The organism is Kitasatospora sp. NPDC059327 (assembly GCF_042752535.1).
Lineage (GTDB): Bacteria > Actinomycetota > Actinomycetes > Streptomycetales > Streptomycetaceae > Kitasatospora.
On record NZ_JBHYYB010000012.1, the window covers coordinates 1 to 57671 of the forward strand.

At 71.4% G+C, this 57671-nt stretch carries 46 protein-coding genes and 2 pseudogenes (1 of these 48 running past the window's edge); 8 read left to right on the forward strand and 40 right to left on the reverse strand.

Annotation, left to right across the window (positions count from 1 at the left end):
- The first annotated feature begins 209 nt into the window (after positions 1-209).
- Entirely contained in the window at positions 210-614 is a 405-nt protein-coding gene (locus ACFXHB_RS10100; RefSeq protein ID WP_380573441.1) for a hypothetical protein, read from the forward strand.
- Positions 615-752: 138 nt separating this feature from the next.
- Here ACFXHB_RS10100 and ACFXHB_RS10105 read toward each other — a convergent pair whose 3' ends face one another.
- The 5 genes from ACFXHB_RS10105 to ACFXHB_RS10125 form a co-directional block, all read right to left on the reverse strand.
- Positions 753-1121, reverse strand: coding sequence for a hypothetical protein (locus ACFXHB_RS10105; protein ID WP_380573442.1), 369 nt, complete (start codon positions 1119-1121; stop codon positions 753-755).
- A complete protein-coding gene (locus ACFXHB_RS10110; protein WP_380573443.1) occupies positions 1118-1531 on the reverse strand; it encodes a hypothetical protein in 414 nt (137 codons plus the stop codon). Before ACFXHB_RS10110 ends, ACFXHB_RS10105 begins: the two co-directional genes overlap by 4 nt.
- Before the next feature lie 344 nt (positions 1532-1875).
- Entirely contained in the window at positions 1876-2025 is a 150-nt protein-coding gene (locus ACFXHB_RS10115; RefSeq protein WP_380573559.1) for a DUF317 domain-containing protein, read from the reverse strand.
- A gap of 634 nt (positions 2026-2659) precedes the next feature.
- Positions 2660-7723, reverse strand: a complete 5064-nt coding sequence (locus ACFXHB_RS10120) for a trypsin-like peptidase domain-containing protein (protein ID WP_380573445.1) — start codon at positions 7721-7723, stop codon at positions 2660-2662.
- Positions 7724-7765: 42 nt separating this feature from the next.
- Positions 7766-8080, reverse strand: coding sequence for a trypco2 family protein (locus ACFXHB_RS10125; protein ID WP_380573446.1), 315 nt, complete (start codon positions 8078-8080; stop codon positions 7766-7768).
- Between the two features lie 802 nt (positions 8081-8882).
- On the opposite strand from ACFXHB_RS10125, the gene ACFXHB_RS10130 reads away from it, so the two are divergent.
- The 5 genes from ACFXHB_RS10130 to ACFXHB_RS10150 all read left to right on the forward strand — a co-directional run bounded on the left by ACFXHB_RS10130 (position 8883) and on the right by ACFXHB_RS10150 (position 16981).
- Positions 8883-9635: a TnsA-like heteromeric transposase endonuclease subunit gene (locus ACFXHB_RS10130; protein WP_380573448.1), complete on the forward strand. Its 753-nt coding sequence runs from the start codon at positions 8883-8885 to the stop codon at positions 9633-9635.
- A gap of 68 nt (positions 9636-9703) precedes the next feature.
- A complete protein-coding gene (locus ACFXHB_RS10135) occupies positions 9704-11908 on the forward strand; it encodes a transposase (protein ID WP_380573560.1) in 2205 nt (734 codons plus the stop codon).
- Positions 11905-13158, forward strand: coding sequence for an AAA family ATPase (locus ACFXHB_RS10140; protein ID WP_380573449.1), 1254 nt, complete (start codon positions 11905-11907; stop codon positions 13156-13158). The genes ACFXHB_RS10135 and ACFXHB_RS10140 overlap by 4 nt, the downstream gene beginning before the upstream one ends.
- Entirely contained in the window at positions 13155-15044 is a 1890-nt protein-coding gene (locus ACFXHB_RS10145; RefSeq protein ID WP_380573450.1) for a TniQ family protein, read from the forward strand. Before ACFXHB_RS10140 ends, ACFXHB_RS10145 begins: the two co-directional genes overlap by 4 nt.
- Complete coding sequence (locus tag ACFXHB_RS10150; RefSeq protein ID WP_380573451.1) at positions 15041-16981, forward strand: TniQ family protein; 1941 nt, start codon at positions 15041-15043, stop codon at positions 16979-16981. Before ACFXHB_RS10145 ends, ACFXHB_RS10150 begins: the two co-directional genes overlap by 4 nt.
- A gap of 29 nt (positions 16982-17010) precedes the next feature.
- Here ACFXHB_RS10150 and ACFXHB_RS10155 read toward each other — a convergent pair.
- Positions 17011-17190 (reverse strand): annotated as a pseudogene (locus tag ACFXHB_RS10155) (IS481 family transposase); the annotation flags it as partial.
- Between the two features lie 213 nt (positions 17191-17403).
- Between ACFXHB_RS10155 and ACFXHB_RS10160 the strand changes: the two are divergent.
- Complete coding sequence (locus ACFXHB_RS10160) at positions 17404-25617, forward strand: SpvB/TcaC N-terminal domain-containing protein (protein WP_380573452.1); 8214 nt, start codon at positions 17404-17406, stop codon at positions 25615-25617.
- 611 nt (positions 25618-26228) lie between these two features.
- Here ACFXHB_RS10160 and ACFXHB_RS10165 read toward each other — a convergent pair.
- Positions 26229-28559 carry an LppP/LprE family lipoprotein gene (locus ACFXHB_RS10165; protein WP_380573454.1) on the reverse strand — a complete coding sequence of 777 codons (2331 nt, stop codon included), beginning with the start codon at positions 28557-28559 and terminating at the stop codon, positions 26229-26231.
- 259 nt (positions 28560-28818) lie between these two features.
- Between ACFXHB_RS10165 and ACFXHB_RS10170 the strand changes: the two genes are divergently transcribed.
- A complete protein-coding gene (locus ACFXHB_RS10170; protein WP_380573455.1) occupies positions 28819-29565 on the forward strand; it encodes a TetR/AcrR family transcriptional regulator in 747 nt (248 codons plus the stop codon).
- A gap of 324 nt (positions 29566-29889) precedes the next feature.
- On the opposite strand, the gene ACFXHB_RS10175 is transcribed toward ACFXHB_RS10170, so the two are convergent.
- The 33 genes and pseudogenes from ACFXHB_RS10175 to ACFXHB_RS10335 all read right to left on the reverse strand — a co-directional run.
- The gene (locus ACFXHB_RS10175; protein ID WP_380573456.1) at positions 29890-30471 is read right to left on the reverse strand and encodes a DUF6368 family protein; all 582 of its coding nucleotides are present in this window, start codon (positions 30469-30471) and stop codon (positions 29890-29892) included.
- A 220-nt stretch (positions 30472-30691) separates the two neighbouring features.
- Complete coding sequence (locus ACFXHB_RS10180) at positions 30692-30877, reverse strand: hypothetical protein (protein ID WP_380573457.1); 186 nt, start codon at positions 30875-30877, stop codon at positions 30692-30694.
- Between the two features lie 262 nt (positions 30878-31139).
- Positions 31140-32939, reverse strand: coding sequence for a hypothetical protein (locus ACFXHB_RS10185; RefSeq protein WP_380573458.1), 1800 nt, complete (start codon positions 32937-32939; stop codon positions 31140-31142).
- A complete protein-coding gene (locus tag ACFXHB_RS10190; protein ID WP_380573561.1) occupies positions 32936-34129 on the reverse strand; it encodes an AAA family ATPase in 1194 nt (397 codons plus the stop codon). The genes ACFXHB_RS10185 and ACFXHB_RS10190 overlap by 4 nt, the downstream gene beginning before the upstream one ends.
- Positions 34130-34225: 96 nt before the next feature.
- Entirely contained in the window at positions 34226-35782 is a 1557-nt protein-coding gene (locus ACFXHB_RS10195; protein WP_380573459.1) for a DUF317 domain-containing protein, read from the reverse strand.
- A 345-nt stretch (positions 35783-36127) separates the two neighbouring features.
- Positions 36128-36349, reverse strand: coding sequence for a hypothetical protein (locus tag ACFXHB_RS10200; protein WP_380573562.1), 222 nt, complete (start codon positions 36347-36349; stop codon positions 36128-36130).
- A 170-nt stretch (positions 36350-36519) separates the two neighbouring features.
- On the reverse strand, positions 36520-38121 hold the full coding sequence (locus ACFXHB_RS10205) for a DUF317 domain-containing protein (RefSeq protein ID WP_380573460.1): 1602 nt from the start codon (positions 38119-38121) through the stop codon (positions 36520-36522).
- Between the two features lie 57 nt (positions 38122-38178).
- Positions 38179-39555 (reverse strand): hypothetical protein, encoded by a 1377-nt coding sequence (locus ACFXHB_RS10210; RefSeq protein ID WP_380573461.1) that lies wholly within the window; start codon positions 39553-39555, stop codon positions 38179-38181.
- Positions 39552-41141 carry a DUF317 domain-containing protein gene (locus tag ACFXHB_RS10215; RefSeq protein WP_380573462.1) on the reverse strand — a complete coding sequence of 530 codons (1590 nt, stop codon included), beginning with the start codon at positions 41139-41141 and terminating at the stop codon, positions 39552-39554. The genes ACFXHB_RS10210 and ACFXHB_RS10215 overlap by 4 nt, the downstream gene beginning before the upstream one ends.
- A gap of 44 nt (positions 41142-41185) precedes the next feature.
- The gene (locus tag ACFXHB_RS10220; RefSeq protein WP_380573463.1) at positions 41186-41962 is read right to left on the reverse strand and encodes a hypothetical protein; all 777 of its coding nucleotides are present in this window, start codon (positions 41960-41962) and stop codon (positions 41186-41188) included.
- A gap of 193 nt (positions 41963-42155) precedes the next feature.
- Entirely contained in the window at positions 42156-43049 is an 894-nt protein-coding gene (locus ACFXHB_RS10225; RefSeq protein ID WP_380573464.1) for a hypothetical protein, read from the reverse strand.
- The gene (locus tag ACFXHB_RS10230; RefSeq protein WP_380573465.1) at positions 43046-43912 is read right to left on the reverse strand and encodes a hypothetical protein; all 867 of its coding nucleotides are present in this window, start codon (positions 43910-43912) and stop codon (positions 43046-43048) included. Before ACFXHB_RS10230 ends, ACFXHB_RS10225 begins: the two co-directional genes overlap by 4 nt.
- Positions 43909-44232 carry a hypothetical protein gene (locus ACFXHB_RS10235; RefSeq protein WP_380573466.1) on the reverse strand — a complete coding sequence of 108 codons (324 nt, stop codon included), beginning with the start codon at positions 44230-44232 and terminating at the stop codon, positions 43909-43911. Before ACFXHB_RS10235 ends, ACFXHB_RS10230 begins: the two co-directional genes overlap by 4 nt.
- 105 nt (positions 44233-44337) lie before the next feature.
- Positions 44338-45243, reverse strand: coding sequence for a hypothetical protein (locus tag ACFXHB_RS10240; RefSeq protein WP_380573468.1), 906 nt, complete (start codon positions 45241-45243; stop codon positions 44338-44340).
- Positions 45143-45895 (reverse strand): hypothetical protein, encoded by a 753-nt coding sequence (locus ACFXHB_RS10245; RefSeq protein WP_380573469.1) that lies wholly within the window; start codon positions 45893-45895, stop codon positions 45143-45145. The genes ACFXHB_RS10240 and ACFXHB_RS10245 overlap by 101 nt, the downstream gene beginning before the upstream one ends.
- A gap of 13 nt (positions 45896-45908) precedes the next feature.
- On the reverse strand, positions 45909-46847 hold the full coding sequence (locus ACFXHB_RS10250) for a DUF4259 domain-containing protein (RefSeq protein WP_380573470.1): 939 nt from the start codon (positions 46845-46847) through the stop codon (positions 45909-45911).
- 45 nt (positions 46848-46892) lie between these two features.
- The gene (locus ACFXHB_RS10255; RefSeq protein WP_380573471.1) at positions 46893-47666 is read right to left on the reverse strand and encodes a hypothetical protein; all 774 of its coding nucleotides are present in this window, start codon (positions 47664-47666) and stop codon (positions 46893-46895) included.
- A gap of 41 nt (positions 47667-47707) precedes the next feature.
- Positions 47708-48424, reverse strand: a complete 717-nt coding sequence (locus ACFXHB_RS10260) for an HAD family hydrolase (protein ID WP_380573472.1) — start codon at positions 48422-48424, stop codon at positions 47708-47710.
- A gap of 16 nt (positions 48425-48440) precedes the next feature.
- The gene (locus tag ACFXHB_RS10265; protein WP_380573473.1) at positions 48441-49718 is read right to left on the reverse strand and encodes an MFS transporter; all 1278 of its coding nucleotides are present in this window, start codon (positions 49716-49718) and stop codon (positions 48441-48443) included.
- 40 nt (positions 49719-49758) lie between these two features.
- Positions 49759-50649, reverse strand: coding sequence for a winged helix-turn-helix transcriptional regulator (locus tag ACFXHB_RS10270; protein ID WP_380573474.1), 891 nt, complete (start codon positions 50647-50649; stop codon positions 49759-49761).
- A gap of 44 nt (positions 50650-50693) precedes the next feature.
- Positions 50694-51194, reverse strand: coding sequence for a hypothetical protein (locus ACFXHB_RS10275; protein WP_380573475.1), 501 nt, complete (start codon positions 51192-51194; stop codon positions 50694-50696).
- Positions 51191-51922, reverse strand: a complete 732-nt coding sequence (locus ACFXHB_RS10280; protein ID WP_380573476.1) for a hypothetical protein — start codon at positions 51920-51922, stop codon at positions 51191-51193. The genes ACFXHB_RS10275 and ACFXHB_RS10280 overlap by 4 nt, the downstream gene beginning before the upstream one ends.
- A gap of 18 nt (positions 51923-51940) precedes the next feature.
- Complete coding sequence (locus tag ACFXHB_RS10285) at positions 51941-52516, reverse strand: DUF4913 domain-containing protein (protein WP_380573477.1); 576 nt, start codon at positions 52514-52516, stop codon at positions 51941-51943.
- Between the two features lie 96 nt (positions 52517-52612).
- Positions 52613-52771, reverse strand: coding sequence for a hypothetical protein (locus ACFXHB_RS10290; RefSeq protein ID WP_380573478.1), 159 nt, complete (start codon positions 52769-52771; stop codon positions 52613-52615).
- A gap of 119 nt (positions 52772-52890) precedes the next feature.
- Positions 52891-53235, reverse strand: a complete 345-nt coding sequence (locus tag ACFXHB_RS10295; protein ID WP_380573479.1) for a hypothetical protein — start codon at positions 53233-53235, stop codon at positions 52891-52893.
- A 106-nt stretch (positions 53236-53341) separates the two neighbouring features.
- Positions 53342-53695: pseudogene (locus tag ACFXHB_RS10300) on the reverse strand (DNA cytosine methyltransferase); the annotation flags it as partial.
- Complete coding sequence (locus ACFXHB_RS10305; protein WP_380573481.1) at positions 53682-53834, reverse strand: hypothetical protein; 153 nt, start codon at positions 53832-53834, stop codon at positions 53682-53684. The gene ACFXHB_RS10305 and the pseudogene ACFXHB_RS10300, both read right to left, overlap by 14 nt.
- 35 nt (positions 53835-53869) lie before the next feature.
- Positions 53870-54367 carry a hypothetical protein gene (locus tag ACFXHB_RS10310; protein ID WP_380573482.1) on the reverse strand — a complete coding sequence of 166 codons (498 nt, stop codon included), beginning with the start codon at positions 54365-54367 and terminating at the stop codon, positions 53870-53872.
- Between the two features lie 157 nt (positions 54368-54524).
- Positions 54525-55010, reverse strand: coding sequence for a hypothetical protein (locus ACFXHB_RS10315; RefSeq protein ID WP_380573483.1), 486 nt, complete (start codon positions 55008-55010; stop codon positions 54525-54527).
- 222 nt (positions 55011-55232) lie between these two features.
- A complete protein-coding gene (locus ACFXHB_RS10320; RefSeq protein ID WP_380573484.1) occupies positions 55233-55883 on the reverse strand; it encodes a hypothetical protein in 651 nt (216 codons plus the stop codon).
- Positions 55880-56428 carry a hypothetical protein gene (locus tag ACFXHB_RS10325; RefSeq protein WP_380573485.1) on the reverse strand — a complete coding sequence of 183 codons (549 nt, stop codon included), beginning with the start codon at positions 56426-56428 and terminating at the stop codon, positions 55880-55882. Before ACFXHB_RS10325 ends, ACFXHB_RS10320 begins: the two co-directional genes overlap by 4 nt.
- A gap of 41 nt (positions 56429-56469) precedes the next feature.
- Positions 56470-56775, reverse strand: coding sequence for a hypothetical protein (locus ACFXHB_RS10330; protein WP_380573486.1), 306 nt, complete (start codon positions 56773-56775; stop codon positions 56470-56472).
- A gap of 319 nt (positions 56776-57094) precedes the next feature.
- On the reverse strand, positions 57095-57671 hold the final stretch of the coding sequence (locus tag ACFXHB_RS10335) for a DnaB-like helicase N-terminal domain-containing protein (protein WP_380573488.1). It continues 584 nt past the right edge of the window; only the last 577 of its 1161 coding nucleotides appear in the window; its start codon lies off the right edge, out of view; its stop codon occupies positions 57095-57097.

Below are 57671 nucleotides of genomic sequence, written 5' to 3' on the forward strand. Positions count from 1 at the left end.
GACGACCACGCCGACCGACTCGCTGCCGTCATCGACAGCAAGCGCTCAACTCGCCAAGTCAACCGCTCATCCGCCAAGTGAAGCGCTCAGTCACATCGGTGACGAATCTCCCCACCCAGGCGCATCACGACTGGATAACAAACCGCCAAATCGGGAATAAATTCGACCCTGGCCCGGTTAGACCTGGCATCTCTACGAAAGGGCTGTACTTGTCGGATTCGCCGAGACCTCACCGCGGCCAGGGTTCCAACGACCCGCTCGAGCCGGCTGACCTGCCGCCGCTCGATCATATTGAGCTCTCGATTCCCGACTTCCCCACGCTCTCGCCGGACAAGCCCGTGATCCGGGCGGTCCCGCACCACGACGAGCTGAACCCCCGCGGCACCGTCATCCTCTGCGAGGAGTGCAAGGCGGGCCGTGACTGGCTGCTCCTCAACGTCCGCCAGCACGTCTTCGTGCGCTGCCGCTGCGGCCACGAGTGGCTGGAGGAGGCTCTGACGGTCGAGTACTTCGAGCAGCACTTCTCGGCGCCGGAGACCGCCTGGGACGACTTCGAGACGGCGATGGCCTCGACCGGCTACGACGGAGCCTGGGCGGGCTTGTACCTCAACTGAGCCGGCGGGCCGTAGCCGCCGCCGGCGCTCGCACTGTCCTGGTGGCTGGCTTCGGTGGACTCGGCGAAACGACGACGGGGCGGCACCGCGAGAAATCGCGGCGCCGCCCCGTCGTCGTTGCCCCGAAGGGCGCCGCGCCTACCGGTCGAGGAGGTGGACGAAGCCGCGCTCGTCCTTCTCGACCAGTCCGGAGTTCAGCAGCCGGGTGAGGCTGAGCCGTACGACCGCGACCCGCAGGCCAAGGTCGGCGGCAAGCTCGTCGGGGGCGGCCGTACCGGAGGCCAGCCCGGCGAGCACCGCTCGGTCGGCGTCGGCGTCAAGCCATCTGCTCACGCGGTAGAGGGCGAAGGCGGACACCCCGCACGCGGTCAGTTCGACGGCGGCCCAGGCGTTGTCGTGGCGCAGACCCGCCGCGACGGCGACAGCGCCCGAGACAGCGGTGAGCGGGATGAACACGACCGCCACGCGGCGCAGGCCACGGCGGGAGATGTTCGGGTTGGTGGTCACGGAGCCTCCTGAGGCAGTGGAGCGTAGCGGGACTGGGAGAAGAAGTCGCAGCCGGTGCGGGGCGGGCGGATCCGGCAGACCCGGCACGGGCGGTCGGGTGTTCCGGGGACGACGTGGTGGTGGCAGAAGGTGCGGCCTCCACCGTCGGCGCGGACCGGGTGGGCGACGACGAGTTCGGCGAGTTGGGCGGTGGTGCTCCACCCGCAGTAGCCCTCGCGGGGGTGTGGCCGCCCGTGCCCGCCGTCGATGCCGCCGACGGCCAACAGGTAGCGGTCGGACGGGGCGAGATAGGCCAGCACGTGGTAGCGGGTCCGCTCCCCGGCGCTGTTCGTGGGGCCGTAGGCGGTGCCGAACGCGCGGGCGATGCCGCCGACGCGGTCGCCACGCAGGTCGAGGGTCTCGGGTTCCAACGGGGCCTCCGTGGTCGCGGTGCTCGACGCGAGGTGCGCGTCGATGACTGGGCCGCCGGGCCGGGGCGCGGCGGCGTGCGAGGGAGGCGCTGGTCAGCAGTGCGGGCAGCGCTGCCGGGGAATCCGGCCGGAGACTTCGGCAACGGCCGGAACACGCACGAGCAGAACTCGCGCGACGAGCAGCTGGAGAGCCATCAGCAGCAGGCCGACGCGGGTTGCGGCGTGCTCCGTGACGAGCAGCGTGTGGAAGACCAGGCCCGCAGCGGCGGCGCTGATCAGGTATTCGGCGAAGGCGAGGCGGCGACGGGCGGACAGACGGGGGGTGCGGGGGATGGCGCGTCCTTTCAGGAGGCCGACGAGGCGGTGGTCGACGGTCGCAGGGTGGAACGGTTGACCAGATCGGTGAGGAAGCCGATGACCAGCTCGGCGGGAGTGTGCCGGTCGAAGGTGCCCCGCCAGCCGGGCTGCCGCGCGGTGCCGTCCAGCGCGATGATCCACGTGGCGACGTGCCGGTTGTCCGGCTGGTAGCCGACGTAGACCCGGGTACACGGCGATGCGACCGCCTGCCATAGATGTCACCTATGAAGCATGCTGACTTGCGGAGGTGCCAGTTGTTGTCGGCGCTGTGGCGGCGGGACTGTCAGGTCTTCTTGTCACTTGTGTACACGCCGCACGTAGCAGAGCTGGGGTGTAGAACGCCGGGTTTCTCGGAAGCCCGATCTCCGGCTGGGCACCCTCCCGTAACTTCCGTCTCACGTTGTTGGCTCACAGCGGCGGACGAGAGGGCGTGGTCTCGACGTTGTCCGGCGGATTCTCAGTGGAGGCGGCTGCGAGCACCAGCCCGGTCTGGGCGACAGCGCTCGTGCTTAGCGGTTCGCCGGGGTTTGGAGCTTCGGCCTGGACCCGGTGCCCGCGAAGATTGGGGGCTGCGGTCGAAGGCGAAGCGGCTGACAGTGCGCGGGTGGCTGGCCGAGGCGGCAACGGGCCGGTTCATGCTCGCGAAGGGCGTGGCCGGGCCAAGCGCCGGGTCAGGCCAGCCGCTAAGGTCACGCGCTGGCGTGGTTGGTCCCGTGTGAGTGCGGCCCGCGAACAGGGTCAACCGGAGCTGGGGTGCACGGGCGCCTAGTCTCAATCCTCCTCGAGGACCGAGAGTGCAGCCCTGGAGAGGGCAGATGGCGCTACGCGGCCGACGGCCTTGATCAGCTCTTCCCAGGCGGTGGTGGCCAGGGCCTCGGTTAGCAGCAGTCCGCGCTCACGCTTCGAAAGGCCGTCTGCGGCAGCCACAGCTGCCAGGGCTTTTGCCCGGTGCTCCGGTTCCGCAATGGTGCGAGCGAGGACGATGGCCTCATGGTTCAGCCCTGCTCGGGACATGGCCCGCGCAACCCGGCGCAAGGCCTTGCTCTTGGTCTGGCCGCCGGGGATGGAGGCAGCCGCGTCCATGGCCTCTTGGTACCTGCCCGCATCGCTCAGGAACCGGCTGACCGCGCTCAGTGCCTCGGCGGCGGTCTCCGGGTGATCGCAGGATGTGGCAAGATCGACGGCCTCCCGGTGCCTGCCCGCGGCGATCGGAAAACTGACGATCTCCACCAGTGTTGATCTTTGACGGGGCTCGTCGGAAATGGCTGTGGCGAGGTCGAAGGCCTGCCGGTATCGCCCGATGCGAGCCGAGACGCGTGCCAGGGCGGCCAGAGCGCTATGACGCGCGTACTTCTCAGTGATCCCCTCCACCTGGTCAGTGATCTGCTCTGCCAGGTTGAGAGCCTCCTCGTGGTGGTCATGCTGTGCGAGGATGGCGGCGGTCTCGGCCAGCGCTGACAGCCGGTCGTCCTCATCGGAGATCCTGCGGGCGAGGTCGGCCGCCTCGCGGTGTCGGCTGGTGTGGGCGAAGGCCCGGGCCAGTTCCTTGAAGAAGTCGTCCCGTTTGGCGGACGAGGGGAGAGAGTCGGCCGACGCCAGAGCCTCTGCGCCCAACTCATCGGCCTCGGAGAGCCGGCCGCTCTGCGCTGCGGTACGGGCTAGGTAGGCAAGGATTGATGTCTTGGACAGGGGATCCGGGACCGTGCGCGCCAGGTTGGCTGCCTGCCGGTGTCGGCTCCTCCGCTCAAGCGAGTAGATCACGTTGAGCAGGGCATGTTCCTGCTCGTCAGCAGAGACGATAGAGAAGGCGAGCTCGATGGCCTCCCGATCCTGGTTAGCTTCAGCGAGCACCTCGGCGATGCTGGCCAGCATGTCGTCCCGCGTCTTCGGGTCATTGAGCCCACAGGCTAGTTTGGCGGTCTGTCGGGCCACCGCAGCTGCCTCGATATGCCTTCCTTCCTCGGCCATCCACTTGGCGATGCTGGCCAGTGCTTCTGCGACGTCGTGCGGGTCGGACGCAGCCGCATCGCGGACGAGGGCGAGAGCCTGGGTGTCGTGTCCATCCCGTACGAGCGCTCTCAGCACCTGACCCGCCTCCGGGAGCTGTTCGAGGAAATCTGGAATGGTCCGGGCCGTCCTCACTGCCAAATCGCTCAGCCTGGCCTCGGCCATCGCGACTGTCAGGACGGTAAGCTCGCGATTTCGCCGGTCCGGGTTGCTGGGCCTCCGAGAGGCCGCCGCAGCGGCGTAGGCGAGATCGGTAGCCTGCTGAAAGCCGCCGGACTCGGCAAGGACAGCGGCGACCTGAATGAGGACTTCGTCCCGCTCCTCGTGGTCGATGATGGCGAGAGCCTGTTCTGCGGCCCGTTCGAGCTCGCCCACTTCCGCCAGGGCGAGGGCGATGGCTCGCTGCGCACAGGCCTTGGCCTCCGGGGCGGCGATGATGCGAACCAGTGCCTGCGCTTCTTCGAACCGTCCGCTCTCGGCAAAGACGCTTGTGATGTCCGCTAGGGCATCGTCCCGCCACTCCGGGTCGGTGATGGCGAGGGCCAGATCGGCGGACCGTTGCTCATGACCAGCCCTAGCCAAGAGAGGGACAAGCTCGGTCGTCATTCGATCCCGGTCCTCGACAGTTGGCACAGCAGCGGCCATCGCGACGGCCTGCTCGTACTGGTGGGCCTCGATCAGATCACCCAGCGCCGAGGAGATCTCGGACGGCTTGAGGCGGTCGGTGCTCTCCCGCACCCAGAGCACCGCGTCAGTGGCAAAGGCCGCGGCCCGTTCCTCCTGCCCCGTGCGGGCCGCGCCCGCGGCGATCTCGGCGAGCATCAGGACCCGCATCTCGCGGTCGTCAACGAGGTGGGACATCTCTGCGGCCTCGTCGAGGAGTTGGGCAACGGACTCCTGGTCCTCACCTGCCTCGGCCAGTCTGACGGCAAGCGTGATCAACCCGGACGCCTTCGAGCGGACATCAGGGAGCCGGCGGACCACTTCGACGGTTTCCCGGAGTTCGCTCGCCTCGCCCCGCAGGCAGGCGATGTCGAGCATCACCACGGTCCGGTATTCACGGTCGTGAATTCCGCTGGCGAGATCCGCGGCAGGGGTGTACTCGCCTGTGAGGGCCACAAGGTGGGAGACCTTGGCCAGGAGGTCGTCCCGCCAACCGCGTTTGCGGGACGACCTCACCACGTCGGCTAGTCGGCGCGCGAAGCCGACAGCCTGCTGGCTCAGCCCCGCCTCCACCGAGCACCGGATCATGGCAACCAGCACAACTACCTGATCCTCGGGGACGGCGATGCCAGCCAGCACCTCGAGGGCCTCTGGTTGACGGCCTTCTCCAGCCAGGCCCCCCGCGACAAAGGACAGCGCAAGGGCGCGCGTCGCGGGGATGTTGACGACGCTCGCGGCCGCCTCCGTCTCCCGGTGTTTGCCCGCGAGAGTGAGCACCATGCTGCTCACTCCCAGAACGTCCGTATCGTTGTCCGGGACGGGGATGGTGTCCGCGAGAGCGATGGCCTCCCCGTAGCACCCGGACCAGGCCAGAACCCGGATCACTCGGACCAACGCGACCAACCGCCGCTCAGCCGTGGCAACAGCGCCCACCAGGGCCACCGCGTGGTCGTTGTCGCCGATGAGAGCGAAGAGTTGCGCGAGGAATTCCAGCAGCCCACGACGGCCGCCGTTGTCCCCTGCCTCCCTGGCTGCCGTCTCCGCCTCGACCAGTACAGGGCGCACCGCCTGTCCGTAACCGAGGAGCAGCAACGTCTGCGCGATCTCGGCCAGCCCCCTCGCTCTGCTCCCCGGAGCGCGCTGGCTCCCCACCAGAGCCAGCGCCCGGTCCACCGCCCCCACCCGGACCCACACCTCCAGTAGCCTCTCCGGGACTTCGGTGCTTTCGTCCAAGAGGGTGTCCCGACACATCGCCAGGCGCAGTGCGAGCGCCGGATCCGGCCCGTCCGGGCCCATGGCACCATTCACGCCAGCTTCGTCGTCCGGTGTCAGTAGAAGATTGAAGGCTGCGGTGATCTCGTCAAGTGCCGCCTGATGTCCGCCGCTGCGGCGCCAAAGGCGTTCGTGGCGGCGTGTGTCGACGACCAGGTCGGCCATCCGCGCCGCATCGCGCTGAGTGCGGAGCATTTGGGAGTAGCTGCGCAGCGCGTACTCCGGGGTCTTCAGCGGCCAGCCGGCCTCGGAGAAGCACGCCACAAACGCGTGAATGCGCTCCCGGGCAGCGTGGAGGGTGGCAGGGGCCAACAAGTCGCAGGCACTGGTGAGGAGCTCCTGGTGCGCGAAGGAGAAGAGAACGGCATCATGGCTGGCTGTGGGCCACTGGGGGACGCGGCGCTGGAAGACTCGGCCAGCCGCCCCCCCGAGAATCAGTTCGACATTTCGCGTCGACTCCTCAGTCAGTTCGGCGAGGTCCCCCGCACTCAGACCACCACCGGCGGCCGCGATCAGGGCGACCAGTTCGCGACCCAGGCCGCCGCCGGTCAGCAGGGCGTCTAGGCTGCGCTCCGCCTCCTCGCGCACCACTTGGGCCGCTGGCGACGGCGCCAACCAGTGATCGATCGCCCGGTCCCGCAGCGGATGGCCCGGGTGGACGTCGCCGGGCACCGGTGGGTTGGGCCGGCCAGCCACCACGATCCGTAACCCGCTTGGCACCTGCCTCGGCAGCAGTGCAGCGATGCTGTGGCCGGAGACGGCACTGATAACCCCGGTGTCCTCGTCAAGACCGTCGACCAACAGGGCCAGTCGGCAGCCGTCTTCCTCGGCACGCTCGACTGCCCGACGTAGTCCGTCGATGAACTGCCCTTGGGTCGCACACTCGAACTCGCGGTCCTCCAGGTACTCACGCAACTGGCGCTGGAAGGTGGCAAGGAAGGCTGCGCGGTCGGAGTTCCCCCCATGGCGTTGGCTGATGAAGAAGGCGAGCACATGCACGCCCGGTGGGGGATCCAGCATGAACTGCGCCAGCAGTGTCGTCTTCCCCGACCAGGGGTCGGCCAGCCACCGCCAGTAGGCGCCCGCGTCGTCCGGTAGCTTGGGGGGTTCCCTGCAGAAGGCCGCCATCTCGGCCAGTTCGTCCACGCGGCCCTCGAAGCGCTCCGCCGCAGCGAACTCCCGAACCTCCAAGCGGTAGCCGGAGGAAGGCACCGCCGGCCGCACCCCCACCGCCGCCAAAACGGGGGCCCTTACCCCGTACCACTCCAGGACCTCGACGAACTCCGGGCTAGTGGCGAACGTGCGGACCGGCAAGGCGTGCAGACGGCGGTTCTCGTGCTCCTCATCGTCGTGAACGACGATGCCGACAAGCTGTCCCTGGCAGAAGACCGCCGATCCCGAGACTCCGCCCCAAGCCTGCCGATTGTCGTCCCGTAAGCGGGGGGCAGCGCCCTGGTCAAGCACGTAGAGGTCATGTACGCCTTCGCCCCCGGACAGCGGAGAGAGTACGCCGTGCAGGTGCTCGACCAGGCGACGTCCCTCCTCGGTCCTGGTCTGGAGAGGATAGCCCAAACCGGTGTACGGCAAGGCAGCAGTGCCGACCGCACGCCCCCAGCGCACCACTCCCGGCACGTCAACGGGCATATCCAAGCGCAACAGGGCCGCATCCCGGCCACCAGGGTCGGTCCAGCAGACAGTGCCCACTCGGCGTTCGACCGCCCCGGCCCGCGGGTGGCCCACTCGAACGACAATCCTCGGCCATAGTTCGTGAGCGTCATCGACGACGACATGGCGTGCGGTCAGCACCAACCGGGGCGCAACGAGGTAGCCCGACCCTGCCTTGCGGCGGCCCGTACCATCACATCGGATGTCTGCCAGCCTGCGCTCGTCCACGCGCTCGTCTCAACTCTGGACCTGGTCGGTGCCGCGTCTCGGTCAGTCCTCGTCCCAGGAGCCGGTCTCTTGTGCCCCTACCTCAGCTTGCCCGCCACCGGTGGCTCGGTCCCTGACCTTCAGCTTGAGGGTCAGTTTGTGGGTGCGCGTCGACCCCGTCGACCCGCTGGCTCCTACTGTCGCCACGCCGAACTTCAACTTCCCGTCGGCGCGGCCCTCGTTACGCAACTCTAGTAGCAGTTCCAGCTGGGCCTCCTCGATCTCGAACGCGAGCTGCTGCCCTGCTCCCGCGTCCTGGGCCAGGTACAGTTCCTGCCGCAGCTCCTCGATCGCCGATGCCAGCCCAATCTCCGTCATCCTGTATTCCCGTCTCACCTGCCGGGGGTGACCATTGCAGCCCCGGATCCGGTCTCGGCAGCTCAAGGTGGCGGCCGATCAGATAGCAGTCTGCCCAACGTGGTTGTGCCACGCCAGTCCCGGCAGAGGTGTGCAGGCGTGTGGTGTAGAGGTTCGACCACCGCGTCTGGCAGCGGCGGCGGGCGCGACCTGGCCTGGCCCGACCCGTCGCCCAGGCAACCACCTCGACGGCCTGCTCCACACCGACCGTATGCGTCCCGGCGTCACCCCTATCCCGGTCGAGGAGTACCGCGACACTGGGTCAACCTGTACCTACTGTCGCCTGCGGGCGGCCGGTATACCCGACCGCCACAACCGATTCACGACCTCGACAGTTGGCTGACGAGAGTGGTGGGGCCAACTACGGACGGTTTGTGTCAACCAAAGGCTGTAGCCGAAGGGGATGCGACCGCCTGCCATAGAGGTCACCTACGAAGTATGCTGACCTGCGGAGGTGTCAGTTGCTATCGGTCCTGTGGCGGCGGGACCGACAGGTCTTTTTGCCACTTGCGTACACGCCGTACGTAGCAGGGCTGGGGTGTGGAACGCCGGGTTTCTCGGAAACCCGATCCATGGTTGGGCGCCCTCCCGTAGCTTCCGTCTCACGTTGTTGGCTCGCAGCGGAAGGCGAGAGGGCGTGGTCTCGACTTTGCCCGGCGGATTCTCAGTGGAGGCGGCTGCGAGCACCAGCCTGTGGTCCGATGTCTGTGCTCTGGGAGACCTTGCCCTTCTTCACCCGGGGTTCGGCGCCTTCAGGAAGACGTTGAGCCTTTCCACCGGCTGGAGCGATCGGTGGACCGCGACATGGCGCTTCGGCCGTACCCCGGTCACCTGTTCGGTCCGGAACCTCGGCGAGGTCGAAGCGGTACAGAGCCGACCGGTTCGTCGCTTCACGTGGCGAACGGGCCAGTGGCACAGGCCGGGCCTGGAGTACCTCGTCAGCACCGACCGGCACCACGGCTTCGAGAGCTTCGAGGAGGAGCTGCTGCTCCTCCTAGCCGACTTCGCGGGTGATCTGGAGGAGGCGCTGGCCCAGCCCTTCCGCCTTCGGTTCCTCACCGCGGACGGCGGGAGGGGCGAGCACACCCCGGACTTCCTGCTACTGACCGGCTCGGGACCGTGGCTGCTGGATGTCCGGCCGGCCGGGCGCATCCGCCCGGAGGACGAGGTGAGGTTCGCGGCGGCGGCCGAGGCCGCGCTGGCCGTGGGCTGGAACTACAGCCTGGTGACCGGTTGGCGCAGCCACGTGGTGAGGATCGTCGATGCTCTGTCGGCGGGCCGACGGGAGCTGACTGATCACCTCGGCCTCCAGGGCGAGTTGATCCGGGCCGCCGAGTTGGGGCCGTTCCCGTTCGGCGAGCTGGTCGAGCAGTGCAGCTACCCGGCGATCGCCCGGGCCCACGCTCTCCACCTGCTGTGGCACCGGAATCTGGGCATCGACATGTCCGCACCGCTGACCGACACGAGCCCGGTCCGCCTGGCGCTGGGCAACCACCTGCGCGGAGGAGAGCGGTGACGGCACCCGCCGCGGCTGCCTGGGATCTGGCACCCGGCAACGAGCTGATCATCGACGGTGCCGAGTGGATGGTGGAGACGTTCGAGCCCCAGGTGGGCAAGGTGGTTCTGGTCCCGGCCGATGGGCCTTCCTGGCACACCTCGGTGCGGGAGCTGATGCATCACCCCGGGTGCCGCCAGTCGACCCGCACGCGCAGGGACCTGCCGGCAGCGAGCCGGGGCCGCCAGCCGAAGACGATGACCGACCTGACGCCGGAGAAGCAGCGGCTGACCCTGTTGCGGCTGGCCCACCTCCACGAGGTAGAGACCGGCTTCCTCAGCGGTGACGCGCTGCTGGCGGGGCCGGCCGAACCGCGTCCGCAGTACGACCCGGACGCCACCACGCTGACGCAGCGCCGGCAGGCGAAGGCGGAGGAACTGCGCCTGGCCGCGGTCGAGAACCCCGACCAGGCCGCCGCGCTGGGCCTGAAACGGGTCGGCTACCGGACGCTGATCCGCTGGGACATGGCCCGGCGCCGGTTCGGCCCGGTCGGCCTGGCGGACGACCGATGGCTTCGCGAGGCGACCGGGCGCCGGATCTCACCGGCGGTGCGGGAAGCGCTGTTCGCGGTCCAGGCGGAGACGCTGCACCGCTCCAAGCTCAGCGCGAAGGACCGGGAGCGTCTGATCCACCAGTATGTCCGGGAGACCTTCGGCCTCGACGAGCCGGTGCCGAGCTACACGACGCTGCGGACGGTGTGGAAGGAGTGGTTCGGCTCCGGCGGAGCACGGCAGCGGTATCTGCGCTCGGCTGCCCGCGCCCAGGAGGTGGCGACGGGCAGGCATGTTGTGGTCCACCGGCCGGGCCAGGTGGTGGCGCTCGACACCACGATCCTGCCGGTCAAGGTCCGCGAGAACGTCTTCGGCGACCCGGTGTCCGTCCACCTGACGCTGGCCTTGGATGTGTACACGCATTCGATCGTGGCGTTCCGGCTGACGCTGGTCTCCGACACCTCGGTCGACGTGGCCATGGTGCTGCGGGACGTGATGATGCCGTTGCCGATGCGGCCGGACTGGGGTGAGGACATGGAGTGGGCCTACCCTGGTGTCCCGGCCACGCTGGTGGCCGAGTTCGCCGGGCACAAGGTCGCGGGCCTGCCGTTCTTCGCCCCCGAGACTGTCACGACCGACCACGGCTCGGTCTACAAGAACCACCATCTGATCGAGGTCCAGCGGGTGATCGGGGCGAACATCCGCCCAAGTCGGGTCCTTCGTCCGACCGACAAGCAGGCCGTGGAGAGGGCGTTCGGGGCCATCCAGTCCCTGCTGTTCAGGATCCTGCCGGGCTACCAGGGGGTGGACGCGGCCGACCGCGGCGTGGACCCGGAGGGCGACGCCGTCCTGACCGTGGCCGAGATGGAGCACTTGGTTGCCACCTGGGTCGTCTCGGTGTGGCAGCGGCGTCGATTCGGGACCTATGCGCCGAGCTGGGACCCGGCCGGTGACCACAGCCCCAATAGTCTGTTTGCGGCCTCGATGGCGCAGGGCGGCTTCGCGCTGCAGATCCCCCGTCCGGAGCTGTACTACCAGCTGCTGCCGACCCACCGGGTGATGATCCACGGCAAGCGCGGCGTGAAGATCAAGAACCTCTGGTACGACGGCGTCGCGCTGGACCCCTACCGGTTCACGCTCTCCGGGCGGGGCGGGACCGCGAAGAACAAGTACGTCTTCCAGCGCGACCCGCGCGACCCGTGCCTGGTGTTCTTCCAGGACCCGCGCACCCACGACTGGCACACCCTGCGCTGGACCGGCCTGCCGGAGGAGGGCGAGGTGCCCGCGTTCGGCGACGCGCGGGTGCGCGAGGTCATGCGCGAGGTCCGCAGCCGCGGCCTGGCCCCGAAGCGCGATGCGGAACTGCTGCCGCTCCTGCTTGAGTTGATCGGCGGCCACATCCCCGTCGAGCAGTGGCCGACCCGGCTGGCCAAAGGCCGGCGCACTGAGCACGCCCGCGAGGTGGCACAGGCGGCCGCGGCGGCCGCCGACCGTCCACCGGGCGCAACCGGCGCCGCCTGGCGGGCAGCGAACGAGGATGCGGCCACCGTGGTGCCGCTGCGGTGGCGGGAACGGGCCCGGCAGGGGCAGGCGGCGGTGGACGACGAGCGCCGCCGCCGGCGCCAGGACGCGGTGCCCGAGCGGCCCGCTCCGCCCCCGGCACTCGGGCAGCGGCTGCGCGAACGCAGCCTGCTCGCCCTGCCGGACGACGACGAGTACCAGGACACCGGGGGAGAACTGTGAGCGGCGCCGGGAGCACACCACCGTGGGCCGGCGCGGCCACGTTCCTGCCCGGGCCGCCACTGGATCGCACCCGGCACGACGGCTGGACGCGCTGGCGCACCACCCGGACGAGTTTCGTCCCGGCACCGGTGCTGTCGGGCGAGGAGTACGAGCGGCTAGGCAAGCGCCAGCGCCGCATCTACGATCTGCACCGCCTGGCCACCCATAGCAGCCTGCCCGTTCAGGCCACCCCGATGAGCGAGTCCGTCGCCTGGCTGGTGCGCACGCGGATCGAGGACGGCGCGTTCAGCCACAAGTCGGGCACCCGTACCGGGGTGATGGTCAACGGCGGCGGCGCCCAGGGCAAGACCGAGACCGTGTGCGAGGCGGTGGCCGCGTTCGAGGACGAGTGGCTGACCCTGAACCAGCAGGTGAACCCGGACGCGATGCCCGGCACCCGCGACCTGTTCGCCCCGGTCGCGTACGTGCGGTGCCCGGTCAAGGCCACCCCGATCTCCACCTGCCAGCGCATCCTCGACTTCTACGGCGAGGACTACAAGGGGATGCGCCTGGAGGACCTCGTCCGCACGGTGAAAGCCGCGATCGCCGACCATGCCACCAGGGCGCTGGTGATCGACGACATTACGAGGCTCAAGCTCCACCGCGAGGCGGACCAGGACGTACTGGACCTGATCCGCGAGATGATGAGCATGCCGGTCACCCTGATCCTCGTCGGGGTCGGCATCCCCACCTCCGGCCTGCTGCGGGACGGCCGGCGCGACCCCGTCACCAGGCAGTGGCTCTTCCCGCCGGTCAAGGACCGCGGCCGCAGCCCCAACGCCGACGCCGCGACCCAGCACGAACGCCGTTTCGAGCTGATCGACCTCGATGCGTTCAGCTACGACACCCCCGCGCAGATCGAAGCCTGGACCGCGCACCTGCGGGGCCTGGAGAGCTGTCTGCGGCTGTTGAACGACACCGACGGCATGCTCACCGACGGCGGTATGCCCGAGTACCTGTTCCGGCGCACCAACGGTGTCGTCGGCCTGTTGGAGAAGCTGATCCAGACCGGCTGCCGCCACGCCATGGAGACCGGGGCCGAGCACCTGACGGTGGACCTCCTGCAACGGTGCACGCTCAGCCCCACCGACCTGCCCGACCTGGACGCCGACTCCGGCGAACAGCCTGAGATCCCGCAGGTGCCGAAGAAGAAGCGGCCGGGCCGCAACACCGTCTTCGACGACGACGGCCCGACGGGGGCGGTGGGGTGACCGGCACCCTCGGCACACCCGGCACGCTGGCCCGCAGTCTCGCCCCGTTGCCCGAGGAGTCGCTGCCGGGCTTCCTGCTGCGGCTCGCCCACCGGCTGAACCGCACGCCGGCCCGGATCGCCGTGCTCACCGGCCTCGCCCCCTACCGGCTCGGCCACACGGTCAAGCTGCCCGCGCACCTGCTGGTGGCCCTGCGGCCGGAGTCCGCGGCCCGATTCGCCGCCACGACCCGCCTGACGCCGGACGAAGTGCAAGCACTGGGGCTGCGACCGCGCCAGGTGGCGTACCCGCCGATCGCGGATGCCGGGGAACGCCAGGACGGCCGGTTCGGCTCCAACGTGTGGGCGTTCACCGCGGCCAGCCGCTTCTGCCCCCCGTGCCTGGCAGGAGACGGCACAGCGGTTCAGGACGCGCACGGCGGCTCCTGGCGTCTGCCGTGGCACCTGCCGGTCGTCTTCGCCTGCACCCGCCACCAGCGCCTGCTCGAGCACCTCTGCCCGCGCTGCCGCCGGCCCCTCAACGTGTCCGTCCAGGGCCGGGCGGCCCTGATCCTGCACCCGACCGGTCACGTCCTGCACCCGGGCCAGTGCCGCAACCACGCGCCGGACGCCGGCACCCGCAAACCCAGGCCCGTGTGCGGTGCCGATCTCACCTCTGCGGCCCCGGGTATGGGCGCGATACCGGACACCGACCTCGGCGTCCTGCTCGATCTCCAGAGTCGGCTGTGGACGAGACTGGCGTCGCCGACCGCCGCCGAGCCGCTGTTCTTCCCGGACCTGATCGCCGCCAGCCAGTTGATCACCATCTCGTGGCCGGCCGCCGTCGACGAACTCAGCCTGCCTCAGCTGCAGGTCGACGCCCTCGACGAGCACATCCACGCCGTGCGCCGGCGTACGGCCGACCGCCCCCACGGGGACAACGGCCGCATCGTCATCGGACCGCCACCCGCGGCCGCCGCCTGCGCGAGCCTGCTCGCCTTCAGCGAGCGCCTGATCACCCACCCGGATCCGGCCGGTGCCCGCGACGCCGTCCAGACACTGGCACGACGGGCCGTCGAGCGCGACCGCACCCGCTTCGCCGGCATTGTCCGGCGCGGACAGATCTCTCTGCCACTCGCCCGCGCCCTCGCAGTCCAGCGGGGCGGCTTCCACGCCACAGCCGGCGTCGGCACATCCGCGGCCCTGCGCGTGCCGACGCGCACCTGCCGCTTCACGGCCCAGGAGATCCCCCAGCTCCTGCCGGCCGCTACGTACGAGCGCCACCTGGCCCCCTTCACCACCCGCCTCACCGTCGCCAGCCGCAACAACGCGCGCCTGGTGCGGCGGGCCGCCACCCTCAAGCTCGCCGAGATGACCGGCGGCGGCACCCTGGCCGACGGCGCCCGCCTGCTCGGTATCCCACGCGGCCACGCCCTCTCCGGCCTTCAGCAGCTCCGCCTGCGTACGGCCGGCGAACACGCCTGGCAGCAGTTCCTCCTCGGGCTCGACACGATCGCCGCCGAACTCGACGATCAGGAAGACCGCATCGACTACCAGCGCCGCCGAACGACGCTCGAAGACTGGATCATCCCGCCGGCCCACTGGGCGTACCTCGCCGACGGCCTGCCCGGCCTCGACGCAACTCCCGGACTGCGGACCTGCGCGTCGGTCCTGGTGTGGACCCAGGTCACCGAGGGCGAGCACCTGTTCAGCCCGCTGGTCCGGGACCGCGGCTGGGGACGGCAGCTGCCGGGCGGCCCCGACCTCGTCCACGAGCTGACCTACCTCACGGGCGCCCGCCGCGGCGACAAGGCGCGCCTCCTGACCCGGCTGGCGGCCTACACGCAGCAGACAGCCGCCTGGTGCGACAGCGGCATACGGGCCGATGACCAGGGAGCGACCCCATGACCTTGCGGCCGCTGCCCCGCAGCCTGGCCCCGCTGCCCGACGAATCGCTGCCCGGCTTCCTGCTGCGGCTGGCCACGCGCCTTGACCGCTCCCCGAGCCGCCTTGCCACCCTGTGCGGCCTCACCGAACGGCCCGGCCGTATCCCCCTCGGCCTGCTGCAGGAACTGCCCGACACCACGGCCCGGGCCTTCGCCCATGCGGCCGGCCTCAGCATCGCCGAGGCCGACGACCTGACACTGCAACGGTTCGCAACCCCGTACCCGCCGCTGCGGGCCATACGCGCGGTCCCGCAGCGGACCACCGTCATACTCGCAACCCAGTGGGCACTCGACTTCTCCACCCGCTACTGCCCGAAGTGCCTGCACAGCGATGCCAGCGAGATCCAGCAGGCACTCGGCGGGGCCTTCAAACTCCAGTGGCACCTGCCCGTGACCTTCGCCTGCCAGGTCCACCACCGCCTGCTGGAGAGCATCTGTCCGGCCTGCTGCCGTCCCCTCAACACCGCCACGCTGGACCGCCTCAACCTGGTCAACAGCCCCCGAGCGTCGCACCTGCACGCGCTGCAGTGCCGTAACGAGGTCGCCCTCACGGGTTCCGTCCGACATGGCAGCCGCCAGTGCGGCGCCTGGATCGACGGCCGCGACGCCGCAGGCGAGAACGAAGCCACCCACCTGTCTCGGGCGGATCTCGACCGGCTCCTCGCCGTCCAACGCACCATCGACCAGCGCCTCCACCACGGTCCGGGCACGGTGAGGAGCGACGAGCCATCCTTCGCCTCGTACTTCGCGGACCTGATCATGGCCGCGCACGTGATCAGGCTCAGCTGGCCGCTCGGCGCCCACCTGCTGCCCTCGGCCCGCCTTCAAGCGCTCCTCGACACCCACGCCGGACCGCTGACGGCCCTGGTCCAACGGCAAACCACCGGACCGCACCCCAGACGTACCGGCGCCCGGGCGGCGCCCACCGACTCCGGGCAGTGCGCGGCGCTGTTGCTCGCCGCCGACACCCTGATCGCCGAACGCGACCCGACCCTGCTCCGCGAGCAGGCCCAGCCGCTGATACGCGCCGCCTACAGCAGCGCACCGTTGTACAGCGGCCAGATCTCCAGGTCGCTCGACATCTCACCCCGCCTCGCGCGGGCCCTCGCCCTCAGGAGCTACGGAAGCCACGGCCACCGGAGCCTGCGCGCCCCGGGACCAAAGCACCGCTACTCGGCGCAGGAGGTACCGGCCTACCTGCCACAGGCCTGGTTCGACACCTACTTCGAGGACTTCCTCGACCGCATCCCGCAGGCCCATCGCCCCCGGCCGCGCGCCGTTCGCCGCGCGGCGTCCCTGAAACTGGCGGAACTAGCCTGCGGCGTCCCCTGGACAGGGTGTGCCGAGATCCTGGGACTTCCACCGGGGACGGCCGCCAAGCTCCGCAGCATTCTCGGCGCCCGCCTCGAAGCCGGCCGGATGTGGCCGGAGTTCGAACTCAGGGTCGGCCGTATCGCCGACCACCTCGACACCATCGACGACCGCGTCGACTACGCGACCAGACGCCGCAGGCTGGCCACCTGGCGCATGCCCGGCCAGGACTGGCGTGCCCTGTCCGGCGGCATCCCCCGCCTGACCAGGCTCCACCAGCACGGCGACCCGGCCATCGGCACCGTCCTCGTGTGGAGCGAGGCCACCCAGGGCGAGCCCGTCCACAGCCCCCTGATGCGCGAACTTCGGCACCGCGGCGGCGACTGCGCGACGCTCAGCCAGGAGGTCAAGCACCTTCGGGCGGAACACCTTTGCGGCGCGCGGCTCCACCTGCGCCGGCGGCTCGACACCTACGCATCACTGCTGGGCGCGGCCTGCGACCGAGGGAAGGACCTCCAGGTGAACACCGACGACGTCCTGGCGACGGCCGAAACGGGCACAACGGCAGTGTCGGCTGCTGCCCGGTGACGCCTTCACGCGCGCCGGCCCGCAGCCTTGCCCCGCTCCCGGCAGACCCGCTCGAAGAGGACCCCGGCGGGGCGGGGCCGCGTGAAGCGGCCGGTGAACTGCTTGCCGTTGTCGGTGAGCACCTCGACCGGGACCCCGTGTAGTCGCATGGCGCGCACGAATGCGTCGGCCACCGTCCGGCCGGACGGCGTAGCCAGCACCTCTGAGATCCTCTCCAGGTTCCCGGATCCGCGCTGGTGCGTTGTGGCCAGGGGTTCACCCTCGGTAGATGCTCCTGTGTCGGATCGTGACCGCGTGGGCTGACTTTGGCTGGAAAACCTGCACCGCCGCCCCGGCTCGCACTCTACGGTTCAGTACCACAGGGAGTCGCGGTCGTCGGGGGCGTCGTGCTCCGGGGCCGTCCGATGGTGTGGGGGCCTTTGATGACTGCCCAGCGCGTGGTCCGCGGCCGGACCGGCGTGATCCTCGTTCTGATCATGGCCCTCGCCGCTCTCGGGCTGACCTCGCCCGCGCGGTTCCGAAGCGCCGCCGCGACGGTGCCGGACGCCCGGTCTGCGGCCACCGGGCCGGAGGGGCCCGAGGGCACATCGTTCAACCCGAACCAGATCAAGGACATCAAGGCGGCGGACCCCGGCGCCGGGGTGAACCTGATCGAGGCCCCGACGGCGAACAACAGCGGTGACGCGCGGCTGGCGTATCCGCTCGAGGTTCCCAAGGGACGTGGAGGCCTGCAACCCGACCTGTCGGTCGCCTACAACTCGGCAGGCGGAAACGGTTGGGCCGGCGTGGGCTGGGACTTGAACACGCCCTCGATCACGGTCGACACCCGGTGGGGCGTCCCGCGCTACGACAGCGGCAAGGAAACCGAGTCGTACCTGCTGAACGGGGAGCAACTCACCCCGGTGGCGCACCGCGGTGAACTCCAGGCGCGTACGGCGGAGAAGGTGTTCCACTTCCGGGTCGAGGGCAGGTTCGAGCGGATCGTGCGGCATGGTGACAAGCCGTCGAACTACTGGTGGGAGGTCACCGACAAGCAGGGCACCCGTACCGTCTACGGCGGGGCGCCGGACACCTCGCTCGCCGACGCGTCCGGCAACATCGCGGTGTGGGCGGCACGGGAGGTACGTGATGCGCACGACAATCTGATGCGCTACCACCACGTCCGGGTCGACGACGGCGGGGTCGCGAACGCCACCGTCGCGGGCCGCGCCCTGTACCCGCAGCGGATCACCTGGACCGGGCACGGTGACACCGAGGGCAGGTACTCGGTTACCTTCGTCCGGGACCGCGACCGGGGCGAGGCGCGCCGCGGGGACGTACAGATCGACGCACGGTACGGGTTCAAGAAGGTCACCGCCGACCTGCTGCGCCGGATCGAGGTCAAGCTCGACGACCAGCTGATCCGCGCCTACGAGCTGAACTACCGGTCCGGCGCGTTCGCCAAGACGCTGCTCACCTCGGTGTCGCAGTTCGACGAGAGCAACCAGCTGTTCAACACCCACACGTTCGACTACTTCGACGACGTGCGCGACCAGTGGGGCAACTACAACGCCTTCGCCGACGCGGCGCCTTGGTCGGTGCCGGACGACGGCCTCGGGGTGAACATCCGCGAAGGCGAGGCCAGCGCGATCTCGGCGAACACGTCGGCCGGCTTCGGCGCACACCTGTTCGCGGGCTACAACGTGCAGGGACTTTCGACCAAGGAGGGTTCCGTCGGGTTGAAGGTCGGGTTCAGCGCGGGCCAGTCCGACGGCCTCTCGACGCTGGCCGACGTGAACGGCGACAACCTGCCGGACAAGGTGTTCCGCAAGAACAACGAGGTGTTCTACCGGCCCAATCTGGCCAAACCGGGTGGTGAACCGAAGTTCGGCGACACGCCGGTCAAGCTCACCGGCCTCCCGGGAATCTCGACCGAGCGCACGCTGTCCGGCACCATCGGCGTCGAGGCGTACGTCCTCGCCACCTCGGCCCAGCTGGACTTCGTGGGCACCACGACCACCTCGGACCGGTTCTTCAGCGACGTCAACGGCGACGGCATCACCGACCTGGTGAACAACGGCGGCGTGCTGTTCGGCTACCTGGACGCGAACGGGCAACCCGCCTACAGCGCGGACTCCGCCCGCACCCCGGTGCCGGTCGGGGGCGGCGCGGTGACCGGCGAGATCGTCGGCGACCAGAGCGCGCAGTTCAACCAGCAGGTGGACAACTCGCCGCTGCTGGACTCCGTGCGCCGCTGGGTCGCGCCGTTCGACGGCAACGTCCGTGTGGACGGCCGCGTGCAGCTGACCCAGGACCCCTCGCCGGCGCGGGCGGCCTACACCAAGGCCGACGGCGTGCGGGTCACCATCCAGCACAAGGACGCCGAACTCTGGGCGCAGCGGATCGGCCCCGACGACCACACCGAGTTCACTCCGGGCAATGTGGCGTCGATTCCGGTGAAGAAGGGGGACGCGCTCTACTTCCGCACCCAGTCCATTCTGGACGGCAAGTACGACACCGTGGCGTGGGACCCGGAGATCACCTACACCGGTCTGCCGGCCGGCACGGACGCGAACGGGTTGGCGAGCACGGTGTTCCGTGCGTCGTCGGACTTCACCTTCGGTGGCAGGCCGTCTTTGGTGACCGTGCCGGTGAGCGGCACGTTGCGGCTGACCGGTGACGTGGTCAAGTCCAAGGCGACGTCGGACGACGTGACCGTCGTGATCGAGAAGGGCAACGGCGTCCACGCCGGTACGGAGGTGTTCCGCAAGGTCCTGCCCGCCGCGTCGACCGGTACCTCCGCGATCGACGTGAGCATTCCGGTCAGCGTGTTCGAGAAGATGTCGTGGAAGCTGAAGACCGACTCCCCGATCGACGTCTCGGCGGTGAGCTGGGCGCCGAAGGCGCACTACACGGCCGCGCAGGGGGTCGAGTCGGTGGTCGACGCCAAGGGTGATCCGACGCTGGTGATCAGCCCGCCGTACGACATGGACATGTTTCCGGCGGACACCCTCGCCGCGCCGCAGCAGTCCTACAAGGTGACCAAGACCGGCCAGTTGAAGGTGCGGCCGAAGATCGGCCTCAACTTCGGGCTCCTCGGTGACGCCAAGATCGCGTTCACGGTGAAGAAGCGCGGCGGGCAGCTGGTCGGCAAACGGGTCTTCGAGGCCAGGGACACCTACTTCAGTGGCTCGAAGCTGGATCTGACCGTGCCGGTCACCGCCGGCGACGAGCTCTACATCGACTACTCCACGACGGAGACCAAACTGCTCGGCACGCTCGTCGAGCAGTCCGCGTCGGTCACCTACGACGTGACCTCCAGCTGGCCGGCCTTCACCCCGGCGCCCAGCGCCCTGCACGCCTCCGTCGGGCAGGGCGCCTTCGCCCAGCCCTACCGCGGCTGGGGTGTGATCGGCTACCAGGGCAACCGCGACCGCGCCACCCAGCCGATCAAGCAGGCCGAACTCACACTGGACCAGAGCTTCAAGGACGCACTGCCCAAGGAGCCCAAGGAAGCGGACGTCGCGCCCTTCGCCGCGAACCCCCGGCTCACCATGCCGCGGCTGGCGGTGTTCGCCCCCGTTCCGGCCAAGGGCGGCTGGGCCGCCCAGGACGAGTCCTCCTGGGTCACCGCCGCGATGGCGACCAGTTCCCGCCTCGGCGCGGACACCATCGACGTCGTCACCGACGCCGACGTGGCCGGCGGCCGGACGGTGATGCGCCGCGGTGTCACCGGCCAGGTGTCGGCCACCCTCGCGGCCGGCCCGTTCGGCGGCACCGTGGTCGGCGGGATCACCGCGGGTTCGGTCGACTACCTCGACCTCAACGGCGACGGCTACCCCGACGTCGTGGGCGCCAAGGAGATCCAGTTCTCCGACACGACCGGCGCGCTCGGCGCCACGCGCGGCACCCTCGGCGGCAACGTCCGCGAGGCGGACAACGTCTCCGGCAACGTGTCGCTCTCTGCGGGCAGCGAGACCGCCACCGTCGCCAGCGCACTGGGCATGGCCGCCCCCGACGCGGGCACCAGCGCCAACACCGCCACCACCGGCGCCGTCCAACCCTCGCTCGGCATCGGCGGCAGCCTCGGCGGCGGCGAGTCCGACGTCCGCGTCGACCTGATCGACATCAACGGGGACGGGCTGCCGGACAAGGTGTTCGCCAACGGCGACGCCCAGCTGAACCTCGGCTACTCCTTCGCCGCCCGCGAACCCTGGCCGGCCGGACCGATCAACGACGCCTCCACCCGCAACGTCGGCGTCAACCTCGGGTTCAACATCGACCGCTACGGCTTCGCGGGCGGCGTGTCCGCCGAGCTGGGAACCTCGTTCACCAACGCGAGCATGGCGGACGTCAACGGCGACGGCCTCCCCGACCGGGTGTTCACCGACGGGACCAACCCGATCAAGGTCGCGGTCAACACCGGCACCGGCTTCACCGCGCCCGCCCCGTGGCGCGGCAGCTTCCCCGAGATCGCCGTCGACAAGAACGCCAGTCTCGGCGCGGGCGTCTACTTCACCGTCGGCCTGCCCACCCCCGTCGGCGTCTTCGTCTTCAACCCCGGCGCCAACGCGACCACCGGCATCAGCCGGGCCGAAACCAGCCTGCGCGACGTCAACGGCGACGGCCTCGCCGACCACCTCAGGTCCACCCGGGACAACGAACTCCTGGTCGCGGTCAACAACAGCGGGCGCACCAACCTGCTGCGCTCGGTCATCCGCCCGATGGGCGCCCGGATCGACCTGGACTACACCCGCTCGGGCAACACCGCCGACATGCCGCAGAGCCGCTGGGTGCTGTCCCGCACCTCCGTGTTCGACGGGCTCGCTGGCGACGGCGCCGACACGCGCCTGACCACCTACCGCTACGAGCAGGGCCACTACGACCGGCTCGAGCGCGAATTCCTCGGCTTCGGCCGCGTCGTGACCGAGGACCGCGAGCCCGGTGCGGGCGACGCCGTGCGGCGCGCGGTGACGAACGAGTACCGCACCGACGGGTACTACAGCCGCGGCCTGCTCACCCGCACGCTGACCACGGACGGCGCGGGCCGCCCCTACCGCGAGACGGTCAACACCTACCGGCTCCACGACACCTCCTCGGGCACCGAAGCGGACCCGAAGAGCCCGACGGCCACCGTCTTCCCACAGCTCACCCGCACCGAGGAGAAGTTCTACGAAGGCGCGGCCACCGCAGCCAAATCCACGTCCACCGAACTCTCCTACGACGGGTACGGCAACGTCGTCCGCACGTTCGACACGGCCGACGAGGGCACCGCGGACGACCTGGAGACCACCTACGGCTACAGCGCGTCCGACCCTGCCTGCCGCGACCGCGGCATCGTCGGGATCGCCAACGTCCTGCGGCAGAAGGCCACTGCGACCGGCGCGGTGCTGCGCCACCGCGAGACCGGCATCGACTGCGCGACCGCCGCGGTGCGCCAGGTCCGCGAGTACCTCGACGACAGCACCTCCGCGGTCTCCGACCTGGAGTACCACCCGAACGGAAACCTCAAGTCGGTGACCGGCCCGGCGAACGCGACCGGGCAGCGGTACAAGCTGGAGTACGGCTACGACACCGTCGTCGGCGTGCACATCGAATCCGTCGTGGACAGCTTCGGGTACCGGTCGTCCTCGACGCACAACCTGAAGTACGGCCTGCCCGAGCGCAACACCGACCAGAACAACCAGCCGGTCCTGATGTCCTACGACACCGCCGGCCGCCTGGACACGGTGACCGGACCGTACGAGACGGGCGGCGGCCAGGCCACGATCGACTTCGACTACCACCCAGAGGCGACGGTCCCGTACGCCACGACCAAGCACCTGGACCGCACCGCGACGGGGGTACGCGCGGACACCATCGACACGGTCACCTTCACCGACGGCCTCAAGCGGATGCTGCAGACGAAGAAGGACGCCTCGGTGGCCACCGCACCGGGGGCGGCGCCCGCCCAGGTGATGACGGTGTCCGGCCGGCTGAAGTTCGACTTCCTCGGCCGCGCGGCGGAGACGTACTACCCGGTCACGGAGGCCAAGGGGCCCGCGAACACCGCGTTCAACGCCACCTTCGACACCGTGGCGCCCACGAAGGACACCTTCGACGTACTGGACCGTTCGGTCAAGACGGTCCAGCCTGACGGGGTCACCACCAGCACCGGGTACGCGTTCGGCCCCGACCGGGCGGGCACGACCCGGTTCGAGCAGACGGTGACGGACGGCAACGGCAAGCAGCGCCGTACCTACACCGACGTCCGCGGCGCGACCACCTCGGTGAAGGAGTTCGACGGCCCCGCGGCGATCTGGACCAGCTACGAACTCGACCCGGTGAAGCAGGTCACGGCGATCACCGACGACAAGAACAACGTCACGCGCGCCGAGTACGACGGCCTGGGGCGCCGCACCGTGTTCGACAGCCCGGACGCCGGACGCACCGAGACGCGCTACGACCTGGCCGGGAACATCACGGCGAAGATCACCGCGAACCTCCGGGCCGCGGGCAAGTCCGTCGAGTACGACTACGACTACTCGCGGCTCAAGGCCATCCGGTACCCGACGTTCCCGGGCAACAACGTCACCTACGCCTACGGCGCGCCGGGCGCGCCGGACAACGCGGCTTCCCGGGTCACCGAGGTCCGCGACGCGGCCGGGACGACGACCCGCGCCTACGGGGCGCTGGGCGAGGTCACCAAGGAGACCCGCACGATCACCGCGGCCGGCGGCACTCCGCGCACCTACACCACCGCGTGGCGCTACGACGCCTTCAACCGCGTGCTCCAGCTGACCTACCCCGACGGCGAGGTCCTGACCTACGACTACGACTCCGGCGGCCACGTCACACGCGCGACCGGGGTCAAGAACGGGACCGGCTACACGTACCTGGACCGGCTCGACTACGACAAGTTCGAGCAGAAGATCCTGCAGCAGACCGGCAACGGGGTCCGCACGACCTACACCTACGACGCCGAGGACCGCAGGCTCGCGGCGCTGCAGTCGGTGGCGCCGAACGGGACCCCGTTCCAGAACCTGGGCTACACCTACGACAACATCGGCAACATCACCGCGCTGGCGAACAGCGCGCCGCAGGGCGGGGAGATCGGCGGCCCGAGCACCCAGACCTACGGGTACGACGATCAGTACCGGCTGACGTCCGCGTCCGGCCGGTACACCGACAAGAACAACCGGGTCAACAAGTACACGCTGACCCTGGGCTACGACTCGATCCACAACACTACGAGCAAGTCCCAGCACCACGAGGTCACGGGTGGCACCCCGGCCTTCCCGGTGGGCGGCGGGGCGGCCGGCCCGATCGAACCGGTCGACGACCCGACGAACCCGGCCGACGTCCAGGACAAGACCAGCTACGACTACGCGTACGCGTACAACGGCACCAAGTCGCACGCGCCCAGCAAGGTCGGGCCGATCACCCACGCCTACGACGCCAACGGCAACCTGACCGACACCGTCAACACCGCCGTCAACGGCAAGCGGCGGCAGTTCGTGTGGGACGAGGAGAACCACCTCGCCTGCAGCCAGGACACCGCAACGGCCACCGTCGCGCAGGACCCGAGCGGCTGCACGGACGCCACCGTCGCCTACACCTACGACGACAAGGGCGACCGCGTCGTAAAGAAGGGCGACGGACTCTCGCTCTACCCGAACCGCAACTACAGCGAACACGACGCGACCGGCTACAAACACATCTTCGTCGGCGACAGCAGGCTGACGACCAAGACCGTCGCGGTCACCGGGACCGAGGACGCCCAGTGGTTCTTCCACGCCGACCACATCGGCTCCTCCGGGTACGTGACGGACAAACAGGGCGCGGTCGCCGAGCACCTGGAGTACTTCCCCTACGGGGAGACGTGGGTGGAAGAGCGGACCGGGCAGGCGGACACGCCGTACCAGTTCACCGGCGAGGAGCTCGACGCTGAAACCGGCCTGTACTACTACGGAGCCCGCTACTACAACCCGAGGACCCAGCTGTGGGCCGGCGCCGACCCGGCGCTGCCCGACTACCTCGACAAGGACATCGCGGGCGGCATCGGCGAGCCGCGCAACCTCGCCGCCTACACGTACACCCACAACAACCCTCTCCGCTACACCGACCCCACTGGGGGGCTCCTCCAGCTCGCCCCCTTGGCGCCGGCCGCCCCCGCCCTCGCCACCCCTGCGGGCGCCGTCGTCGTTGGCACCATTGTGATCGGCGCCACGGTGTACGCCATCATCAACTCCCACACGCCCGACGACTCGGTCGCCAACTCCCCGCGCGCAGCCCAACCCGGGCCGGTGCCGCAGCCTCCGCCGGCACCCGGAACGAAGACCGACGACGAGGAGATGGTGTCGATCTACAAGGCGCCACAACCGGGCATGGGTGATAAATTCATGTTGCGCGGATTCCTGAAGGAAGACTTTCCCTCCGGGGATGGCATGAATGGTTATGCATATTTCGCGGGACCGAATGACCGTGCATTGGCGGAAGAATACGCTCGTTCATACAATGGAGGTGTTATCGAAATTCGCATTCCCAAGAGCGACTACGACTTGATTTGGAAGCGCTTTGAGAAGCCCTACGAAGGCGGACCACGCGCAGAGCTGGAAATTCCGGGCGACACCGTTACCGCGCTCAACGCCTACCGGCCGTGGGTGCTGCACCGATGATGAACGGAGTAGATGTGTGGAATCAAGTAAAAGAAGAGTACCCGGTCGGCGCTGTCGTTGATGTCGAAGTTTCCCGGCGAGTGGTGTTTGGGGTCTTTGTGGAGCTTCAAGGTTTTCCAGGAGTTTCGGCGATCGTCGACATCGTCTCGTACAGGCCCGACGGAGTGGCGGTCACTCCCGACGAGCTTCCCCCGCCGGGAACGCGGATTCGAGCACGGGTCGTGGAACACAACGAGCGGACGAAGCAGGTGAAGTTGAGAGTCGGGCCCTAACGATCTCACCGCAGGCCGGACCACCGGCTGCTTGACCATCCTTATGGTGGCGTGCGGCGTCCGTGACCAGGCCGGATTCCTTGACCACCCCCGGCCGGCGGGCGACGACGGCCAGATCTGCGGCGGCGTACACGGCCCGGATCTCCGCTTCCTCAGTACGGCGCCCGTGAGGTGCAGCCTCACGTGCTCGATGGACCGGATCTCGTCCAGTAGGGCGGCGTCGAGCGGGTGGCCGGCGACCAGTGGGTGCAAGGGCCGATTCACCTTGCCGAGCGCGGCGGCGGCCGTCGGCCAGCTGCTGCCGGCTAACGGCCGTGACTGCTTGTGCTATCGAGTTGATCAGCCTGGGAGAGGCGGGTTCCAGATCAGCTGGTTGCCGTTCCAGGACGCCTGGAATGTGCTGGTGCCGCCAGAGGGGCAGCATTGCGGGTCGCTGGGCCGATACTTCCGGTACTCCAGTGTCACCTTCTGGCCGTCTTGGTTCTTGATGGTGACGATTCCGCCGATCGCCTCGCTGTCCCTGCCGACGTAGCGGTTTCCGTAGAAGAAGAAGACTCCTTGGATGGAGCCGTCTCCGTCGGCAGTGCCGGCGCGCACTGCCCGCAGCGGGCCTCGGAGATTGGCCATGTCGGTTGCGTTCGCGCTGTAGCCGAGCTGCTTGATCTGCTGCAGGGCGGCCTGGGCGTCGAAGTCACCGGCCTGCGGTTGCTTCGGGCAGCCGACGAAGTCGGTGACTGCGGCTGGCGGATGGAGGTTCTGAAGCTTCTTGCAGTCCTGAAGCCAGCCGGGGTCCGAGTCGTCGCCCATCGCGGGGACGAGGGTGGCCGCCGGACTGAGCGAGTCGTGGTCGCGTTTGAAGACGCTGATCGTGACGAAGTCGGACGTCTGGGGGCCCCAGGTGACGGCTGCCCAGCCGTTCCAGCACATCGGCTTCCCAAGCGATGGGGTTCCGGGCGCTCCGGGCGGGTTCATCTGCTTGCGGATCGCCGCACGGAGGATGTCGTCCGAGGGACAGGGCGACGCGGCGGCCGGATCGGCAGTGGGAGTGGGAGTGGGAGCTGCTGTCGGGGCTGGCGTGGATGGCGGTGCCGGGTTGGCGCCGGGTGTGGACCAGAGGACCTCTTCGATGTGGAAGAGGTCGCTGATCTCGAGAGACAGGTCGTCCCTGCCCCAGAACGCAAGTCCGAGTCCGGCAGAGGTGTACAGGCCAGCCTTGAGCTCGACCTTGTCTGGCTGGCCGCCGCCTCCTTCGGTGGCGAGCTTGATTCCGGGGGTGAGGTCGAGGAAGGGCCCGGCGATCCCATAGAGGTCCATCTCTAGATGGAGTCCCGACTTCGCGGTTCCTTCGATTGTCGCCTTAGGGCCCTTGGCCAGGGTGAAGTGGTTGTCGAAGGACGCGATCGGGCGGGGCAGCCCGCTGCCGCTCCAGTCGAGCCCGGCGGTCATTTTCGCTTCTTGGCGGGCATCGATCGCGACATCGAGCTTGGCGAAGCTGGCTTCAAGGCTGCCGACGACGTTGGCCTTCATCACGAAGACGAGAGGCACACCCCCGGCCCACAGGGGAAACTCGCCCAGCGGGACCGGCTCCGGCGGATCCCGGAACTTGAGATTGCACTTCATGAGCTCGATGGACGGAGGCACGGTCAGCAGGAGACGGGACTTCTGGGTCATGTTGAGTGCCCACCGGGCGTTGTGGATACCTGTGGGATCCCAGTCGATATCGAAGTCGAGGTTAGGCCCGGCACCACCGATTGCCGCCTGCTCGAGTGGGCTGCTCGGGTTGAGGCTTGCCGCCTTCTGGCATTCGGCCTCCATGCCCGGTCGCATGGTCTCCTTACGGAGGCTGGCGTTGAGCGTGAAGTTCCCGGGGTCACCCCCGATGCTGAGCGGGTCGTCTCCGGTTGCGGCCAAAGCAGCGCTGGGCCCTGGGCTGGTGCCGCTGGGGACGGTGAAGGCCGCGTTGGTGACGGCGGGTGTTGACGACGCGGCTTGGCCAGCGCCCTGGGGGGGCTTGAGGGCAACGTGTTGGGCGTGAATCTTTCCCTTGGGCATGGCGTCGCGGATCGTAGCAGGCGTGGTGGCGACCAGAAGTTGCCCGTGATCTCCTTGGCGGACGGCTGTCACCTTGCGGATCAAGCCCTGGGGCGTCTTCGGACCGATGCCGACTACCAGGACATCCCCCGCGGTCAAGGCGTGCGCCTGGCCGGTATCGGAGGCGAAGATCAGGTTCTCGTCGGAGGCGTTGCTGACCAGATCCAGGTGCGTGGCGTCGAGGACCTTGGTGGTGTGCGGTACCTCGTTCGCGTAATCCGCGTCGGCGGACACGGAAGCACCTGCCGCGACCTTCACGGCGACCTCTGAGAGCACCGGGTAGAGGTCGCTCTCCTTCCCCCGAACCGGTCGAATGTCCAGGACGTAGCGTCCAGGGGACACTGCGAAGGTCTCGCTGGCCGACAGGTGCCGTTCGAACCCGTCGGGGCCGCGGACGGCGATGTCCGCTGCCGCGCCTTGGGGGAGATCTGCGACGGCAACAGCGAGCGTGCCTCGGCGTTCGAGCGACCACCAGGCGTAGCCGCCGAGCAGGGCGCAGACCGTGACGACGACGGTGAGCGCGAGAACAGTTCTCCGCCCTCTGCTGCCGCGGGGCAGGTGCGGGATCCAACGGGACATGTGCTCCCCTCCTGCACTGGGGATGTCGGCGGAGGACTCACCCGGTGCTTCGCGACGTGCTGGCCATCAGTCGGCGGTCGGCGGGGCCGGCGTCGTTTGGAGTGTGCGCAGGCGGAAGCCCGCTGACTGAATGCGTGATGGCCAGTCAGATGGTGAAGACCATTAACTCGATAACATGTCGTCATGGCAAGTCCTGGTACCGAACTGAGGATCTCGTGATTCGCCGTTGACGGTAGGCGGCTTAAGAGGGGAGGGCAGGATGGGCGACATCCCTGCCATGCATGACGGCTCAGCCTCTCCATCGCGTCGGGAACGGCTGCGCGCTGAGCTCGAGCGTGAGGCCCGGCTTGAGGCGCGTCGCCTCACCGCCGCTCACGGCGCGGCGGGCCTGAGCCTATCGGCCGTTGCTCGCAGCGTCGGCGTGTCACCGCCAGCGCTGTACCGCTACTTCAAGAACAAGAACGCCCTCATCCTCGCGATGTACGAGGATCTCACTGCAGAGTTTGTCGCCACGGTGGCCACGGCATCTCAGCATGAGGAGCCTGAGGACATCGGAGCGCAGCTGTACGCGGCCACCCGAGCGGTGCTCGACTGGTCGGTTGCACATCCGGCGGAGTTCGACGTTCTGATGGGAGCCACTTACGCACGCCTCGCCGCGGCCAAGCCGGGGATGGACAATGTGCTGCTACGCGACCTCGGCGGGTTCTTCGGCGCTCTGTTCACTCGGCTGTGGGAGCGGGGCGGCGTGCGCTACCCCACCGCCGATGAGATCGAACCGCTCCTGCGTGCCCAGCTCCTGACCTACGGCAAGCAGGCCGGCCAGGACCTCCCCCCGGGAGTGACGCTGCTGATGATCACATGCTGGCGCCAGATCTACGGGCTGCTCTGTATGGCTGTCTACAGCCACCTGGCCACCCCCTTCGACAGCTACGTGCCACTGTTCAACAACATGATGGACGACCTGCTCGCCCTACTCGGTGTAAGCCGCGGCCCTCACCAACGCTGACCCCTGGGCGGCCCTGTATCTGTCGGCCGTAGGGCGCCACGCATCCGCGAAGCTGGATGCTGCCCCGGCTCGTGCGTTCAGCGGTTGGTCCTTCGGATCAGGTGTGCCGCGCCGCGGCCGTCGGCACCGAGCGGCGTCGACGATCTGGTGCTCAACATCGGTGAGCCGAGACACGAAAGTTGGAACCAGGGTGGTGCGCTGGCCTGGAGATTCCGACCTTGCAGGACACCCTTGTTGGAACCATCTGGTCACGCTTCTTGCAACCGGCGGCGGGTTGCCATTCATGTTGGAACCAGCTCCGAAAAGCAGTTCGACACTGAGGTGCTACTTGACCAGGTGGAAGTCCGGAGGTTGCAGCCAGGCTTCCAGAAACGCCGCATCTCCGACGTGTCGAATCCACCGGCTCCCGCCCCAGGTGTCATAGGAGACCTCCGAGAGCCTTCCCGGGAGAGCTGACGCCAGTGCTCTCGCCCGGGTCAGGACTGCCTCGTTCCTCGTGTCGTCTCCTTCGGCGGCGCGGCTGCTCAGGAGGCCGTCGAAGTCGACCGCTGCATCGAGACGGCGGGCGAGAGCGAGCACCAGGTGGCCGAGCAGCATGTGGTTCACCGGGCCCGAGCATCCGGTACCGGCTACCAGCCCCTGCACCGGTGGACGCGAGAACGCCGAGTAGTCCTCGTCCTCGGCAGGTATCTCTTCGTCCTCTGGCAGGAAGAACACGCCGACGCCGGCCGGGTCGAAGGCCGGCAGGCCCAGGGCGGAACCGTCTCGCACCCAGAAGTCCACGTCGCCGCCGGCCGTGGTCTCCACCGGCTCGCAGAAGGTCCCCAACCACGGAACCACATCGGCCAGGATGTCCGCGAACCCGCGTGGCTCGAAGAGCCACCGTCCAACCGCCGGTCCCGACATGCCACCCTCCAGGGTCCCGTGACCCAGGTGCCACTGGGCCCGGTTCTACCAGATCCCGGCGGCGGGCGTCTGATCATTTGGGGGCACAGTTAAAGCTCAAGATCGATTCCAGTGCCAGCCCGCTCCGGTTCCAACACCCGTGACCAAGTTCCAACTACCGTGTCACGGCTCAGAGAGGGACACGCATCCCGATCTTGGTGACAACAATCGACGCTATATGTCAACTAGAGGCGTCAGTTGCAGGCGACGCGGCGTGCAGACCGCCCTCGGCGTCGATCACCCAGGTCCAGCCGTGCTCGTAGAGGAACGCGCTGATGGCGTTGGGGTTGCCCTCGCCGAGCGGCCAGGTGCGGTGGGCGACGGCGTCGCCGGGACGGAGGCCGCGGACAACGGGGGCGGAGATCACGACAGACAGGGAAACCATCCTTCGGGCAGGCGCGGTCGTCCATGTTGACTTGGACTGCCCCGGTTTGCGTAGTCCTTTCACGGGGTTGCTGTCTGCCGCAGGCGAACATGCCGAAGAGCCAGCCGGAGGGTCGGCTGGGTGGTGGCGACGCAGGTCGTCTTGGCGTTACCGCGCGGTGCCGCCTTCCGCAGGAGCGGCACAGCCGCCGAGCCGAGCCGGACCGGGGGCGGCTCTCCGCCACGCCCCCGGCTCGGCCGGCGTCTCAGCGTGTCCTGCGGATGGCGTCGGTCGCCGCCTTGGCGATGGCGGCGGGGGCGTTGGAGGGCTTGGGCAGGTGGAGCAGGGTGGTCCCCGGCAGGTGGCGGGAGTTCTTGTCGAGGGTGAGCTGGAGGACGGCGCAGCCGGCGGCGCTGAGGCGCTGGATGCGGGTGACGGCGTCGGCGGTCTCGTCGGGGGTGTATTGCGCGTCGGTGACGATCACCAGGAGGCGGCCGGCCCCGGGGCGGCTGAGGTCGAGGCCGTGGTCGAGAGCGTCGAGGGCGTCGCCCAAGTTGTGGCTGCGGCCGTTGGCGCGGAACGTCGTCACCTGCGCCGGTGCGCGGTGGGTGGGCCGGGTCAGGGCGGTCAGGTGCGTGTCGTAGGCGACGGTGGCGGTGCGGGAGTCGGGGCCTGTCATGGCCGCTGCGCGGGCCACGATCCAGGCAGCGGACGAGACGGGCCCGCAGGCGGCGCTCATGGAGCCGGAGACGTCCACCGCGATCCCCACCCGCAACGGCGGGGTGGCGGTGGAGCTGCGGCGGGTGTGGGTGAACGGCTCCGCAGTGGGCACCGACCCGGACGCGCGCTGGGCGTCGCGGGCGAGGGCGGCCCTCATGTTGAGGCGGCCGGGTGGGGTGGGGCTGGTGCTCCGCTCCTCGGTCCGCTCGCGGTAGGCAGCTGCACGGAGCGCGCGGCTCAGCTGCTCGGCGGCGGTCTGCTCGGCGGCGGTCGGCTTGCGGGTGCCGGTGATCGGGCTGGTGCGAGAACTGGGTGTGCCGTCGGGGTTGACGGTGGCGCCGCGGGGGTTGAAGACCGACTTCGCCAAGGCGGCGGACTTGCGCTGGCTGCCGGCCCGCTGGGCGCGGTCCTGGGCTTGTGCCTCGGCGTGCGCGGCCAGGGCGTCGTCGGCGGCGAGTAGTGCCGCGAGGTCCGCACGGTCGTTGGCGGCCATGCTGTCCATGACGACCACCACGGCGCCGGACAGCAGATCGGTGAGGTCCTCCGGCGGGGCGGGCAGGGACGGTGCAGCAGCGTCCAGAGCCGAGCACCAGTCCCGGGCGTGCGCGAGCATGGTCGCGGCGTCGTGGTCGGCGCACCGATGGGCCGCAGTCCAGATACCGGTAAGGGTGGCCAGCAGGTCCGCGCCCAGGACCTGCTCGCACAGCTCGGCGACCGCCCGGGTCTCGCCCCCGTCCAGGATGCCGACGTCACGGCGACCGAGGATCAGGGCCGCCACGCCGGCGGCGTGCTCGATGCCCTGGAAACTCGGGTTGGCGATGTCGGGCATGACCAGCGTACGGGCGCTGGTGCGCAGGTACGTGCGGTCCATCGGACGCCTGGTCAGGTGGGCGCCTTCGACACGGCTCTCCTCCAGCAGCAGCGCGGCCTCCACGATCCGGGGGTGCGCGCCGGCCGGCTCCGTCCACACGGAGTGGGCGGCGTGGGCGGCCTCGTGGACGAAAACGCCCCAGGCGGCGGGATAGCGATCTTCGTCGCCGACGATCCGCGGATGGATTTCGTGGGCCTGAAGAGGGTCGAACAGCGTGGCGTCGAACTCGACCTCGGCCAGGCCGGGGAAGTACGCGGCCGGCGCCCCCGAGCGGGTGCCGGGGCGGCAGGTGACGAGCAGGTCCTGGCGGCCGGACAGGGCGACCAGCCGGTCGCCGAGTTCGGCTCCCACACGCAGCCACGCGGCCGGGGACGACCGGGGCTGTGCGGGCGGGGCGCCGTCGTCGTCCCAGCGCGCGAGGTCGGCGTCGTCGGCCGCGGTGACGGAGGACTGGACGTGGTGGTGGGCACTCATCGCCGGCGGCCCCGGGACGCGGAGCCGGTACTCCCCGGGGGCGTCTGGGCAGCCGGAGCGGGCGCGGCGGAGAGCTGCCGACCGAGCGTGAGGGGCGCGACGTCCTTGATGCCGGCGATCTTCTTGACGGCTGCGGCGACGATGTCGCGGTCCTCAAGGGGTGCGATGCCGATCAGGTTTCCGAGGGCGGCCTTGAAGCCGAGGACGGACTCAGTCTTCTGGAAAGCAATCAGTTCCCGTAGCTGCGGCGCCCAGCCGAGTTCGCCGAGTTCGACCTGCGAAGCGAGGTGTCGGGCGACCCGGACCACCCGGGCATCGATCCGCAGCGCCTCGGCCAGGTCGTAGTCCGTGCTGACCTGGATCTGCACGCTGAAACGGGACGCGAGCGCATCGGTCAGCACGGCACCGTGCACGTTGGGGTTGTGCCCGGCCAGCACGAAGAAGCCTTGCTTGGCCTGGATGGTCTCGCCCTGGTGTGCCTTGACCTGGATCTGGCGGCGCCCGTCCATCGCGGGATACAGCGCGGCCAACACTTTGGGTGAGATCAGCGTCGCGTCGTCGATCAGCAGGGCGCGGCCCTCCTGCATGGCGACGACCAGCGGCCCGTACTGCCAGACGTAGCCTCCGCCGTCGTCCAGCGTGTACTCGCCGACCAGGTCGCCGACTGTCGTGTCGCCGTCGCCGGCGACGGTGATCAGGTCGTCGAAAGCGGCCTCGACCAAGCTCGTCTTGCCGGTGCCCGGAGGGCCGTAGAGCAGCACCGGTATGTCGGCGTCGCGCAGGCGCGTCAGCGCCTCGACGTCGGGAAGGTCGGCCAGCTGCCGCGGGTGGTAGAGCTGTCCCCCCGGGCGGCGGATCGGGCCGGTCCACTTGGGTGCGGGTGCGGGTGCGGGTGCGGGTGCGGGTGCGGGTGCGGGCTTGGGCGCGGTCGTGCGGGCCGTGGCCGCGGCGGCGCGGGGGGAGTGGGTTCCCGGTGGACTGATCACCGGGGCTCGCCCGGCTGCGGCGGTCAGCGAGTTCGCGCGGAACTGCTTCCCGGCGCCGACCCGGTCGGCCTCGCCCCGTTTCACCAGGGTCTCGGCCGCTTGCACGACGGCGCCGCTGGAGTGGCCCAGTGCCTTGGCTATCTGATTGGTGGTGAGCGCGTCCGCCGGCCGGCCGGCCAGCAGGCGGGCGACCTTGGCCCGCAGCTCGCCGGGCGGGGTGCGTGGTGTAGTGGTGGGCGGTGCGGGTGTGGTCAAGCGGGGAACCTCCAAGGGGTTGACGTCGGCGGGTGCGGCCGGTGATCAGCGGACGAGCTTCTTCGGGGGCGTTGGGGTTGTGGTGGCGGCTGGGGAGCTGGGTGCAGTCGACGTCGGCGCGCTGCCGGACAGGGCGGCGGTCCGCCGCTCCGACGGGGTGGCCCGGCCTTCGGCGGTGACCGGGGTGACGATGGCGACCTTGCGGTCGGTCGCGTCGAGGTGGAGGCCGGTGGTGCTGCGCAGCAGGGGTTCGGGGGAGGCGAGGTCGCGGCAGAGGTCGGCGGCGAGGCGGGAGGGGGTGTTCGCGCTGATATCCGCCAGCCAGTACCCGCGGGCCCGGTAGCAGCTGATTCGGGCGGCGGGCTTGCCGCGCAGGTCGTGGAGGGCGGTCGGGACGTCGCAGTGGGCGTTGACGTAGCCGTCGGGTGAGCGGAAGCTGACGGCGCCGCGAGGCTCGACGGTGCTCTTCCACCCGGCCTCGGCCAGGGGCAGGAAGCCCAGGCCCAGGACGCCGGCCTGGAACGGGTCGCGGGAGTCCGGTCCGGCCTCGTCCAGGATGGCGAGCGCCTCGTCGACGACGCCGGCGATCAGTTCGGGCGGGACCAGGTCGCCGCTGGTGATGCGCCAGGCCACGCTCGCTCCCCGGTACTGGGCACCCCAGACCCGCCAGGCGGCGCTCTGCCGGGTCGGGTCGTCGGTGCCGTCGGGCCAGGCGAGCCCAAGCCTTCCGCACGGGCTGGTCATCGAGGCCGCGTCCACCGTCCAGCCCAGGGAGGCGAGATGCCCCTTGACCTGCTCGGCACCGCCCCGGCCGGGTCCGGCGTAGTGACGGGGGGTTACGGTGACCAGCTCCGGTTCGGAGTCGGGGCTGAGGGCCGGGTCGAGGGTGGTCGGCAGCGGGTGCTCCAGGTCGGTCGGGGGCGCCAGCTGGGGGCGCCAGCGCGGGAGGGTGGCGGAGGAGGCGGGTTCGATCGTGACGCGGGCCAGGTGGTGGGCGGGGATCTCGCTGCGGCGGCGCAGCGCTACGTCCGAGGCCAGCATCGTCGCAACCGTGCGCAGGAACGCCTCGGGAGCCCACGGCGAGGCGATGATGTCCCAAGCCAGGTCGGAGCTGGTGTTGCCCAGGCCGAAGGAAAGTGTGCGCTCCGGGTGGGCGGGCACCAGGAGGCTGGCAGCGCCGGGCGCGTGGATGAACGTGCGCCAGGGCCCCCGCTTGATCGTCCATCCGGCGTCGGAGAGGATCCGCTCGATGTCGTCGCCGGCCCTGCGGACGGCCAGGACGCTGGCCGGGTCGCTGTGGAGCCGTTCGGCGGCGTCCAGGACGAGGCCGTGGGTGAGCTCGTAGGGCGCCCTGGGGCTGAACCAGGAACACCAGAGCTCCGTGGCGTCCGAGTCTGCGCTGTCGTAGGCGGAGAGCTTCCAGTGGTTCCGGAGGACGGCGCGGCCGAGGGGGAAGTGGCCTCGCGCCAGTTCCATACGGCGGCAGGGGCTGACGAGCAGCGGTTCCTCGGTGGTGCTGTCCGGATCGTGCTCCCACCCGTACGCGGATACGAGATGGTCGCCCAGGTCGCCGGGTGGAGTCCCGGTGCCGGCGAGTTCCAATGGGCGGACGGCGACCAGATCGTCGTGGTCAGGGTCGGTGGGGCTCAGGGGGTCTCCAGGAGCGCGGGGGCACCAGCGATCACGGTGAGGCTGCTGGTGGGTTCGAAGACGGTCTGGGTGTCTCTGCCGGTCACCGACGCGGGCAGGGACAGCCGTCGGAGGGGCGGGGGCAGGAGGCTCACCGGGCCCGTGGCGGTTCGGTCGGTCCGCCCACGGAACTTGCCTGGGCCGGTTCGGCCGTGCCCCGGGCCCCCGGCTCGGTTGGGATGGCGCGGGCAGCCTCGGCGCGGGAGGTCTTGTCGCCGGTCTGTACGGGCCTGCCCGGCAGGGGCGTACCGTCGGCGCTCACCGGTCGGCCGAGGGCTTGGTCCAGGGGCACGGGGCGGCTGGCGACGAGCAGCTCGCCGACTGCCGCGCAGGCCCGTGCGTCCCGTCCGGGCCGGTCTCCGTCGCCGGGCAGGCGCAGTCAGGAGCCTCCTCGAAGCCGGCCTGGAGCAGGATCCGCCGGGCGGCAAGGTTGTAGCCGGTGGTGGTGATCTCGCCGGTGCCGGTGCGCCGGATCGGCACGAACGGCTGGGTGATGCGTTCTGCCGGCACCTCGTGGACGGGCGAGGGCCCATTGACGTCGGCGATGGGGTCGAGAGGATGCGAGGTCAGGATCTCTCCGTGCGGTTCGGGGTCGGAAGGGCTTGGGCGGCTGGCACCAGCCGGGGTGCGGGACTCGGCGGCGCCGGGCCTCACCGCTGCAGGGGGCTTGGGGGGCGGGGAGCGGAGCCCGGGTGGTTCGCCGGCACCGCGGTGCCCGCTGCGGCGCGACCGGGCAGCGATCGGGTGACGGCTGCGGCCCGGCGGCCGGTGGCTGTGAGGGACTGCGCGGTGACGGGGGTGACGACGGCGACTTCCCTGTCGGTGGCGTTCAGTCGTAGGTGGTCGGTGTTGCGGACCAGAGGCGAGGGGTCGGCGACATCGCGGCACAGGGCGGCGGCGAGGCGGGAGGGGGTGTTCGCGCTGATCTCGATCTCCCAGAAGCCGAGGGCCCGCCCGCAGGAGATGCGGGCTGCCGGCCGCCCGCGAAGTTCGTACAGGGCGTCCGGGGGTCCGCAGCGGGCGCTGAGGAATCCGTCGGGCGACTCGAAGGTGGCGGCGCCCTTGGGGGTGACCTCGCTGGTCCAGCCTGCGGCTGCCAGTGGGAGGAACCCCAGCGCCAGGACGCCCGACTCGAACGGTGTCCGGCCGGCCTTGTCGGCTTCTTCCAGCATCACGGTCGCCTCGCCGATCAGACCTTCGACGATCTCCTGGGGGACCAGACGCCAGCCGGTGACCCGCCAGGCGACTCCCGCGCCGCGGTGCTGGGAGCCCCAGACCCGCCACGGCTCGTACGTCCTCTCGCGTCCCCAGCCGCGCGGCCTGTCCGACTCGGTGGGCCAGGCGAGGCCCAGCCGGCCGCACGCGCTGGTGAGGACGCCGTCCCCGCGGACCCAGCCCTCGGCCTCAAGGCGGTGCCGAAGCCGCTCGACGGCATCGACGCTGGGACCGGCGTAGTGACGAGGGGTGACTGCGACCAACGCCCCCGGCGCGCTGGGCTGTTCAGAAGCCGCCCTTTCCGGGCCAGCCGGCGCGAGTGCCTCCTCGGTGCCGAGGCCGGGCGGCGGACCAGTCCAGCGCGGCGGGACGGCCGAGTGCGCCGGGGCGGTCGAGACCCGTTCGGCGTGGTGGGCGGGGATCTCACTGCGGTGGCGCACCGCCGAGTCCTCGACCAGGGCCGTCGCCGCGCTGCGCAGGAGCACCTCCGGCGTCCGGGGCGACATGGAGATCGACCAGGCCAGCTCGGAACTCGTGTTGAGCATGCTGAACGACAGGTCCCGCTCGGGGAGTTCGAAGGTGTGGGCGGCGCCGGTGTTGCCGGTGGGGGTGGTCATCCGGGCACCGGGGAGGGGGTGCTCCCTCTCCAGCCAGCCGGCCGCGGCGAGCAGGTCTGCCGCGTCGTCCGCCGCGCCGCGCCGGGTCAGGACGCTGCCGGGGTCGGTGCCAAGGCGCCGGGCGGTCTCCAGGACGAAGCCGTAGGTGAGTTCGTGCGGTGTCTGGGGGCTGAAGGACGCCCACCACAGCCACTCGGAGTCCGGTGCCTCGCGGGCCGTGAGCATCCAGTTGTCGCCGAGCAGGAGGTTGCCGGACAGGAAGGTTCCGTGCTGCAGGCGCAGCCTGCGGCAGGGGCTCTCCAGCTGAGGGTTCTCGCCGTCGGCGGCGATGTACCACTGGTACTCGGAGGTGAGGTGGTGCAGGAGGTCGAACGGCGCGGTGCCGGGGCCGGCGAGTTCCAGCGGGCTGACGGTGACCACGTCGTCGGGATCGGGGGCGGTGGTGCTCAGGGGGTCTCCAGGAGCGCGGGGGCGAGGTCAGGACGGGCGGCGCCGCGGGGCCGGCGCGGATGCGGCACTGACGGTTCGCGGCCGACTGTCGGACTGCGGCGTGGCGGGCGCTGGCCGGGCACCTGCGCTCCGGGCGCGGGCGGCGCCGGAGCGCCCGGTGTGGGGCAGTTGTTCGGTGAGGGGCTGGGTGGTCAGCAGGTTCCGGTGTCGGGCCGGCAGCTGGTCTGCCCGGCGGACGGCCGGGTCGAGGAGGGCAAGGGCGGCGGCGGTCAGCAGCGGCTCGGGGGCTGTCGCGGTGAACCGGACGGTCCAGGTGCCGGTGTCTGCGGCGCCGGTCAGCATCACCTCGCTGCCGGGGGCCTCCAGGGGGAAGGTGAGGGCGGCGCGTCGGTCCGGGGCGGCGACCAGCTCGTAGCCGTCCCGTTGGTGTCCGGACCAGCCGGCCGCGAGCAGTGCCGTGCGGGCGTGGTGGCCGGCGAGGCGGCCGGTGCCGGTGAAGAGGTCCGGGGCGTAGCGGACGCTGGTGGCGGCCTCGTCGAGCAGGGCCCGGGTGATCTCGGCCGGGACCTGGTGGCAGAAGCCGACCGACCAGCCGATCCCGGTCAGGGACAGCGGAGCCGGGCCCGATCCGTTGGAGAGCGCGATGCCGGTGGTGCCGCTCACGAGGACCACGTGGGTGGGCGAGTTGTAGGGGCGGAACCAGCCGTGCTCGGCGGTGAGGAGGGACGGCAGGTCGGTGTCGCCCGGCCCGGCGAGGTGGACGGGTCGGACAGAGAGGAGCGGGTCGGTGGGTGCGAGGGAAGCAGTGGGCACAAATCTCGTTCGGTCAGGGGGCCGGGACTCGGCCTCGGCCCGAAATCGGGGTGGCCGGGCGCAGGGGCCCGGCGGAGTAGACGACCACCGGCGAGGAACCTGTCGGCAGGCTCGTGCGGGCGGTGGCCGCGCGGACCCGGCGGTGCCCGTCGTCGGAAGGCCCTCCGGGCAGACCCCGCGTTCCTCGGCCAGCAGCAGCGCGTAGTCGAGACGGGGCAGGAGCCGGCGGCGGACCGTCTCGGCCGCCCGGGCCGGTGACCCGCTGACGGAGACGCCGAACGGCGTCAGATCCTCCACCGTCCCGGGGTCCGTGCCGTGCGGGACCAGGGGCGCGATCAGGTAGTGGCCCTGGCGGAGCGGGCGCGGGAGAACGACCAGCTCCCGGCCCTGGCCGTCACGCAGCATCCCGAGACGGTCATTGACGAACTCCAGCAGGGCCCACTGGGTGATCCCGAGGTCCCAGAGCTGCTCGTACACCTCGGTCAGCGCCGCCGACCCGTCGACGTCCGCGAGCAGCGGCTCCCAGGTGCCGGGAAGCCGGCGGGACACCGCTTCGGTGAACGCCCGCAGGGCGGTGTGGTCGTCCCTCACCGCAGCCGGCCCCGGTTCGCGACGGCGGTGCGCAGCGGTCCGGCCGGATCGGGCGAGGGGCCGAGGGGAGCCGGGGCGGTGCCCGAGCGGGCGGCGCCGGAGCGGCTGGTGCCCGCGGCGACGACCTGCAGGTACGGCAGGTGCATCTCGGGCAGCGACCGGCGGGTCCGCAGCACCGGGGCCGGGTCGAGGGCGGTCAGAGCCGCAGCCGTCACCAGGTACGTCGGAACGCCGCTGGTGAAGTCCGCGGACCAGGCGCAGAACCGGCGGTCGAAACCCGCGGTGAGCGTCCAGGCGGGAGGGGCCAGGCCCTCCAGCTCCTCGTAGCGGCCGAATTCGGCCTCGTTGTGCTGGAGCCTGACCTGCGGGTCCGGCGCGCTGAACGTGGTCCACGCGCTGACGATGCGGCTCGTCCAGCCGTACTGCTCCAACTTGAACGGTGAGGCGTACCCGGCATCGGCGCCGGACAGCCAGTCGCCGCCGGCCGCGGTCTTGGCGACGAGTCGGGTCACCTCGCCGAGGACCTCGGCCGGCGTCCTGGCACTGAAGGTTGCCTTCCACGCGGGCATGCCGAGCGGGTCGGTCAGCGCGGTGATCTGCCAGGCGTCCCGGGTCCGCTCGGGACGGTGCGCGACGCGCACGCTCTGGCAGTCGCTCTCCCATAGCCGGCCGCCACGGATGGCCACGGACCTCCAGCCCGCCTCGCTGGTCAGAGCCGCCACCGCCTGCTCGACGCGGCCGGGCCCAGCCAGGTACAGCGGGCTGACGGCTACCGGGGTTTCCAGGCCGGCCCTGTCAGCGAGGAGTTCGGCCGCGGTCGGCAGTGCTGCGTGGGCCTCGGCTTCGCGCTGGTCGACCTCGGCCTGCTCGGCGAGGGCGCGGGCGACCACCCGTTGCGGCAACTCGGCGCTGTCGCGGACGAGCGGTCCGCTGTCCGCGACAGCTCCGTTCACGGCGGCGATCAGGTGCAGCGGCGTGCACGAGCTGAAGGCAGCGCTCCAGCCCACGTCCGGGTCGCCCGGGGCGATGCGCCAGTTGAAGCCGCGCCGTATGTCGGTGGCCAGCTCGTCGGCCGGGTTGATGAGCGGGTCGACCTCGTACTCGACCTCGCCGTCGCCCGAGGTGGTCAGCCAGTGGCCGTTGGTGCCGGTTGTCGGCCAACCTGCCTCGGAGAGAGCCTCGTTGGCGTCGGCGAGCGTTCCCTCCAGCGACACGAAGGTGCCCGTGGTGTCGTCGACCTCGTCGTAGTGCAGGGAGTCGGCCAGCTGACCGAGGAAGGCCCGGACGATCTCCGGAGGGGTGGCCTGGCTGAATCCGCCGCGCCAGGCCGGGTCGGCGAACGGGTCCAGGGCCGCGATGACCTGCCACGCCTGCTCCTCGTCGGGGCGGTAGCCGACGCGGACGCGGTGGCAGGGGCTGGTGGCGACCACCTCGGTGAGGTAGCGGCCGAGGGCCACAACCCGCCAGCCGCGCAGCGGCTCGAAGGCGGCGTCTACGGCCTCCCGGTCGCCGGGGCCGGCGAGGTAGCGGGGGCGGACGAGGGTCTCGACGTCGGGATCGTGGTGCGGCAGATGAGCGTCGGGCAAGGGCGGCAACTCCAGGGTGGGTGGTGGTGTAGCGGGCGCCGGTGTCAGCGGCCGGGGCGGCGGCGGGTGCTGGGATCGGTCGCCGGCGTCGGCGTCGGCGAGGCGGCGGGTGAGGGCCGGAGCGATGCCACTCGAAGCCGGGCCGCCTGGGCGCGGGTGGCTGCCGGGAGGGGCGCGGAGGTGTCCCGGGTCCACTCGTACGCGGCGTCGAGGCTGTCGAACTGCCCGTGGCGGACCGTATAGGCGGGGCTCTTCTCGTCGGGCACCCGCCAGAAGAAGACCTCCGCCGCCGGGTCGGAGGTCTGCTGGGTGTCGGTGGCGATCACCCAGGTCTCGTACGGCGGTTGGTGGCGGCTGTAGCTGTCGTGGATCTCGAGCCGCTCGCCGCTGCTGCGCAAGGCGTCCTCCAGCTGCTCGGTCTCGGCATCGAGGGGATCGCTCCACCCCTGCGGCTCCAAGACCCTGGCCGGGTCCGCGCCGCGGCCCACCAGCCAGTTCTGCGCCAGCGGGATCAGCGCGTGCGACGTCATGGTGGCCCGGACTGTGCGGGTGTCCGGGTCGCGGTCGAAGTGGGCGGCGACGATCTGCGGGGCGCCGGGCCGCTCGTTGTACTCGGCGTACGAGTCGAGGAGAAGGAAGTAGTCGTGCAACCGCGCCCCTGGGCGGCGGAGGGTGTCCGACGCCCACTGCTTCGCGATCATCCACAGCGAACTCTCGAAGTCGAACAGCTGGTTGAGGGTCCGGACGCTCTCGGCGTCGGCCGCGTTGTACTCGTCGAGGTCGAGTTCGTCGCGGGCGTCGTGGAAGGAGGCGATGTACAACAGGTGGTCTTTCTGATCAGTGCCGAGAGCAGGTGCCCGATGGTGATCCGCAGGACGGCCACGGCGCGGGAGGTGAGTGACCGTATGGCTGCCGGGAGCGACTAGCAGGGGCTCAGGTCCGGTGGTGAGCACCGATCACGTCGGGCAAGTGGAGCCTCAAGGTGCGGGTGCTCATGCCGGACCGCCCCCGGGATCAGCCGGCGTTGGTTTGCCGGGTGTACGTCGCGGCGGCGGCCCGCACCAGGTCCCGCTGCTGCTCGATCGGCAGGAAGTCGATGGTGGCGATCTTTTGCGTGATCGCGGGATCGAAGATGCCGCTGCTGGTGTCGGACAGGCCGGCGGCGGTGAGGATGCGGCCGATCACCTCGGCCTCGATCAGCGGCTCGCAGCTGTCGCTCACCTCGCAGTAGATCCGGACGTGGGTGGTGACGCCGACCAGGGCTTCGGACAGCGGTCCGCGGTGGCCCAGCAGCAGGCCCACCGCGGCGAGTACGTCTTCGGCGGCACAGCGCAGCAGGTCGGTGTCCTCGGGGTGGGACAGCCAGCGCACCCCCCTCATCTCGTACAGCTCCTGGGCCAGTTCGGGGTCGTCGGAGCGCTCGGCCTCGGCGGCCAGGCACGCGGCGATGCTCGCCTCGGTGCCGTCCAGGACGCCGACGACATGGTCGAGCCGGGTGCGCAGTTCGCTCTCGTAGACGGGCAGCAGCGAGCCGGCAAGTTCGGCGGCGGCGCTGGCCGGGTCGGCAGGAACGACGGCGGAGCTGAGCGGGGAGATGCTGTTGTACACGGGCACGTCGAAGGCGATGAGGGGGCAGATCAGGAAGGACCGGCCCGCTTCGGCGGCGGGCAGCACCAGGAGTCGGCGTCCGTCGGGGCCGTCGAGCACGGCCGTCTCCGCCATGGTGTCGCGGTCCAGCCCCAGCTCCTGGGCACCGCGGCGGTCCCACACGCGGTAGTAGAAGTGGTGGCGAAGGTCGGCGTCGTCGCGCAGGTCCAGCGCGGTGGCCTCCCACCGGTCCGGGAGCCGCTCGGCCAGGGCGTGCGCGAAGTCCGCCAGGGGGCTGGGCGGATTCTGGGGACTGGTCATGATCGGATTCCTTCGGCGGACTTCTTCGTGGACAGGTGGTGCAGGACGCGGGGCAGGGTCATCGCGGAGTCGAGGCGCCCGGCGGCGAAGTGGACGCTCTTCCCGCTGGCGCCGACATCGCCGGGGCGGGCCAGGCTGTAGCCGGCGGCAGCGTCGTCCTCGCCGCGCCGGAGGCGGACGATGACCCCGCGCTCGGCCAGCGCACCGAAGTAGCTGTCGAGGTCGGTCGCCTCGGACAGCGCCAGGTGCATCTGCCGCTGGAGCCACACGCGGGAGGGCTCGCTCCAGCCGTGCCGCTCCGCCTTGATGATCTCGGCGCTGGTGGGGTAGCTGGTGGTGACGCGAGGTCCGGCGCCGACGGGCCGCAGCGCCCACTCGGCCTCGATCGCCCGGCACTCGGCCTGGGCGCGCATCGCGTCGCGGTGCGTCAGGGGCCGGGAGCCGTCCGGCCGGACCGTGACAGCGGCCAGATGGATGTGGTGGACGGCGTGCCGAACGGCCACCCACCGGCACGCCGGGCCGTTCTCGGGCGCGATCCCGGTGGCCCGCACGATGCGCCGGGCGACCTCGGCCCACTGGGCGTCGTCCAGGAACGGATCCTCGGGAGCGGCCCGGACCGCGCAGTGCCACACCCGGTTCGGCGGCATCTGCCCCAACTCGGCAGCGCGCAGCTGGGCGTGCTGGTCGAGCCGTGCGGCCAGGCGGCTGATGGTCGCGCCCGGGGAGCGGCCCGGGTCCGGGGCTCCGTGCAGGTCCCACGCGGCGACGAGGTGCGGATCGTCGTGCTCCTCGCGCCGGCCGGGGCCGTAGAGGTAGGCCAGCAGCGGCCGGATGCCGTTGCCCCGGGAGACGTCGGGGATCACGACGCCTCCAGCACGGCGTCCAGGACGGTGTACGTCCGCTCGGCGACGGCCGGCAGTACCGCCAGCGCGGCCTCCCGTCCTGGTCCGTCCGCCGACTCGCGGACGGTGGCGACGGCGGCGTTCAGCTCGCCCGCCAGGCGGTCGAGGGCTTCGACGAGCGGGCGCCGCGGGTCGCGGTCGGGTCGGTGGAGCGGGGCGCCGCACTGCGCGGCGGCCAGGGCGGCGGTGCCGATGAACCCGGCGGTCGTGAGGCGCTCGGCGGCGGCGCGCTCGCCGATGGCGGCGATGGCGGCCGGGGTGAACCGCACCGTGGCCTGCACGCTGCGGCGCTCGGTCGTGCGCGGCCGGCGCTGCGGACCGGTGGCGGCGGGCGGCTGGGTGCTGTTGGTCGAGGAGATGCGCGGTCCTTCCGGGGACGAGAGGGGTCAGCGGTGCTGCGGTCGGGCGGGGTGGCCCTCGGCCGTAGCGGGTGCCGGTGCGGAGGCCGGGGCCGAGAGGGTGACCGCGACCGAGCTCTGGGCCACGGCGCCGGCGGCGCGGGCGCTGGGTGCCGCGGTCAGCGGCGGCAGCGGATTGTCCGGTTCTCCCACCCGCTCGACCCATGTCTGCGCGGCGTCGACCGTGGCGAAGCCGCCCTGGCGCAGGGTGTAGCAGCCGGCCTCCAGGTCGACCTCCTCAAGGAGCACGCGGACGGGCAGCCGGCCGGGCTCGGGAGCGGTGTCCCGGGCGATGATCCAGGTCTTGTAGAAGGCTGGCTGGTCGTACGTGTAGTCGTCGACGACCTCGAAGCGGGCCCCGGAGCGGGCCAGGAACTCCTCCAGCTCCCGGGTTTCCGCGTCGCCCTCCAGCTGGCCTTCGACGGCGGGGACGATGAGGGCCGGGTCCGCGCCGCGGTCGGCGAGCCAGTTCTGGGCGAGCGCGGCGATGGCGTGGCGGCTGGAGTCGAAGCGGTAGCTGCCCGCGCCGAGGTCGCGCTGGACGTGGACGGCGGCGTACTGAGCGGATCCGGGGATGTCCCAGGTCATGGTGCCGTCGTGGACGAGGAAGTAGCTGTCCGTCAGCAGCTCGGTGTGCGGGTTCACGTGGTGCTGGACGGCCAGCAGGGTGAGCATGTCGAGGTCGTGCGAGAGCCGCTCGTGCGCGGACTCGTCCTGGGCGGTGACGGGGTCGAGTGCGTCGACGTCGAAGCCGGCCGTGCCGAGAGTGGTGGTGATGGGGCAGTCCTTGTGATCAACGCCGCAGGCCGGTACGGGGCGGCGCGGCGGGCGGGGCAGTTGGAGCGAGCCGGGTGGGTTCTTCGCCTGCCGCCCGTGCCGGGCCGGCGAGCGCACCGGCCCGGCGGTGCGGTTCGGAGCGGGCCGGGGGCACAGCGGGGGCCAGATGCTGCGCGTACCAGTCGGCGAGGGCGTCGTGGACCTCGGCGAGCTGGCTGCCGGCCGCAGTGACCTGCAGGGCGCCGTCCGGCAGGCGCTCCAGCAGCTCCAGCTGTACGAGGACGGAGAGCTCGTCGGGCAGTTGGGCGCGGGCCGCGGCCGTCATCGGACGGGCGAGGTCCTCCTCGTTGGCCGTCCCGGCGCGCAGCCGGTCCAGGACCGGCGCGGTGAGCGGCTGGGCGCCGATGCGCAGGACCTCTTCGACGGCGACCGCGATGTCCTCCTCGGCGACGAGCCGGGGTCGGTGCTTCGCGGCCCAGCCGGCGGCGGCGAGGAACACCGGCCACAGCTCCCGCGCCGCCGCAGTGGCCTCCAATCCGGCGGGGCTGGTGCGGAGCAGGCCGTGGCGCTCCAGATCGCGGTGATGTTCCGCGACCTCGGCGGGGTGCAGACCGTCGGCTGGATCGCCCACCGTGGTCCGCAGGGCTTCTTGTTCCTCGGCGGATCGTTCGGTGAGCCGGACGGACAGGAGAACGCGGACGGCGCCGGGCGGGGCGAGCGCGTCCAGGGCGCGGGCGACGCGCGCCTGGTGGGTGACGGTGGCGGACACGGAGCAGGGGTCCTTACGGGCGGTGCGGGCGGTGGGAGGCGGCGGGCGGTGCGGCTGCTGCAGGCGTAGGCCCAGCCTCGGCAGCGGTGCTGGGCGTGGTCCGGGTCCGGGCAGCCGCCGACCGCGGGGCAACGGCCTGGTCCGTCACGTCCTTGACGGCGTACTCGTACCGGTTGGCCAGGTCCTGCAGGTCGCGGCTGGCGAGAGCGAAGCGGGCTCCGAGGGTCTCCAGTTCGACACCGGTGAAGCGCAGGACGCCGTTGGTCTGGACGTCGGAGTGGCTTCCCTTGGCGACCTGCACGAGCGTCTCGCCCGCCCGGGAGGCCGTCGCGCGCAACTCCCGGTCGAGCGTGTCCACCTCGTACGACCGGAGCTCCAGCAGCACGGCCAGAGCGTGCGCCGGCGAACCCTCGGGTTGCCTCACGTGCAGGTCCATGGCGTCCTCGACGCCGAACCGGTCCCGGAGGAGCTGCAGGCCGGCGAACACCTGCCGCTGCCGCCGCGGCGACGCAGGCTCAGGGCTGGAGGCCGGGCCCGCCAGGATGAGGCGGATTCGTTGCACGTTGCCGAGCCACTGCTCGCCTCGCTCCCGGACGTGCCAGCGGCCCACCTCGGCGTCAGCGTGGGCGAGGACGCGGTCGAGGGCGGCGACCGCCTTCGGCCGCAGGTCCGTGGGCAGAGGCGGGACCGGCTCGCGCGGACCGCTGTTGAGGTCGACGCCCTCTCCGCCCGGGCACTGCGAGGCGATGACGGCCGCGGCGGCGACGACCTCCTGCGCCATGTCGGTGTCGAGCGGGCCCTTTGGCATGGAGATCGCGACGTCGAACAGGCGGTGGAGCCACGGCGGCACTTCGCTGTCGAAGAGGCTGTCGAAGCGTTCGGCGGTGCCGACGGCGGCGTCGTTGTGGAACGGGCCGGTGTCCCAGCTTCCGATGAGGGGTCTCCTTGGCATGGTCGAAGTCCGGGCCCGACGGGCCCGCTGGGGTGGGGTCGGCGGTCAGCGCCGGGACCGGACCGCCGGCGGTGACACGGCGACGGAGACAGCTGTGGGAGCCTCCGGCGCTGCGGGCAGAGCGACTGGCCGGGCACGGGCGGCGGCCGAGCGGGCGGCGGGCAGCTTCGCGGTGAGGGCCTCGTACCTGCTCTGCCCCTCGGGGGTGAGGGTCAGGTCGTGGCCCCGGAACAGGTCCTTGCGGGCGTAGTGGTTCACCAGGCCCTTGCCGATCAGGGCATCGACGGTGGCGGCCTTGATGTCCGCGTCGGGGGTGACGATCATGACAGCCCCGGCGCGCATGCCGTTGTGGACGGTGACGGTGGTCGAGCCGATCAGCCGCAGCGCCTCCTCCTGCCGCGCCGGAAGCCGGCTGACCGCTGCTGCCGTCTTCGCTGTTGGCGCGAGAGCCGGGGGCGGAGGTGGGACGAAGGCGGGCAGTTCCTTGTAGACGCCGATCAGCGCGGTGAGCGAGCGGTGCAGTTCGGTGCGGCGCGTGACCAGGAGGTCGATGTCGAGAGCGCCGTTGCGCAGGATGCCGTTGGTGACGGGCATGGTGGTGTCGTGGCCGGCCTCGATGCGCTGGAGGTCGTCCCGCAGGGAGGCGGCGAGAGCGACCAGCCGGGTCTGTACGTCGTCGAGCTTGACGGCGGTGGAGGCGATCTGGTCGGCGACCGCTCCGTGAAGGGTCGCTGTGCCGTGCCCGGGCAGGTCGCGGGGCCGCTCGACCTGAAGCTCGGACCACACGAGCCGGTTGCCCAGGTCGGTGTTGCCGGGCACCCGGGGCCTCCAGTTGGCGATCGGGCGTCCGCCGTCCGCGCTCACGCAGCGGCCAGCTGGCGGGAGGTGATGATGGCGATGCCGGTGGCGACGGCGTCCTGGATCGTGTCCACCAGCGGGACGCCGGCAGTGGCCAGCCGCGTCGCGCCGTGTAGTCCTGCGGTGTGCAGCACCGGGACGGCCCCGACGGCGCGGGCGGCGACGGCGTCGTCGACGCTGTCGCCGATCACCAGCGTCCGAGCCGGGTCGACCCCCGGCCCGAGAGCCCGGAGGTGCTCGATCATGGCGGGCGCCTTGCTCGCCACCGCTGCCCCGGGGCGGCCGTCGACCCGCTCCAGCAGGCCGGTGATCCCCGCCGTGGCGACTTCGCCGACGAGCCGCTCGTGCGGGGCCAGCGACAGCAGGCTCTGCCGCACGCCCCGGGCTCGCAGGCCCATCATCAGCTGCCGGGCGCCCTGCTGGAGCCGGACCGGCCGGCGGGCGAGTTCGGCGAGGAAGGCGTCATCGGCGGCGTGCCACTCCTCGTCGCCCAGCCGGCGGCCGAGCACGTCGGCGTAGAAACTGCGGATCGGCATCCGGTGCAGCGCCTGGTAGGTCTCCACGCTGATCGGCTCACCGCCCAGGGCGGGCAGGGTCGCGTTCAGGGCGGCGACGTGATCGTCCAGGTCGGCTCGAAGTGTCCCGTTCCAGTCCCAGACGACGGTGATCGGCGCGGGCTTGGCCTTGGTGGTGCGGTTGGGCAAGAAGTCCAGCTCCAAGAAGAAATGGGGAAGGTCAGGGAAGGGAGAGCCGGCGGCGTCCCGCAACGAGTGCGGCAGCGGCCAGCGCGGCGCCGAGCAGGGGGACAGCAGCCGTGGCGGTGTGGCCGTACGCGGCGAACTGGCCGGCGGCAGCGGTGCCCGCGGCCTGGCCGAGACCGATCACCGCGATCAGCCAGGCGGCGGCCTCGGTGGCGGTGCCGCGGGGAGCCAGGGCGTCGCAGGCAACGAAGGCGCAGGCCAGCCACGGGGCGAGGAACATCCCCGGCAGTACACTCGCCGTGATCATCAGCCACGGCGGGGCGGGCAGCAGCAGGACGGCGAAGGCGGCGGCGTACGCGCCGCCGACCACGGGCAGGGCCCGGCCGGGTGGCCACGGCCGCTTGAGCTTGGCCCACGCCGTGCCGCCGAGGAGGCTGCCGAGCGACAGCGCGGCCGGCAGCACGCCGGCGAGCCACCCTTCGTGGTGCCGTTCGGCGTAGGACAGGGACAGGACGGTGAAGGCGCCGAGCGTCACCCCGAAGAACACCGAGGCGGCGAGCAGCACGAGCAGTCCGGTGGAGTGCAGCGGCCCGAGCCAGTGGACCGCGCGTGCCGTGGAGCGGACTCGGGCCGGACCTCGTGCGGCGACGGCCAGGGTGCCCGCGCTGCCGGCCACCGCGCACGCGACGAGCGCCCAGCCGGGCGAGGCGAGCAGGCACACCGCGGTGGCCAGCAGCGGCCCGGCGACGAACACGACCTCCTGGGCGGCGGCGTCGAGGGCGAAGACCTGGTGGTGGCGGCTCGGGTCGATCAGCCGACTCCACATTGCCCTGAGTCCGGCCTCAAGTGGGGGCGTTGCCAGACCCGCCACGACCGACAGCACGCCTGCCGTCAGTGGCTGCGCGGCGCAGTCCACGACGGCCAGCGCGGTGAACGCGCCACCCGAGACCGCCGCGGCGGGCAGGGCGACGGCGGCCAGGGTGGAGCGGTCGACCACCCGACCCAGCAGCGGCTGGCCGATCGCCCCGGCCAGGGCGTACAGCGCGGCCAGGACGGCACCGACCGCGGTGGAGGCGTGATCGGACCGGGCGGCCAGAAGCACGGCTATCGGGGCCATCGCCGCCGGAAGACGGCCCACCAGGGTGCCCGCCAGCAGCGGAGCGACGTGCGGGGTCCGCAGGATGGACCGCCCACCCGCCCGTTCGGTGCCTGCCGGAAGCGAGGGCCGGAGGCTTTCGGCATCCGCAGCTGCGGCGGTGGCCGGCGCGGGGGTGCTGCTCGTAGGGACGGAGGACGGGGAAGGCGTGATCATGGACCTCGGGTGGGATCGGCAGGCGAGAGGGCGGGGCTCGTCAGCGGCGGTGCGCCGAGGCGGCGACGAGCAGCGGGGCGGACGGCTGCGGAGCCGGGGCGTCGGAGAAGGAGATGTGAAGGGTGATGCTGCGCAGGTCGGCCGCCGCCGCCCGGGCGCTCACCGGCCGCTCGGCGCTCTGCGGCGAGGAGAACAGGTAGCCCTGCGCCGGGCTCTGTACGACGACGGCGGCGAGGCCGGCGGCGGCCAGCGCGGTGCCGGGCCGTGCCGGGGCGGCCGGGGCGTGGGTGCCGGAGGCCCAGGCCGACAGGTCGCCGTACACCCGGCCGATCGCCAGTCCCGCCTCGGTGGCACTCCACCGGTAGGTGCGCCGGGTGCCGCTGCGGACCACGAGGCCGCGCTCCTCCAGCGCAAGCAGCCGCTGGTAGGCCGCCGCCTTGTCCCGGGCGTTCAGCGAGGTGACCAGCTGCGGGTAGGCCAGCGGCTTGCTCCCCGCCAGCTCGCTCAGCAGGGGGACCGTGTGGGAGCTGGCCAGCAGGCCCAGCGTCTCCTCGATCATCTCGGGCACCTGCTCGGACTCCACATCCGGGCGGCGGTAGCGCTGGGCCCAGGCCAAGGCGGAGGCGTGCACGGGCGCCAGCGCCTGCCCGGCCGGGGACAGCGCGAGATCGAACCGTGAGGGACTGGTCGGGGTCCGCGTGATGACGCCGGCCCCGGCGAGCGTGCGGACGACCGAGTACACGCTGCCCCCAGGGATGATCGGATCCGCCGCCAGGAGATCGCCGCTGTTCGCCGTGCCCTGCCGCAGTGCGTGGACGATCCGGGTGGCCCATCGGATGGAGAGCACCTCGGCGGCCCGCTGGACGGCGCTGGTGGAGGACTGCGACGTGGCGGGCGTGGTGGCGATGGCGGTGGCGGTGGCGGTCGACACTGGTTGATCTCCGATTCAGGCGTGCGGTTGGGCAGTTGGTGACGTCAGCGCCGGCGGGCAGCCGGGGAGAGCACGACGGCCGGCGACACCCCGGCCGGTGCGGGGGCCGAGGCGGCGGACTGGGCCGGGGAGGGCCGGGTGGAGGAGGCGAGGGCGGCCTGGAAGCGGGCTGGCATCCCGCGCCGTACCTCCTGGCTGGCGGCCTGCCGCAGGCGGCGGGCCGCGGTCTCGTAGACCGCGACCCCCCGGCGCTCGCCGACGGCGACCAGGTGGATGCCCTGCAGATGACGCGGGTTGTGGGGTACGCGGTGCTCGACGTAGACGAGCCGGTAGTCCAGCGCGTCGTCGAGATACAGCTTCCTGGCGCCCCGCAGGTCCCGTTCGCCCTGCTCTTCGAGGAGGGGGCCGCGGACCTCGGCCCGTACCAGCCGGCCGAGGTAGCCCAGGGCGAGCATCCGTACGTGCTGCGGCACGGACAGCAGGTCGTCCAGGGCCTCGGGGTGGGCGCTGAAACCCGCCAGCGGCCGGGTGGTGGGTGTGGTCACCGCACGGCCCTGCGCGCAGTGGTCGCCGCCGCTGCGGTGAGCGCGGGCGCGGGTTCCGCAGCGGCCGTGCGGCGCTGGGCGGTGCGGGTGCGCGCGGCGTTGGCCTGTGGGCTGACCACGACGGCCACGTCCCCGTCGGCGACCGGAGGCAGGGGCGTGCGCCGGTTCTCCAGCCACTGCTGGGCCTCCTGCGGCGAGGTGAAACTACCCTCGCGCAGCGTGTACCCCCGGTCCGGGTCGACGGTCTCCAGGTGCAGCAGGAAGGGCCGCTCGGCTCCGGCCGCGCTGCCGTCGCGCAGCATCGCCCAACTCTCGCCGGGCTCGACGCCGTGGTCGACGAGCCGGTAGCGGGAGCCGGACTCCAGCAGGCGGGCGGCGGCGGTGGCACTGCGGGCGTCGGCCGGGGCGCCGGGGTGGCCGGACCGGACGAGGAAGGCGTCGCTCTCCGCGCCGCGCTGGACGAGCCAGGCCGCGGCCAGGACGAAGGTGGGCAGGGCCGCGGTGGCGAGGGCGAACGTCTCGCCGTCCTCGCCGTAGTGCAGGTGCGCGGCGACCGCGGAGTAGCCGGCGACGTCCTCGAAGAGGAGGAAGTCGTCCGAGGTGCCGTCGTGGTCGTGGTTCACCTCGGTCAGCAGCTCGTACGCATCCTCCGCGGCGAGGAACTGCACCTGGGCCTCGGCGGAGGCGGCGTCCGCGGGACGCCATCCGGGCAGGTTGAAGTCGGGCAAGGGTCTCGGCTCTTTCGGTCAGGTGAGGGGGCGGTCGGCAGGGGTGGTGTCGGTGAGCGCGGGGTGCGGCAGCAGACGGTGGCTGATGTGGCCACCGCTGCTGGTGCAGGCGGCGAACGGGCCGTCTGCCGAGCGCAGCTTCATCAGCGCGGGTTCCAGGTGGTCGCGCTGCCAGGAGCTGGGCCCGGCGGCACCCGACTCGGGGTCGAGGGCGGCCTGCCACGCCAGCCAGAGGGCGTGAAGTCGCGCGACCGCTTCCGGGTGCTCCTTCCACCGGGGGCACCAGGGCTTGCCGGCGGTGGTCTCGGGCCCGTAGATCTTGGTCCAGATCTCGTCTACCCATGGCGTCATCAGCTCCAGTTCCTGGTCGTACTGCGGGTCGTCGAAGGCGAGGATGAACAGCGGCTCGCCGCCGCCGGGGGCGTCCGGATCGTCGCCGTCCTCCGGGTCGAGGGCAGTGGTCATGCTGGCCAGCTGCTCGGCCTGCAGGTCGAATCCCGCCGCGAGAGCGGACAGCTTCGCGGTCAGCACGTCGATCTGGGTGTTGGTGTAGCCGTCCGGCGCGGACGTCGGGTCGGGCTCGGGGGTGGTCAAAGGGGCGGGTGCCTCTCGTCGGCGGGTGATGACACGAGGATGTGCGCTCGACGGCCCGACGTATCGGGCCGGAGTTGGTGTATAAGCACCGCCTCCTCACTGCCGCCCGCAGCAGCGGGCGGCAGTGAGGAGGTCGGCCGCCCCGAGCAATTCCATTGCCCTGCCGGCCTGTTGGGGGACGACGCCGTTGCCCAGGGCGGTCAGCTGGGCGGAGCGGGACAGCCCCGGAACGGCCGTGACGTGGCCCTCGCCCACGCCCATGATCCACTCGACGAAGGAGGGGGCGAGCCGTCCCCGCTCGTCGGTCGGCTCCGGCGCGGGCCGAGTGACTCGTTCCCAGCGGGCGATGGCCGGCCCGTACGGGCCCCACCGGTTCAGTCCGAGCTGTCCTGCTCCCAGATCGGCAGCACCACCGCCGACAGCGGCGGCCGGAACCCCGCCCCCGCCCGGCGCCCCGGCGTCCCGGTGTCCGAGGCCCGCGGTGTCGGCAGCAGCTGCGCCGCCGCTGACGGCAACGTCAAGTCCCCCTTGGAGCCGCGGGAGTTCGGTCCGCCGTGTGTCCCGTCGCTCGCCTTCGGGGTCGGGAAGAGTAGGTGCTCCACCTCGTCGCTCAGATTCGGGCCGTGCCCGCCCTGGCGCCGCTTGTCCGGGTGCTGGCTCCCGCCGATCGAGCCCAAGTTGCTGGTCGGGGTCTTCAGCAGATTGATCGCATGCCCCAAGTCCTCCCTCTTCGCATCCGGCCCCTTCGCATCGCGGGCCTTCGGCGTCGGAAGGCCAGGCGACGAGGAACAGCCGCTCCCTGCGGTGCGGGGCGCCGACGGCGGCAGCGGGTAGCACCGTCCACCGCGCATCCATCCCGAGGTCGGCCAGGTCTCCGAGAACCGCGCCGAGTGCCCGCAGAGCAGGCTCACCTCCGCCGTCTCCCAGATCGCACCAGCCGCACTCCAAGTCGCCATCGGATGGCGAGGCAGCGGCTGCGGAGAGGATGCCGCGGACGTTTTCAATGATCACCAACCTTGGCTTGAGGACGTCGATCGCGCGGGCGATGGTCAGCCACAGTCCGGAGCGGGTGCCCTCCATCAGACCGGCCCGACGGCCGGCGACGCTCAGGTCCTGGCAGGGGAAGCCCGCCGTAAGGACGTCGATCGGCTCGACGCTGCTCCAGTCAACTGCGGTGATGTCGCCGTGATTTGGCGTCTCTAGGCCAGTGGTGGGCGAGGATCGAGGCGGCGTTGGGGTTCATCTCGGCATGCCACGCCACGCTGCCGCCGAGGACGGTCTGGACGCCCAGGTCCAGGCCGCCGTAGCCCGAGCACATGCTGCCGATGCGCGGCCACCCGCCGCCCGGCGCCGTCATCGGCGGGCCCCGCTGCGGGTCGTCGCGGCACGGGCGGCGGACGGCGACACCTGCACCGCGGCGCCGGGGCCGGCGGCCTTCTTCGCAGTGAGGGGCTTGGCCGGGCGCTGCTGCAGGGAGGCGGAGCGGGTGAGGGTGATCATGTCCTCGCCGGTGAGGGAGAGGAAGTCCGGCTCCGGGCCGGTCAGGTCCGCAGCGACCTCCTTGATCTTCCAGACCGCTTCTTGGAGGGTGCCGCGGGAGGCCGCGAGGGATTTGAAGTAGGCCGTGCGGTGCGGCCATCGGTCGGACGCGGGGCTGATCCGCTTGAGCGTGACGGCGACCAGGGCGGGCTGGGCGCGCAGGACCGCCTTCGCGGTCAGCAGCCCGGCGTGGGCGTAGGCGAGGGAGCAGCGACGCCAGGCGATGTCCTCGGGCTTGGTGGAGCCGGCGGGGGTGGTGTCGTTGTACTCGTCCACGACGTTGGCCAGCAGCCTCCGCTGCACGTCGGACATGGAGTCCAGGACGGCGCCGAGCCGGTCGGGGAGCGGATCGCGGTGGCTGTAGATGCTGGACAGCTCTTCGCTGAAAGAGTGCAGGTCAGCGGCGGTTCCGAGCAGCCACTGGGCCTGGCGGTCGGTAGAGGTGGTGGTCAGTGTGGTTCCTCGGGGTTCAACGGCGGGGAGCGGGGGCGCTGCTGCGGGGCAGTGCGGAGATCGGGAGGGGGTCGGTCCGGCGGCCGGGCAGTGCCCGACGGAGGCGCTGGGTGACGCTGAGCGCGGCGGACCGGCGAGGCTTGGCGGGGACGGCGGAGACGCCGGCGGAGGCGAGATGGTCGGCGTCGGAACGCAACTGGCCTGCCGCTCGCCGAAGTTCGGTGGAGGCGGCGCCGTAGACGGCGGCGGGGTTGACGGGCTGGGCGTCGGGCAGGGCCCAGACGTCGGCGCTCACGGAGTGCTGGAGCAGGTAGGACAGGTGTCGGGTGGCCTCGGTGACGCGGCCGTGTGCGCGGGCCAGCGACAGTGCGGTGAGCCGCGCGGCCGTCATCGTGGTGGGATGCGCGGGGAACTGGTCGGAGAAGTCGGCCGCGGCGAGCGTGCTGGTGTGCAGCTCCTGCATCGTGCGCAGGTGACCCCTGACGTCGCGGGCGTCGGGCACGCCGGCGGCGGAAGCAGTGCGGGTGGTGGGCAGCTTCGCGGCGAGGGCCTCGGCCTGGTGCGCGACGTCGCGCAGGCACCGCTGGTACGCCTTGACCTCGGAGGTGGGACGGGCGGTAGACGTGGTGGGACTCCATCGGTTCAGGAGCTGCCGGCGGGACGGCAGATCCGGTACGTCGTCGGGTGCAGCGGCAGCCGAGCTCGGGCCGGGCCGACGCGGGTGTCAGGTTCGCCGAAGCGGTACGACCGTCGCCGGCGGGGCGGGACTGGCCGGCGGGGCCGGGCGCTCGGCGGGTGGGGAGAGCAGCACGAGGGCGGGTGAGCGGCGCAGGGCCGCGTCCACGCGGCGCTCGGAGTCGCCTGCGGCCGGCGGGTGGCTGTCGGCGAGTCCGGCGGGCCGGCGGCGGGAGGCGAGGGCGGTGACCTCGTGAAGGCCGGTGGTGCTGCCCACGGTCTCGGCCAGTGCCTCGGCCACCGAGAGGGCGGTGTCGCGGGCGGTGGCGAGGGAGCGGCGGGCGCTGTTCTGGGTCTCGGGCGTCGGCACCGGTACGGAGAGCAGGTTCGCCGCCCGGGCCAGCGCGGCCTGGGCGAGGGCGAGGGCCGCCGTGTTCGCGGTGAAGACGCCGAGGCCCGGGGCGGGACCGGTGGTGTTGGTCGCGTGGAAGAAAGCCTCGTCCAGCGGGATCGTGATCAGCTCGTGCAGACGGACCATCGGCCAGGCCAGCTCCCGGACTTCGGGCAGCGGCTCGTGCGGTGCGGGCACGGGGACGGCCTTGGCGAAGGCGGCCAGCTGCTCGGCGAGCGAGCCCAGCGTGTCGAGGTCGTGCTGGCTGAGTCCGACCGGGGCGGGCGGCAGGGGAGGGTCGGTGGTCAACGGCGCTTCCTGGTTGGCGTGATGGGGGGTGAGCCGAGTACGAGCGCCGCTTCGGCGGGTGCCGCCGACGGAACGGGGGCGAGGCGGTCGGTGAACGCGAGCACATCCTCGGCTCCCTGGGCCGCACACCGGTCCGCGCTCTCCAACGCGGTGATCGTGTGCTCGGCCCGGCGCAGGAGCAGCTCCTCGGCGGGGCTGCCCGGCTTGGCCGGGGCCGACGTTTCGCACTTGATCGAGAGGTCGAGGGCGGCGCCCAGGTGCCGGTGGACGGTGGCGGCGCTGCTCATCGCGCTCTCGTACGCGCCGGCCAGCACCGCCGCGGACGGGTTGTCCGCATCTCGCTGGCGGCGGTAGTGGTCGGCGCTGTCGCCGCAGTGCCGGATGAACGCCTGCGCCTGGCGGCAGTGCTCCAGCAGGGCGTTGCGGCTGGGCAGGCCGGGGACGGGCCCGGAAGGGGTGGTGGTGGCGTTGTGTCCGAGAGTGCGCAGCATCCCGGCGACCACCGCCAGGTCGCCCTGGTAGGCGGAGGGCGAGGCGGCGGACACGGCTCCGCCGAAGGACGCGGGGCCGGGGGTGGCGAGGGGCCTCAACGGCGCCGCCCCGCGAGGGCGGTGTGCTGCACGGTTCGGGCTGGCAGCGACGCGACGGTGGGTGCGTTTGCTCCGGCTGCGGTCCGGGCGGTGGCGGCGACAGAGCGCGGAGCCGGGCGGTGCGCGAGAGCGGCGGCGGGGCCGGTGAGCGAGCGGGCATCGCGGCGCAGGTCCTCGCGGGCACCGGTCAGGGCGAGGCGGGTGCGCGAGAGGGCCAGGTTGAGCTGCTGGGAGCCGCGCTCGCGGACCTCATCGGCGCGCGGGCCGCCGATACCGTCGACCTCGTAGAGGCGGCCGGCCATGGCGGTGGCCCGGCCGAGCGCGCCGAGGGCCTCGCCCAGCTGCGCGGTCGCCGAGGTCAGGGAGCGGACGACCGTGCGGTCGGCGCTCTGGGCGTGGGGGTGGTGCAGGGCGGCGGTGACGTTCAGCAGGTCGTCGTGGCAGTCGCGGATCGCCCGGGTGTGCTCGGCCAGTTCCTCAAGGCCCGGCAGTCCCTCCTCGCGGTAGGCGCGCGGGAGTTGGGTGGTGAGGTGGTCGATGGCGTCGGCCGCCGCGTGGAGCCGGCCGACCGACTGGGCACGGGGGCGGGAGGTGATGGGGGGCAGGGGGTTCTCCGGAAGGTCAGCGTCGGGTGCGGGCGGCGCTCTCGCCCGCCCGGTCGGCGGTTCGAACGGGCGGGGCGGCGGGCGGGGTGGGGCTGCGGCTCAGGGCGGCGCCCTTGCGACGGGCGGTGCCGAGGACGACCGGGCCGCCTCGCTCCGTGGGGGTGGCGGTCGCGGCGCGCAGCCGGTCCTGCACGCGGTCGGCGGGGGCCAGCGCCCGCACGGCCGAGCCGAGCAGCGGGCCTGCGGCGATGGAGGCGTCCAGTGCCATCACCCGGACGATGCCGGCCGAAGTCGCGGCGGCGCGCAGCAGCGCGCCGCGCAGGACGTGCTCCGCCCAGTAGGCCGGATCGCCGGGCAGCGGGTCCGCGCAGATCTCCCGGACCCGTTCCACGGAGATCACGCCGGCGGCGAGCGCCCCGCGCCGCTGGACCTCCCACAGCACCGTCAGCTCGTCCAGGGGCTCGCGCCGGTGAGCGAGCGCGGCCATCGCCAGGTAGACGGCGCGGTGGCCCGGGTCGACGAAGTCCTCGCCGGTGAGCCAGGAGGCGATCTCGGGGATCTGCCCGGGCGCGGTCAGGAGGCTGGAGAGCAGC

Coding starts and splice junctions, on each gene's coding strand:
- ACFXHB_RS10310 (WP_380573482.1), bottom strand. CDS start 54,367: ATGTCCGACGTGCAGCGGAGGCTGCTGGCCAACGTCGTGGACGAGTAC.
- ACFXHB_RS10305 (WP_380573481.1), bottom strand. CDS start 53,834: ATGTGCTCGGGCTACGGCGGCCTGGACCTGGGCGTCCAGACCGTCCTC.
- ACFXHB_RS10225 (WP_380573464.1), bottom strand. CDS start 43,049: ATGACCAGTCCCCAGAATCCGCCCAGCCCCCTGGCGGACTTCGCGCAC.
- ACFXHB_RS10185 (WP_380573458.1), bottom strand. CDS start 32,939: ATGAGTGCCCACCACCACGTCCAGTCCTCCGTCACCGCGGCCGACGAC.
- ACFXHB_RS10175 (WP_380573456.1), bottom strand. CDS start 30,471: ATGTCGGGACCGGCGGTTGGACGGTGGCTCTTCGAGCCACGCGGGTTC.
- ACFXHB_RS10330 (WP_380573486.1), bottom strand. CDS start 56,775: ATGGCCGGCCGCCTCTACGAGGTCGACGGTATCGGCGGCCCGCGCGCC.
- ACFXHB_RS10265 (WP_380573473.1), bottom strand. CDS start 49,718: ATGATCACGCCTTCCCCGTCCTCCGTCCCTACGAGCAGCACCCCCGCG.
- ACFXHB_RS10160 (WP_380573452.1), top strand. CDS start 17,404: ATGACTGCCCAGCGCGTGGTCCGCGGCCGGACCGGCGTGATCCTCGTT.
- ACFXHB_RS10250 (WP_380573470.1), bottom strand. CDS start 46,847: ATGCCAAGGAGACCCCTCATCGGAAGCTGGGACACCGGCCCGTTCCAC.
- ACFXHB_RS10150 (WP_380573451.1), top strand. CDS start 15,041: ATGACCTTGCGGCCGCTGCCCCGCAGCCTGGCCCCGCTGCCCGACGAA.
- ACFXHB_RS10135 (WP_380573560.1), top strand. CDS start 9,704: ATGGTGGAGACGTTCGAGCCCCAGGTGGGCAAGGTGGTTCTGGTCCCG.
- ACFXHB_RS10170 (WP_380573455.1), top strand. CDS start 28,819: ATGGGCGACATCCCTGCCATGCATGACGGCTCAGCCTCTCCATCGCGT.
- ACFXHB_RS10125 (WP_380573446.1), bottom strand. CDS start 8,080: ATGACGGAGATTGGGCTGGCATCGGCGATCGAGGAGCTGCGGCAGGAA.
- ACFXHB_RS10165 (WP_380573454.1), bottom strand. CDS start 28,559: ATGTCCCGTTGGATCCCGCACCTGCCCCGCGGCAGCAGAGGGCGGAGA.